General features: G+C 66.8%; 50 protein-coding genes (1 of these 50 running past the window's edge). 38 read left to right on the forward strand and 12 right to left on the reverse strand.

The annotated features are described in order from the left end of the window. The first annotated feature begins 522 nt into the window (after positions 1-522). The 3 genes from ON40_RS06920 to ON40_RS54385 all read left to right on the forward strand — a co-directional run bounded on the left by ON40_RS06920 (position 523) and on the right by ON40_RS54385 (position 5,182). Positions 523-2,253, forward strand: coding sequence for an LCP family protein (locus tag ON40_RS06920; protein WP_083895460.1), 1,731 nt, complete (start codon positions 523-525; stop codon positions 2,251-2,253). Between the two features lie 507 nt (positions 2,254-2,760). Next, complete coding sequence (locus ON40_RS06925; protein WP_051192782.1) at positions 2,761-4,275, forward strand: MFS transporter; 1,515 nt, start codon at positions 2,761-2,763, stop codon at positions 4,273-4,275. 502 nt (positions 4,276-4,777) lie between these two features. After that, the gene (locus ON40_RS54385; protein WP_245567699.1) at positions 4,778-5,182 is read left to right on the forward strand and encodes a TetR/AcrR family transcriptional regulator C-terminal domain-containing protein; all 405 of its coding nucleotides are present in this window, start codon (positions 4,778-4,780) and stop codon (positions 5,180-5,182) included. Between the two features lie 176 nt (positions 5,183-5,358). On the opposite strand, the gene ON40_RS06940 is transcribed toward ON40_RS54385, so the two are convergent. Further along, complete coding sequence (locus tag ON40_RS06940; RefSeq protein ID WP_040819775.1) at positions 5,359-6,528, reverse strand: thiolase family protein; 1,170 nt, start codon at positions 6,526-6,528, stop codon at positions 5,359-5,361. Between the two features lie 168 nt (positions 6,529-6,696). Here ON40_RS06940 and ON40_RS06945 point away from each other — a divergent pair, with 168 nt between their 5' ends. Continuing rightward, entirely contained in the window at positions 6,697-8,367 is a 1,671-nt protein-coding gene (locus ON40_RS06945) for an FAD-dependent oxidoreductase (RefSeq protein WP_040819777.1), read from the forward strand. A 64-nt stretch (positions 8,368-8,431) separates the two neighbouring features. Here the strand turns inward: ON40_RS06945 and ON40_RS06950 are convergent, their stop codons facing one another. Next, positions 8,432-9,583, reverse strand: a complete 1,152-nt coding sequence (locus ON40_RS06950; RefSeq protein WP_040819779.1) for an acyl-CoA dehydrogenase family protein — start codon at positions 9,581-9,583, stop codon at positions 8,432-8,434. A 43-nt stretch (positions 9,584-9,626) separates the two neighbouring features. After that, positions 9,627-10,796 carry an aromatic ring-hydroxylating oxygenase subunit alpha gene (locus tag ON40_RS06955; protein WP_040819781.1) on the reverse strand — a complete coding sequence of 390 codons (1,170 nt, stop codon included), beginning with the start codon at positions 10,794-10,796 and terminating at the stop codon, positions 9,627-9,629. A 141-nt stretch (positions 10,797-10,937) separates the two neighbouring features. On the opposite strand from ON40_RS06955, the gene ON40_RS06960 reads away from it, so the two are divergent. Further along, positions 10,938-11,975, forward strand: coding sequence for a GNAT family N-acetyltransferase (locus ON40_RS06960; protein WP_051192774.1), 1,038 nt, complete (start codon positions 10,938-10,940; stop codon positions 11,973-11,975). On the opposite strand, the gene ON40_RS06965 is transcribed toward ON40_RS06960, so the two are convergent. Beyond that, positions 11,922-12,986, reverse strand: a complete 1,065-nt coding sequence (locus ON40_RS06965) for a lytic transglycosylase domain-containing protein (RefSeq protein ID WP_157186221.1) — start codon at positions 12,984-12,986, stop codon at positions 11,922-11,924. The genes ON40_RS06960 and ON40_RS06965 overlap by 54 nt on opposite strands. A gap of 277 nt (positions 12,987-13,263) precedes the next feature. Here ON40_RS06965 and ON40_RS06970 point away from each other — a divergent pair, with 277 nt between their 5' ends. The 10 genes from ON40_RS06970 to ON40_RS07020 all read left to right on the forward strand — a co-directional run bounded on the left by ON40_RS06970 (position 13,264) and on the right by ON40_RS07020 (position 23,600). Continuing rightward, positions 13,264-14,307 (forward strand): ABC transporter ATP-binding protein, encoded by a 1,044-nt coding sequence (locus tag ON40_RS06970; RefSeq protein ID WP_051192783.1) that lies wholly within the window; start codon positions 13,264-13,266, stop codon positions 14,305-14,307. A 717-nt stretch (positions 14,308-15,024) separates the two neighbouring features. Beyond that, positions 15,025-15,831 carry an MlaE family ABC transporter permease gene (locus ON40_RS06980; protein ID WP_051192784.1) on the forward strand — a complete coding sequence of 269 codons (807 nt, stop codon included), beginning with the start codon at positions 15,025-15,027 and terminating at the stop codon, positions 15,829-15,831. 2 nt (positions 15,832-15,833) lie between these two features. Further along, on the forward strand, positions 15,834-16,706 hold the full coding sequence (locus tag ON40_RS06985) for an MlaE family ABC transporter permease (protein WP_169541831.1): 873 nt from the start codon (positions 15,834-15,836) through the stop codon (positions 16,704-16,706). Between the two features lie 4 nt (positions 16,707-16,710). After that, a complete protein-coding gene (locus tag ON40_RS06990; protein ID WP_040819787.1) occupies positions 16,711-17,799 on the forward strand; it encodes an MlaD family protein in 1,089 nt (362 codons plus the stop codon). After that, entirely contained in the window at positions 17,796-18,809 is a 1,014-nt protein-coding gene (locus tag ON40_RS06995; protein WP_040819790.1) for an MlaD family protein, read from the forward strand. The genes ON40_RS06990 and ON40_RS06995 overlap by 4 nt, the downstream gene beginning before the upstream one ends. Continuing rightward, positions 18,806-19,816 carry an MlaD family protein gene (locus ON40_RS07000; protein WP_051192786.1) on the forward strand — a complete coding sequence of 337 codons (1,011 nt, stop codon included), beginning with the start codon at positions 18,806-18,808 and terminating at the stop codon, positions 19,814-19,816. The genes ON40_RS06995 and ON40_RS07000 overlap by 4 nt, the downstream gene beginning before the upstream one ends. A 1-nt stretch (position 19,817) precedes the next feature. Then, positions 19,818-20,915: an MlaD family protein gene (locus ON40_RS07005; RefSeq protein ID WP_051192775.1), complete on the forward strand. Its 1,098-nt coding sequence runs from the start codon at positions 19,818-19,820 to the stop codon at positions 20,913-20,915. Further along, on the forward strand, positions 20,912-21,919 hold the full coding sequence (locus ON40_RS07010; RefSeq protein ID WP_051192776.1) for an MlaD family protein: 1,008 nt from the start codon (positions 20,912-20,914) through the stop codon (positions 21,917-21,919). Before ON40_RS07005 ends, ON40_RS07010 begins: the two co-directional genes overlap by 4 nt. After that, positions 21,916-22,872 carry an MlaD family protein gene (locus ON40_RS07015; RefSeq protein WP_040819792.1) on the forward strand — a complete coding sequence of 319 codons (957 nt, stop codon included), beginning with the start codon at positions 21,916-21,918 and terminating at the stop codon, positions 22,870-22,872. The genes ON40_RS07010 and ON40_RS07015 overlap by 4 nt, the downstream gene beginning before the upstream one ends. Before the next feature lie 59 nt (positions 22,873-22,931). Next, positions 22,932-23,600, forward strand: coding sequence for a hypothetical protein (locus ON40_RS07020; RefSeq protein WP_040819794.1), 669 nt, complete (start codon positions 22,932-22,934; stop codon positions 23,598-23,600). A 198-nt stretch (positions 23,601-23,798) separates the two neighbouring features. On the opposite strand, the gene ON40_RS07025 is transcribed toward ON40_RS07020, so the two are convergent. Next, positions 23,799-24,398: a TetR/AcrR family transcriptional regulator gene (locus ON40_RS07025; RefSeq protein ID WP_051192777.1), complete on the reverse strand. Its 600-nt coding sequence runs from the start codon at positions 24,396-24,398 to the stop codon at positions 23,799-23,801. An 86-nt stretch (positions 24,399-24,484) separates the two neighbouring features. Here ON40_RS07025 and ON40_RS07030 point away from each other — a divergent pair, with 86 nt between their 5' ends. Both ON40_RS07030 and ON40_RS07035 read left to right on the forward strand, forming a co-directional pair. Next, positions 24,485-25,669: an aromatic ring-hydroxylating oxygenase subunit alpha gene (locus ON40_RS07030; protein WP_040819796.1), complete on the forward strand. Its 1,185-nt coding sequence runs from the start codon at positions 24,485-24,487 to the stop codon at positions 25,667-25,669. A gap of 2 nt (positions 25,670-25,671) precedes the next feature. Then, entirely contained in the window at positions 25,672-26,439 is a 768-nt protein-coding gene (locus ON40_RS07035; protein WP_040819798.1) for an enoyl-CoA hydratase/isomerase family protein, read from the forward strand. Positions 26,440-26,472: 33 nt separating this feature from the next. Here ON40_RS07035 and ON40_RS07040 read toward each other — a convergent pair whose 3' ends face one another. Beyond that, positions 26,473-27,621 (reverse strand): RNA-guided endonuclease InsQ/TnpB family protein, encoded by a 1,149-nt coding sequence (locus ON40_RS07040; RefSeq protein WP_040819799.1) that lies wholly within the window; start codon positions 27,619-27,621, stop codon positions 26,473-26,475. 98 nt (positions 27,622-27,719) lie between these two features. On the opposite strand from ON40_RS07040, the gene ON40_RS07045 reads away from it, so the two are divergent. From ON40_RS07045 to ON40_RS07060, 4 genes are all read left to right on the forward strand, one after another. Next, the gene (locus tag ON40_RS07045; protein WP_040819800.1) at positions 27,720-28,364 is read left to right on the forward strand and encodes a PaaI family thioesterase; all 645 of its coding nucleotides are present in this window, start codon (positions 27,720-27,722) and stop codon (positions 28,362-28,364) included. Continuing rightward, entirely contained in the window at positions 28,361-29,611 is a 1,251-nt protein-coding gene (locus ON40_RS07050; RefSeq protein ID WP_040819801.1) for a CaiB/BaiF CoA transferase family protein, read from the forward strand. The genes ON40_RS07045 and ON40_RS07050 overlap by 4 nt, the downstream gene beginning before the upstream one ends. Positions 29,612-29,810: 199 nt before the next feature. Beyond that, the gene (locus ON40_RS07055; RefSeq protein WP_040819802.1) at positions 29,811-31,352 is read left to right on the forward strand and encodes a class I adenylate-forming enzyme family protein; all 1,542 of its coding nucleotides are present in this window, start codon (positions 29,811-29,813) and stop codon (positions 31,350-31,352) included. Between the two features lie 100 nt (positions 31,353-31,452). Continuing rightward, positions 31,453-32,211, forward strand: a complete 759-nt coding sequence (locus ON40_RS07060; protein ID WP_040819803.1) for an SDR family oxidoreductase — start codon at positions 31,453-31,455, stop codon at positions 32,209-32,211. Positions 32,212-32,268: 57 nt separating this feature from the next. Here ON40_RS07060 and ON40_RS07065 read toward each other — a convergent pair whose 3' ends face one another. Further along, on the reverse strand, positions 32,269-33,099 hold the full coding sequence (locus ON40_RS07065; RefSeq protein WP_040819805.1) for a glucose 1-dehydrogenase: 831 nt from the start codon (positions 33,097-33,099) through the stop codon (positions 32,269-32,271). Between the two features lie 120 nt (positions 33,100-33,219). Here ON40_RS07065 and ON40_RS07070 point away from each other — a divergent pair, with 120 nt between their 5' ends. From ON40_RS07070 to ON40_RS07105, 8 genes are all read left to right on the forward strand, one after another. Then, the gene (locus ON40_RS07070) at positions 33,220-34,029 is read left to right on the forward strand and encodes an enoyl-CoA hydratase/isomerase family protein (protein ID WP_040819806.1); all 810 of its coding nucleotides are present in this window, start codon (positions 33,220-33,222) and stop codon (positions 34,027-34,029) included. A 45-nt stretch (positions 34,030-34,074) separates the two neighbouring features. Continuing rightward, positions 34,075-35,112, forward strand: a complete 1,038-nt coding sequence (locus tag ON40_RS07075; RefSeq protein WP_040819807.1) for an LLM class F420-dependent oxidoreductase — start codon at positions 34,075-34,077, stop codon at positions 35,110-35,112. Further along, positions 35,109-36,596 (forward strand): acetyl-CoA acetyltransferase, encoded by a 1,488-nt coding sequence (locus ON40_RS07080; protein ID WP_040819808.1) that lies wholly within the window; start codon positions 35,109-35,111, stop codon positions 36,594-36,596. The genes ON40_RS07075 and ON40_RS07080 overlap by 4 nt, the downstream gene beginning before the upstream one ends. A gap of 107 nt (positions 36,597-36,703) precedes the next feature. Continuing rightward, the gene (locus ON40_RS07085) at positions 36,704-37,018 is read left to right on the forward strand and encodes a hypothetical protein (RefSeq protein ID WP_040819810.1); all 315 of its coding nucleotides are present in this window, start codon (positions 36,704-36,706) and stop codon (positions 37,016-37,018) included. After that, positions 37,015-37,464, forward strand: coding sequence for a Zn-ribbon domain-containing OB-fold protein (locus ON40_RS07090; protein ID WP_040819812.1), 450 nt, complete (start codon positions 37,015-37,017; stop codon positions 37,462-37,464). Before ON40_RS07085 ends, ON40_RS07090 begins: the two co-directional genes overlap by 4 nt. Further along, positions 37,461-38,645 (forward strand): thiolase C-terminal domain-containing protein, encoded by a 1,185-nt coding sequence (locus ON40_RS07095; RefSeq protein ID WP_040819813.1) that lies wholly within the window; start codon positions 37,461-37,463, stop codon positions 38,643-38,645. Before ON40_RS07090 ends, ON40_RS07095 begins: the two co-directional genes overlap by 4 nt. 8 nt (positions 38,646-38,653) lie before the next feature. After that, complete coding sequence (locus tag ON40_RS07100; RefSeq protein ID WP_040819814.1) at positions 38,654-40,099, forward strand: aldehyde dehydrogenase; 1,446 nt, start codon at positions 38,654-38,656, stop codon at positions 40,097-40,099. 32 nt (positions 40,100-40,131) lie between these two features. Next, positions 40,132-42,549 (forward strand): CaiB/BaiF CoA transferase family protein, encoded by a 2,418-nt coding sequence (locus ON40_RS07105; protein ID WP_040819815.1) that lies wholly within the window; start codon positions 40,132-40,134, stop codon positions 42,547-42,549. Positions 42,550-42,731: 182 nt separating this feature from the next. Here ON40_RS07105 and ON40_RS55410 read toward each other — a convergent pair whose 3' ends face one another. Next, positions 42,732-42,866 carry a hypothetical protein gene (locus ON40_RS55410; RefSeq protein ID WP_281033006.1) on the reverse strand — a complete coding sequence of 45 codons (135 nt, stop codon included), beginning with the start codon at positions 42,864-42,866 and terminating at the stop codon, positions 42,732-42,734. Here ON40_RS55410 and ON40_RS07110 point away from each other — a divergent pair. Continuing rightward, positions 42,865-43,689 carry a mycofactocin-coupled SDR family oxidoreductase gene (locus ON40_RS07110; RefSeq protein ID WP_040819816.1) on the forward strand — a complete coding sequence of 275 codons (825 nt, stop codon included), beginning with the start codon at positions 42,865-42,867 and terminating at the stop codon, positions 43,687-43,689. The two genes, ON40_RS55410 and ON40_RS07110, sit on opposite strands and share 2 nt — an antisense overlap. A gap of 15 nt (positions 43,690-43,704) precedes the next feature. Then, positions 43,705-45,198 carry an aldehyde dehydrogenase gene (locus ON40_RS07115; RefSeq protein ID WP_040819817.1) on the forward strand — a complete coding sequence of 498 codons (1,494 nt, stop codon included), beginning with the start codon at positions 43,705-43,707 and terminating at the stop codon, positions 45,196-45,198. An 85-nt stretch (positions 45,199-45,283) separates the two neighbouring features. Here the strand turns inward: ON40_RS07115 and ON40_RS07120 are convergent, their stop codons facing one another. Both ON40_RS07120 and ON40_RS07125 read right to left on the reverse strand, forming a co-directional pair. Further along, positions 45,284-45,946 (reverse strand): TetR family transcriptional regulator, encoded by a 663-nt coding sequence (locus ON40_RS07120; protein ID WP_040819819.1) that lies wholly within the window; start codon positions 45,944-45,946, stop codon positions 45,284-45,286. A 72-nt stretch (positions 45,947-46,018) separates the two neighbouring features. Beyond that, positions 46,019-46,804, reverse strand: coding sequence for an SDR family NAD(P)-dependent oxidoreductase (locus tag ON40_RS07125; protein ID WP_040819820.1), 786 nt, complete (start codon positions 46,802-46,804; stop codon positions 46,019-46,021). A 154-nt stretch (positions 46,805-46,958) separates the two neighbouring features. On the opposite strand from ON40_RS07125, the gene ON40_RS07130 reads away from it, so the two are divergent. The 4 genes from ON40_RS07130 (at position 46,959) to ON40_RS07145 (ending at position 51,360) form a co-directional block, all read left to right on the forward strand. Next, on the forward strand, positions 46,959-47,912 hold the full coding sequence (locus ON40_RS07130; protein ID WP_040819822.1) for a PDR/VanB family oxidoreductase: 954 nt from the start codon (positions 46,959-46,961) through the stop codon (positions 47,910-47,912). Between the two features lie 29 nt (positions 47,913-47,941). Beyond that, entirely contained in the window at positions 47,942-48,733 is a 792-nt protein-coding gene (locus tag ON40_RS07135; protein ID WP_040819824.1) for an enoyl-CoA hydratase-related protein, read from the forward strand. Between the two features lie 261 nt (positions 48,734-48,994). Beyond that, the gene (locus ON40_RS07140; RefSeq protein ID WP_040819826.1) at positions 48,995-50,512 is read left to right on the forward strand and encodes a class I adenylate-forming enzyme family protein; all 1,518 of its coding nucleotides are present in this window, start codon (positions 48,995-48,997) and stop codon (positions 50,510-50,512) included. Beyond that, positions 50,509-51,360 carry an enoyl-CoA hydratase-related protein gene (locus tag ON40_RS07145; protein ID WP_040819828.1) on the forward strand — a complete coding sequence of 284 codons (852 nt, stop codon included), beginning with the start codon at positions 50,509-50,511 and terminating at the stop codon, positions 51,358-51,360. The genes ON40_RS07140 and ON40_RS07145 overlap by 4 nt, the downstream gene beginning before the upstream one ends. A gap of 41 nt (positions 51,361-51,401) precedes the next feature. Here ON40_RS07145 and ON40_RS07150 read toward each other — a convergent pair whose 3' ends face one another. After that, positions 51,402-52,568, reverse strand: a complete 1,167-nt coding sequence (locus ON40_RS07150; protein WP_245567700.1) for an NAD(P)-dependent alcohol dehydrogenase — start codon at positions 52,566-52,568, stop codon at positions 51,402-51,404. A gap of 240 nt (positions 52,569-52,808) precedes the next feature. On the opposite strand from ON40_RS07150, the gene ON40_RS07155 reads away from it, so the two are divergent. Beyond that, positions 52,809-53,546 (forward strand): type 1 glutamine amidotransferase family protein, encoded by a 738-nt coding sequence (locus ON40_RS07155; RefSeq protein ID WP_040819830.1) that lies wholly within the window; start codon positions 52,809-52,811, stop codon positions 53,544-53,546. A 514-nt stretch (positions 53,547-54,060) separates the two neighbouring features. Then, a complete protein-coding gene (locus ON40_RS07160; protein WP_040819833.1) occupies positions 54,061-54,684 on the forward strand; it encodes a hypothetical protein in 624 nt (207 codons plus the stop codon). Between the two features lie 27 nt (positions 54,685-54,711). Here ON40_RS07160 and ON40_RS07165 read toward each other — a convergent pair whose 3' ends face one another. Then, a complete protein-coding gene (locus ON40_RS07165) occupies positions 54,712-57,348 on the reverse strand; it encodes a winged helix-turn-helix domain-containing protein (protein WP_040819834.1) in 2,637 nt (878 codons plus the stop codon). 227 nt (positions 57,349-57,575) lie between these two features. Here ON40_RS07165 and ON40_RS07170 point away from each other — a divergent pair, with 227 nt between their 5' ends. Beyond that, positions 57,576-57,671 carry the beginning of an AI-2E family transporter gene (locus ON40_RS07170; RefSeq protein ID WP_051192790.1) on the forward strand. It continues 1,029 nt past the right edge of the window, so the window shows 96 of its 1,125 coding nt (coding positions 1-96); its start codon is at positions 57,576-57,578; the stop codon falls past the right edge of the window.

Genomic DNA, 57,671 nt, shown 5'->3' on the forward strand with positions numbered 1-57,671 from the left:
ACCGCGCTGAATTCGCGACGGCCGCATGATGTGGCCGACCGCAAATCGCTCCGATACGGCGCCCGAACCGTTCCGATGCGGTTCGGGCGCTGAACGGTCGATACCGGGCGTACGTGGGCGCGACGGCTGGGGCGCGTCGCTTGGCAGGATCTGGCTGTTCACATGGTTGATGCAACGTTGGGCGAGATCGCCTATGGCGCTGGGGCCCTGCGGTGTGAGGGAGTGGATCGTGTGTAGCGGCGGCGGCCGGGCGCCCCGGGCGATGGAACCGCTCGAGAGTAGGTGTGTCGCTGACAGCGGGTCGCTGGAGACCGGTGCAGGATTTGACACGACCTGGCTGAGGGTTTTTCTCAGCGCTTCCTGAAGCACCGTCATGTGAGGGCTGCCGAGATGGAGGAGTACACCGCACCGCCGCTGGTTGGAGTGGACCCCGGGCCGGGAGTTGACGACACCCGTGTCGAGCCGCGATATGACGCTGAATGCTGCACGGTGCCACCCACTCCGGCCGAACGTGCCGCGCGCATGATGCGTGCCTCCGTTACCGCTGTGCACGGCGTCCGGTGCCGGCCTGCGACCGTACACAGCGCGCAGGCCCCGACGTCTGCTCTCGAGCGTGGTGTCGCACCGGTCGACCCCGGCGAGCCTGTGTCTCACGTTCAGGCCGAGCCGATTTCGACGAGCAGTGCGGCGGCGGCTCAGGTGCCTGAATTGCCCACCCGCTGCACCCGATCCGACCGGCGGGCCCGGCAACGCGCCCGCGTGTCCTACAGGGCGGCGCGTATCGTCGGACGTCTGGCCGTCGCAGCTGCCGCTGTGGTCGTGGTGTCCGGCACCGGATTCGCCTACTACACCGAGAAAAGTTTCGACCAGGGCTTCACCCGCTCCAACGTGATCAGTTCCGAGGACGCCGCCGCGCTCGATGGTGATGTGAACATCTTGCTCATCGGACTGGACACCCGCAAAGACCGCAACGGCAACGACCTACCCGAACAAGTCATGGACCGCTTGCACGCCGGTGATGGCAGCGAGGGCGGCTACAACGCCAATTCGCTGATCCTGGTACACATTCCGAAGAATCTGACGAAGATCACCGCCTTCTCCATCCCCCGCGACGATTATGTCCCGGTCACCGGGATCCCCGGCTACGACCACGCCAAGATCAAGGAAGCCTACGGGCTCGAGAAAGCAGCAGTCGAGCAGAAGCTCATCGATCAGGGCGTCGACGAGAAGGGCGAACTGGAACGCCGGGGCCGGGAGGCCGGCCGCGAATCGATGGTGCGCACGGTGAAGGCGCTGACCGGCGTGCCGATCAACCGGTTCGCCGAGATCTCCCTCGTCGGCTTCTACGACCTGGCCACCATTCTCGGCGGTGTGGACGTGTGTCTCAACCACGCCGTCGACGACGAGTACTACTCCGGGGCGGTGTTTCCGGCCGGACCGCAGCACCTCGATGCCGCCCGCGCGCTGTCGTTCGTGCGGCAACGCCACGGACTCGACAACGGGGACCTCGACCGCACGCACCGCCAGCAAGCATTCCTCACCGCTGCGGCCACCCAACTCCAGAAATCCGGCACACTCACCGACATCGGCAAACTGCGGCAACTGATCAACGCCGCCCAGAACGATGTGGTGCTCTCCCAAGGCTGGAACATTCTCGACTTCGCGCAGACCATGGGAAAGGCCGGTTCGATTCCGATCGAATTCCAGACCCTGCCGATTCGGGGATACCAGAGCATCGACAACCAAGACGTCAACATCGTCGACCCCGCCGCCATCAAACATGCGGTGCGCACCGCCTTCGGCGTCCACTCGACGCAACTCGCCAACCCCACCGGCACCGTCGACGTCGTCAACGCCGGCAGCGTCACCGGCATGGCCGCCGAGGTGTCGAATGCGCTGGCCCGCAAGGGGTTCGGCAAGGGAAGTATCGGCAACGCCGCCTACGGTGATGGTTCGAGCTCGCTCGTCTACTACGGCGCCGGCGCCGGCTCCGACGCCGCCCAGCTCGCCGACATCCTCGGCGGCCTGCCCACAGCGGCATCCAAGAACGTCGGCCCCGGCCACGTGAAGGTCATCCTCGGCAGCGATTTCACCCTCCCGGATGAATTGACCACCAGCGCAATGTCCTCGACCAGCAACGCCACCACCGATTCCTCAACGAGCACAACGACATCCGCCACCGCGGACAGCGGTCTCGACACCGGTACACCGGTCACCACCAGCATCGGGTCGAAAAGCCCCTGTGTGAATTGATGAGGCCGCCAGCCTGTTTCGGTCATGACCTCGATCGCGCGATCGGCATGCCGCCCCATGTCCGGTGTGTCGTCTACCCAGCCGCTGGTCTGCCCGGTGTCTCCGTAGTAGCCGCCATCACCGTAACCGCTGTAATTGCCGGGTTGGCTGTCGCCCGCCTGGTGATGGTGGTGGTTCTGGTTGGCGAACATCGTGTTGCGTTGCCTGCGTCGACGCCGAGATCCGGAGCGGGCGACCGCGATCACCAGGAGCATCACGATAGCGATGACGATTAACGTCACGATCCCTTGTGCCTGTCACCAGCATGGTCGTCGCGAACCGGCCGGACAAGCCATCCGCTGTGAATTCATACGCGTGTCGCTGTTCCCGACGAATCGGTTCCGACTGCGACAACTACGTTCAGCCATCCTCGCCGGGACCATCGGCTCTGCCGCCGACGGCGCCGCTCGGCGCATAACAGAAGTGCACCGAGAAGGATGTCCGATGCAGCCGATACGGGAGTTCATCATGGCTGGGCTAGGAGATCGCAAGTGGTGGGCGTTGGTCGCGGTGACGCTGGCCGTGCTGGCCGTAGGTCTGGACGGCACCATTCTGAGCGTGGCGTTGCCGACGTTGAGTAGGTCCCTGCGGGCCTCGGAGTCGGATCTGCAGTGGTTCTCCTCCGGCTATCTGCTGGTGCTGGCCGCCGGGATGCTTCCCGCCGGCGCGGTGGGCGATCGGTTCGGACGTCGCGCGACCATGCTGGCCGCGTTGGCCCTGTTCGGGCTCGGTTCGGTCGGCTGCGCCTATTCGAGAACACCGGGCGAGTTCATTGCGGCACGAGTGGTGCTGGGCGTCGCGGGCGCCGGGGTGATCGTGATGGCGTTGTCCTCGATCACGGTCTTGTTCACCAAGCAGGAACGACCCAAAGCGGTCGGAATCTGGGCGGCGGCGAATTTCGTGGCGTTACCGATCGGGCCGATCCTCGGCGGCTGGCTGCTCACCCACTACTGGTGGGGCTGGGTGTTCCTGATCAACGTGCCGGTCGCGTTGATCGGCTTGATCGCCACCGCGACCCTGATACCCGAATCCCGGGCAGCCACGACTCCGGCTCTGGATCCGCTCGGCATGACGTCGTCGGTGGGCGGCCTGGCGGCGTTGACCTACGGGCTGATCCTGGCCGGTGAGTTCGGCTGGAGCACTGCCTCCGTATTGAGCTGGATCGGCGCGGGCCTGGTCGTGCTGATCGGGTTCGGGGTCTGGGAATATCGGCTCGGCGCCGACCGAGCGCTGGTCGATATGAGCCTGTTCCGCAACGCGTCGTTCACCTGGGGTGTCGTTCTCGCCGCGGTCGGCGTCCTGGCAATGATCGGGGTGCTTTTCACACTGCCGCAGTACTTCCAGGCTGTGGTGGGCACCGATGCCATGGGATCGGGTGTGCGGTTGCTGCCGGTCGTCGGCGGGTTGATCGTGGGTGCATTACCAGCCGACCAGATTTGTCGCCGGATCGGGGCGAAGGCCACGGTGGCGATCGGATTCGCCGTGCTCGCAAGCGGTTTGGCGATCGGAGCGCGCACGACCGCCGATTCCGGCACCGCATTCCTGGCCACCTGGACCGCCCTGACCGGGGCTGGGCTGGGGTTGTCGATGGCCACCGCGGCGTCCTCGGCGCTGTGTGAACTCTCGGCGGAGCAGGGCGGAGTCGGCTCCGCGGTGATGCAGGCCCTGCAGAAGACCGGTGGCCCGCTCGGGGCGGCGATCATGGGCAGTGTCCTGTCCTCCGCCTACCGGCACCGGCTGGTACTGGATGGTCTTCCGAAACCTGCTGCGGCGCAGGTCGAAAAGAGCGTGTTCGCGGGCGTATCGATCGCCGGGCGGCTCCGGTCACCGGAGTTGCTGGGTTCGGTGCGGGTCTCGTTCGCGCACGGGATGGACATTGCCTTGCTGGCCTCGTCGGTGATCGCCCTGCTCGGATTCGTGCTGGCGTTGGCCTTCCTGCCTTCGGTCAGACCCGTTCGGTCCCGGTCCATGGCCACCGAATAGCCGTCTCGGCTCGGCCTTCGACTCCCTCATTCCGATGAGCCCGACGCGTCGGAGACCTATGCGGGTGCGCGGCGTTGGGAAGCGGTGCGGTGGTGGATCCGACGCGGCGGTAGGGACGGTAGCCCTTCGTGTCGTGCCCGTTCGAGACCGATTCGTGTGACAGCGCCGACGACGGTCCGCCACACGAACCGGTTCGCCGGAACCGTATCGCCCAATCGTGTGTGCGGCGCGTATCGCAGTGTCGCGCCGTTGTTGTCGAGCCATCCGGTCAAGGCCAGCTGGCGTTGACCCAGGGTTCCGGCGGTGAATGCGTCACCGGTCAGCCCGGCGCGGCGGCTACCGTCGGGAACGAGTCCACTCGGCGTGGTGAGGTCTATGCCGCCCGAGGTCGCTGCGACGGCGTGGATCGGGGGCCGGACCGTGTTCGCGGGTATGGAACACCACTGCCACCTGTGGGTTGTGTTCGAGACGGCGCAGCTTCTTGAACGCGGCCAGGTCACTGGTGAATCGGAAGGTCCGGCTGTCGCGATCCCAGCCGAAGCTGTTGACCGGTGTCAGCACGATACCCCGCAACGGTGTCACCTGCGCCAGCGCGACCGTGAAATCGCCGTCGAGGACAGCGTCGAGTGCGTCGGACCCCCGGCCCGCCGCCTGGGTGCTGGACGCGATGTCCCGCTACGTCAGCGCCTACGCCCTGGAGCAGTCAATGGTCCAGCAGCGGCACAGACACCCGGATCAGGAGTGGGTCGTCAGCCGCGAGGAACTGGTGCGCCGGTTCACCGCGCTGCCCGCCGACACCTTCCCTCAGACCCGGCGCTATGCCGCCGAGCTCACCTCCGGCACCGGGCCCGACCGCTTCGCATTCACCCTCGCGATGATCGTGGACAACCTCAGCCCGCCGACCTGACGCGTCGTGGGTCGTCAACGCTGTCGGGCCGGGCGCGCGATGACCCCAGCAGACAATCAGGGTGATCGTGGATCGCCGCCGAGTCGGCGGGAGGTGTTCCGGCACAACGGGAGACACGACTTCGGTGCGTGGAGTCGCCGCGGGGATGTCGGCGACTCCACGCACTCGGGCCGGGTCTACAGCCGTTCGATGATGGTGGCGTTCGCCATGCCGCCGCCTTCGCACATGGTTTGCAGGCCGTAGCGGCCGCCGGTCTGTTCGAGTTGGTTGAGCATGGTGGTGAGTAGGCGGGTGCCCGAGCCGCCGAGCGGGTGGCCTAGCGCGATCGCGCCGCCGCGCGGGTTGAGTCGTTCCGGATCGGCCCCGAATTCGTGCTGCCACACCAGCGGAACCGGTGCGAATGCCTCGTTGACTTCGTAGGTGTCGATGGCGTCGATACTCAGACCGGCCTTGTCCAGGACCTTGCGCGTGGCCGGGACGACGCCGGTCAGCATCAGCAGCGGGTCGCTGCCGGTGACGGCGAAGCCGTGGAATCGGGCGCGCGGCCGCAAGCCCAGCGCGGCGGCCTTCTCCTCGCTCATGATCAGCACGCCCGATGCGCCGTCGGTCAGGGGAGAGGAGTTGCCCGGCGTGATGCGCCAATCGATCTCGGGGAACCGCTGGGCCAGGCGCTCGTCGTAGAACGAGGGCTTCAGGCCCGCGAGACCGTTCACGTCGGTGGTGGGACGCACGGTTTCGTCGGCGGTGGCCTGTGTGTCCGGGCCGACGGCAACCGGCAGGATCTCACTGGAGAAGTCGGCTGCCGCCGCGCGGGCATGCGACCGTGCGGAGAACTCGTCCAGGGCGGTCCGATCGAATTTCCAGCGGGCCGCGATCAATTCGGCCGAAATGCCCTGTCCCACCAGTCCTTCGGAGTATCGCGCGGCAACGCCGGGGCCGAAGGCATTCTTTCCCATGCTGGCGGTGCCCATCGGCACCCGGCTCATCGATTCCACGCCACAGGCGATGGCTATGTCGTACGCGCCGGAGATGACGCCCTGGGCGGCGAAGTGGGCCGCCTGCTGGCTCGACCCGCACTGGCGGTCGATGGTCGTCGCGGGGACCGCCTCGGGAAATCCTGCTCCCAGGACCGCGCTGCGGGTGATGTTGAGGGCCTGTTCCCCCGCCTGTCCGACGCAGCCGCCGATGACGTCGTCGATCAGTGCCGGGTCGATTCCGGTGCGGTCGATCAACCCGCGCAGCACGGCCGAAAGTAGTTCGGCCGGATGGATTTCCGACAGTTGGCCGCCGGGTTTGCCTTTACCGGACGGGGTTCGGATCGCGTCCACGATCACGGCGTTGGTCATAGCTGATTCCTCTCTTCGGGCTCGCCGGAGTCGGCTCCGGCGCAGGGTGATGCCATCGGGCTATTGCATGTGACCGACGACTCGGCGTATAACAAAATACAAATAACGTCAGTTGTACGGTGACCTCCCCGTCGGATCGGGTCGAGTAGCCGTGGATCCGGAGGAACGATGGCGCACGTCATCACACAGCCCTGCTGCAATGACGCCGGATGCGTCGACGTCTGTCCCGTCGACTGCATCCGTCCCCGACCGGGCGAGCCGGGCTACGGGCGCGCGGAACTGCTGCACATCGATCCGGTGACCTGCATCGACTGCGGCGCCTGCATCGACGAGTGTCCGGTGGACGCGATCGTCCCCGAGGGGGATCTGACCCCGGAGAACGAGCCGTATCGGGAGGTCAACGCCGCGTATTTCGCCGGCGAGCGCGAACCGGCGCCACCGGCGCCCGAGGGGTTGCGGCTCGAGGTGACTGACCGCGGGCCGTTGCGGGTCGCGATCGTCGGGACGGGTCCGTCGGCCTGCTATGCGGCCGAGGAGTTGGTCTCGCGCCGTGACGTCGAGGTCGAGGTCACCATGTTCGAACGGCTGCCCACGCCGCTGGGACTGGTTCGGTACGGGGTCGCGCCCGATCATCAGCACACCAAACAGATCGCGACGGCTTTCGGCCGGACGTTGAGCAGAAAGCAGGTGCGGCTCGAGCTCAACGTCGAGGTTGGCGCGCACATCAGTCCGGCGGAACTGCTCGATCATCACCACGCGGTGATCTTCGCGACCGGCGCCTCGCACGGCCGTACCCTCGCGATTCCCGGGGAACACCTGGCCGGTGTGCATACCGCGACGGACTTCGTCGGCTGGTACAACGGCCACCCCGACCACGCGCATCGGGTCTTCGATCTGTCCGGCGAGCGGGCGGTGGTGATCGGCAACGGCAACGTCGCACTCGATGTGGCCCGTATCCTGGTCACCGACCTCTCTGCGCTGACCCGCACCGATATCGCCGATCACGCGCTGGAAGCCCTGGCCGCCAGCCGAATTCGCGAAGTCGTCGTCGCGGCGCGACGCGGCCCCGAACACGCGGCCTTCACCACGCCCGAACTGCTGGGCCTGGGGCAGGTCGACGGGGTGGATATCTGCTCCGGCGAGTCCGGTGCGCCGGTCGAGACGGACTCCGGCGACCCGGTGATACGGCTCAAGACCGCGGTGGCGCGGCAACTGGCCGAACGTGCCGCGGGAGCGAGTAATCGGCGCATCACCTTCCGATACTTCCTGTCTCCCAGCGCCTTTCATGGCGACACTGCCGTGGAATCGGTGGAATTCGCCCGGACCGAACCGACCGGCGACGCGTCGCGGGAGACAGCAGGGCGCGAGGTGATCCGCTGCGGTGCGGTGTTCGAATCCGTCGGCTATCGCGGAATCGCGGTGCCGGGGCTGCCATTCCAGGATTCCGCAGGGATCATTCCCAATCGTGACGGTCGGGTGATCGGCCTCGACGGGGCTGATCCGATACCGGGCGCATACGTGGCGGGCTGGATCAAACGCGGCCCGTCGGGTGTGATCGGCACCAACCGGTACTGCTCGCAGGAGACCGTACGAGCCCTGCTCGAAGACTTCGCCGCGGGACGGCTGCGGGCCCCGCGCGGTTCCCGCGAAGATCTGGCGGACGTGCTTGACCAGCGCCGCCCCGAACGCCTGGGCTCGCGAGGATGGAAAATCATCGATGCGGCCGAACGCCGGGCCGGTCGCGAGAGCGGGCGGCCCAGGGTGAAGTTCGTCGATATCGGCGAGATGCTGTCCGCGGCCGGTGTTCCGGCGGGCGGATCTGCCGCCGGGCGTGGATGAGATTTCGAAATACATTTCGGCACAGGGGGGATGGCCGACGCGGGTGACCGCGTCGGCCATGCTGTCAGGACCGCAGCAGGTCCCGGTGGATGATCTCCTTCATGATCTCGTTCGTGCCGCCGTAGATGCGCTGGATGCGCGCGTCGATATAGGCCTTGGCGACCGGGTACTCCATCATGTAGCCGTACCCGCCGTGCATCTGGACTCCGGCGTCGATCACCTTGCCCTGCAGTTCGGTGGCCCACAGCTTGGCCTTGGCCGCGTCGACCGCGGTCAGCGTGCCGCTGTTGTATTCGCGCACACAGCGATCGATGTAGGCCCGGGACACCTCGATGGCGGTCTGCAGCTCGGCGAGGGTGAACCCGAGCCCCTGGAACTCGCCGATGTGCTTACCGAACGCACGGCGGTCCTTGACGTAGTCCAGGGTCCAGTCGAAGACCGCTTCGGCGGAAACCTGTGCGGCGATACCGATTCCGAGTCGTTCGAGCGGCAGGCTCTGCATGAGGTAGGCGAAGCCGCCGCCGACCTCGCCGAGCAGATTCGCCTGTGGGACACGGACATTGTCGAAGAACAGTTCCGCGGTGTCCTGGGCGTGCAGGCCGACCTTGTCGAGTTTGCGGCCGCGGGTGAAACCGGGAGTGCCGTCCTCGACGACGAACAGGCTGAATCCGCGCGAGCCCAGATCGCGATCGGTGACCGCGAAGACGATCACCAGATCGGCCAGCATGCCGCTGGTGATGAACGTCTTGGAACCGTTGATCACCCACTCCTGGCCCTCGCGGACCGCGGTGGTCTGCACCGCCCGCAGGTCACTGCCCGCACCCGGCTCGGTCATCGCGATGGCGCCGATCGTCTCGCCGCTGACGAAACCGGGCAGCCAGCGGGCGCGCTGGTCGGAGTCCGCATGTCGCAGAAGGTAATTCAGAACGATGTCGTCATTGGTGGAGAAGCCCGACTGCAACGCCGAAGCGCCCACGCGAGCGATCTCGGTCTGGATCGCGACCCGGAACCGGTAGTCGGTCTCGCCGGGGCCGCCGAATTCCTCGGGCACCGCCAGGCCCAGTAGTCCCTGGCGGCCCGCGGCCAGCCAGGTCTCCCGATCGATGAGCCGGTCGGCGTCCCACTTCTCCATCTTCGGGATGACGTGGCGTTCGACGAAGCCGCGGACAGTGCGCCGGAACAACTCGTGGTCGGACTCGAACAGATCTGTTTTCACTGCACTCCTTCTGTGCCGAGACGGATGCGCCTCGGCGGCACGGTCATTTCTGCTTCAGCAGTTCCTGGATCTCCCGGCGGAAGACCTGATTGGCAACTTCGTTCTGCCCCAGCACCATTCGACCCGCGCTGGCGCTGGTCATACCGCGCTGGGAGTCCCGCAGCAGCGGGAAGTCCTCGGCGTGCAGCACATCGAGCAGGATCTGCCAGTTCTTGTCCCACAACCGGGTCCACTTCTCCTCGGTCAGGGTGGTCTGCTCGACCGGCGGGACGATCAAGCGCATCTCCATGCGGCTGCGCTGGGGTTCGGTGGGGTGTGGCCGGAAGGTCAGCAGCTGGAAGTGGTCGGGCTGGCGCAGCAGGGTGCTGTTCGGCAGCAGGAAGTGCGTCTCGGTGACGTCGTTGGCCAGGCTGTGGTCGCCGGGATCCTCCTCGATCCAGCGGTCGATCGATTTGCGCGGCGCGATGAACCGGCAGTGCCGCCCGAAATCGTCGAAGGCCAGCACATTGGTGTGGATGTGTTTGGCGGCGGTGTTGGGGTGCGCGTACTGGATGTGATAGCCGTCCAGGAAGGCGTCCTGCATGATCTTCCAGTTGACCGGCTCGTCGAAGCCCTCGCTCTGCACGCACAGCTTCGCACCCAGGTCGTAGGAGGCCAGGATGGCGTCCATCTCCGGGCCGAGCCAGGACGCGACGTCGATCTCGGCGTCCGCGTCGTCGATCACCCAGATGAAACCGTGGCGTTCCTCGGTCGGCAGCTCGATCAGGCCCAGTGTCTCGCGCTCGGGCTCGCCGAAGGTGTTGTCGCGGGTGATGGTTCGCAGGCTGCCGTCCATATCGTAGGACCAGCGGTGATACGGGCAGGAGAACAACCGGCACCGGCCCTTGTCCTCCTTCTCCAGCAGTGCCCCGCGATGACGGCACAGATTGACCAGGGCCTTCACTCCGCCGTCGCGCTGGCGGACCACGATGATGTTGTTGCGCGGCATCTGCAGGGTGAAGAAGTCTCCGGCCCTGGGGATTTCGGAGCCGTGCGCGACGATCGAGGGCACTCGGCCGAAGATCAGGTCGCGCTCGCGCTGGGCGACGGCGGGATCGGTGAACTCCCTGGGCTCGAACCAGGTGACATGGCCGAACTCGTCGGTGGTGTCGTTGCGCAGGTGCGTCAATGCGCGACGGATCCGTTCCTCGCGCGGTGCGCCGACCTCGGTCATGGGGTGTCTCCAATGTCTTTCAGCATGGCCCGGAGATGCATAGATGCATTCGGGATAACGTCCTGAGCTGTAAATATAGCTTCTTAAATCTAACTCATGTAGGTTTATCTGTAAACCGGTGGCGGATGGGAAGGGCAGACGATGATCGACTACACCTGGTGTCGGCGACTCGGCGAGCAGGATCGAGCGGAGGCGACGGCGCTGGTCGAGGCCGCTGCGCGCTACGACGAGGAAGCCGGGTTCTCGGTCGTGTCGGCGCGTGAGGTCGAGTCGGTCTCGACCGCGGAGCGGTCGGTGTGGCATCTGCCGATCAAGGCGCGTCGCGGTCTGAGCGTGCGCGCCGATGCACCGCTGGTCATGGTGGGCTACCTGCATCTGTCGATCGACCCGCAGGGCCAGGGGACCGTGCGGTACACCGTGCATCCGGACTATCGCTCGCGCGGCGTCACAACCCTGTTGGTCGAGGAACTGGGCCTGGATGTCGGCGGGGCCGACGGCTGGTGCGGGCGCGGTGCGACGTCGCTGCGCTGCTGGGCCTACGGCAGCCACCCCGCCTCCGAGCGGCTGACTCGCCGGTTCTCCATCGCGCCGATCGCCCGGTTGTGGACGATGGCGCGGCACCTGGCCGGGCCCTTCGCGGTGCCACTGGCCCCGGCCGGCTTCCCGGGCGGCATGAGCATCGAGGGGCCGGTGGACCTGACCGATGACGCCGTTGTCTCCAAAGTCCGCGATGTCCTGGCCCGCCAGGGGCTGACGCAGGCGCAGTTCGAGCAATTCCGCGCCGAGTTCGGTGAACGTACCGGCCAGGTGGTGATCGCCGCCGCGGGCAGTGACCAACCGGCCGGCGCGGTCTGGTTCGATCCGCGGCCGACCCGGTATCTGGAGTTGCGCGCCGCGTGGGTGCGCGCATTGATCGTGGTCCCGGAGATCCGCGGCGGCGGCTTGGGGGCCGCACTGATCACCCGTGCCATGCACGAATTGGCTGCTGCCGGAACGCAAGTGGTGCTGATGCGGATCGATCCCGACGATCACAGCGCGGTGCGCCTCGCACGGCTGCTCTCGTTCGAGCAGGAGGAGGCGCACGCGTGCCATCAGATCGGGGAATGGGACGACGTGCCCGACCTGTCACCGAACCGGGGGAGCGGGCGGGCAGAAGATCCCGCACGGGATCGGCGGTAGTCCCGGGATGTAGATCATCGGTGCCGGTGCCGGTGCCGGTGCCGGTGCCGGGCGAGCGTTGTCCGGCTGGGAATTTCGGGTTACGGGCGGTTGTGTCTGATCGTCGTGTGACGTCGTCGCGCGGTCGTCCACCGTGGCGGTCGGCGCCTGAGGTTCGGACGGAACGACATCGGCGGGACCGGCCTGCTCACCGGCGTAGATACGCGACCAGGTCAGCACGGTGGACGCGTACGACATCGAGTGGTTGTAGCGCAGCACCGCTCGCAGGCGCTGTTGCGGATCACGCAGATTCGTACCGTCCGCACACAGATACCGTCCGGCGGCCAGCGCGGCATCGTAGATGTTGTCCGGGTCGGCGATGCCGTCCCCGTTGCCGTCGCTGGCCCAGCGTTGCCAGGTGCCGGGCAGGAACTGCATCGGCCCGACGGCGCGAACGTAACCGGCTGCGGCCCTGATGATCTCGTTGCCCGGCAGGCTCCCGTCCAGCGCCGGGCCGCGGATCGGCGAGAGCGTCCTGCCGTGCGCGTCGACATCGCCGGAACGCGCATGTCCGGACTCGATCCGCCCGATACCGGCCAGCAGATTCCAGGGCAGACCGCATCCGGGCTGGGACTGCCGGAGAATCAGCTCGGCGTTGCGATAGGCGGCCAGGACCTGCTCCGGAATCGCGGCGGCCGCGCTGCCGGGTGCGGGCCCGGCGGCTGCGGTAGCGGGCGGCGGCCCGGCATCGGTATTCGCGACCGGCTCCGCGGCTGCCGGGTGCGGGCGCAGTGCGGGGACATCCGCGGGCACCAGTTCGGGCACGTTCGGTTGGGATCGGGTATCTCGTTGCGGCGCTGGTGATCCCAAGCTCGCAGCGAGGCCGACCGGCTTCGGTGTCGGCTCACCTCCGGCGGTCGAGGACGCCGCGACCAGCAGTCCGGTGACCGCCAGTGCGGACAGCAGTGCCACCGGGCGTCCGGCGGTGGACCGATTCGTATTTCTCGATTGCGCACGACGATGTGACCGCATCGGAGAGCTCCCTGGGATCGCAGATGTGCTGTAGGCCAATGGGGTTCGGGCAGCAGCGCCGCCCGGCTCCGCAGGTGTGGTAGCCCCGGGCCGTGTGAAAGCCTCCGCCGAACGAAGACTCACCGATATCATTGCACGAATTGTGTGACCCGTCTAACGTCTGACGTCTATCGTAGTTTGTATCACAGCTCGTTCGGCTCCCAGGTCCATGGGCGCGAGCGAGCTGGTTGCCCGATGGCGCGCGGTCCAGGCGCCCGAGCTCGGCCGAGGAGAGAACATGGGTGTCGAAGTCAGCACCACGGGAATCAGCAAAAGTTTTGGTGCGCAGACAATTTGGCGGGACGTCAGCCTGACGTTGCCGGCCGGGGAGGTCAGCGTCCTGCTCGGTCCTTCCGGTACGGGCAAATCGGTGTTCCTGAAGTCGCTGATCGGCCTGCTGCGGCCCGAAAGTGGCGCGATCCACGTCGACGGAACCGACATCATGATGTGCTCGACCGCGCAGCTGTACGAGATCCGCAAACTTTTCGGCGTGCTGTTCCAGGACGGGGCGCTGTTCGGATCCATGAGCCTGTTCGACAACGTCGCCTTCCCGCTCCGGGAGCACACCCGCAAGACCGAATCGCAACTCCGGCGGATCGTGCTGGAGAAGCTCGAGCTGACCGGTCTGCTCGGCGCGGAGGACAAGTTGCCCGGCGAGATCTCCGGCGGGATGCGCAAACGCGCCGGACTCGCGCGGGCGCTGGTGCTGGATCCGGAGATCATCCTGGTGGACGAGCCGGACTCGGGACTGGATCCGGTGCGCACCACCTACATCAGTCAGCTGTTCCTGGATATCAACGCCCAGATCGACGCCACGTTCCTGATCGTCACGCACAACATCAATCTCGCGCGCACGGTGCCGGACAACATCGGCATGCTTTTTCGTCGCGAGCTGGTGATGTTCGGTCCGCGCGAGGTGCTGCTGACCTCCGAGGAACCGGTGGTCGAGCAGTTCCTCAACGGCCGCATGGTCGGTCCGATCGGTATGTCCGAGGAGAAGGACGAGGCGCAGCGAGAACGTGAACAGGCGCTGGTCGAGGCCGGTCATCATGCGGGCGGGGTGGACCGGATCGAGGGAATCATCCCGCAGATGCAAGCCACCCCCGGAATGCCGGAGCGGCGTGCGGTCGCACGGCGGCGGGCGCGGGTGCGCGAGATGCTGCATACCCTTCCGCCCGCGGCGCGGGCCGCGGTGCAGGCGAGTGTTGCCGAGGGGGATGAGTTCGAGGTCGGCGACGGTCATACGCGGCCGTCCGCGGTGCCGGACCTTGCGGAACGCTGAGCCGACACAGAGCTGTTTTACATAAAACGATTGACGTCACGCGTAAAACAACGTATGTTTTCTGTGAGCCACGACACGTGGTGCATCCCTTGGAGATTCGGATCACGACGAGGTGCCGGGTCGGTATCCGGGGTGCCGGTGGCTCCACTGCTCGCCGTTCAGCACGGCGACTGCGGTCTCGTGAAATCGGAGTATCGAACAATGACGCTCGAAGGCAATGTCGCCGAACCGATCAGGAATACCGCGATCGATCCGCGGGCCCCCGAATATGTTCGGGGCGCCGTGCCGGTAATCCGGTGCAGCGCGAATCGAATCGACTTCCCGGTCGTCCGACACGTGACCGCACAGTACTTCTCCCATCGCGGCGCTGACCGGCATCGGCTCCGTGTCACTCGGGCCGAGCCGACGTCGCAGGCGTCCGAACCCGGTCGCCCCGGTGTGGCCGAGTTCGCGTGGCATCCGGCGTATAGGTCTGAAACCCATTGCACTGCAATGAATATCATCCACGGCGACATCGAATCTCAGCTCTGAGAATTTCGCACACGCCAGCCATCAGAAACATCTCACAGCGGCGCAGTTGTCGCATGCGTCGACATCCACGGAGGGAGGTGCCCGATGAACATCGCGCAGGCACCGATGATCGCCCACGCAGTACCCGCACCCGGCGGGCCACCGGCCGAACATCGCGACGACCCGTTGCCCACAGCCCCGTCCCGCATGCACCGGGCACTGGCGCATCTACGGCGAGCGCCGCGTGAGAGCCTGGCGACCCTCGGCAGGTCCGCGCATCTGACCGCCGCGGTCGTGCGCTACTCGGTCCTCGACACGGTCCGGCTGCGGATGCCGGTGTACGAGCTGGTCGATCAGATGTGGTTGCTGCTCAAGGTCACTGCGCTGCCGGCCCTGCTGATGGCGATTCCGATCGGTGCGGAGGTGTCGGTCGAGGTGGGCGGCATCATGAATCAGGTCGGGGCCAATTCGCTGGCGGGCGCGGCCAGCGGGCTCGGCGTCGTCGGCCAAGGCGCGCCGATGGCCGCGGGCCTGCTGATGAGCGGTGCGGCGGCCTCGGCGATCGCGTCGGACCTGGGCGCGCGGTCGATCCGCGAGGAGATCGACGCGATGCGTGTGATGGGCGTGGATCCCGTTGAGCGACTGGTGATGCCGCGGTTCATCGCGATGATCGTGATCGCTCCGGTGCTGTGCATCATCATCGTCGCGGCGGGTGTATTCGCGGGCCTGATCATCTCCGCGAATGTGAACAACGTTGTGCCCGGGAGCTTCTGGCAGTCGTTCGGTGCTTTCGCGACGCCGACCGATCTGGCGTTCTCGGTGCTCAAATCGCTGGTCTTCGCCGCCATCGTGGTGTTGATCGCGAGCCTGCGCGGCCTCGAGGCCAAGGGCGGGCCGAAGGGTGTGGCCAATGCCGTCAACGCCTCGGTCGTGCTGAGCGTGTTCTGCATCTTCATGACGAACCTGCTCATCAGTCAGCTGCAGATGATGTTCTTCCCGGCCCGATTGGCATGATGATGAGTACTTCGTCGCACTACTCGAATACGTTGCCCACCTTGATATCCCGTCCACTTCACGCCCTCGGCCGCGGTGTGGGCGATGCGGTCGGGGAGATCGGTCAGGTCGCTGTCTTCGTCGGCAAAACCCTTGCGCTGCTGCCGGTCACTGTTCGGCACTACCGCAAACAGACGATCAAGACGATGAACAACATGGCCTGGGGCAGTGGCTCGCTCATCGTCGACGGCGGCGTGGTCAGCCTGATGTTCTTCCTCGGCGTCGCGGTCGGCGCGGTCGTGGCCATCGAGGCGTTCATGGCTTTCGATCTGCTGGGCTTCGGCGCGCTGACCGGAATCATCGGCTCCTTCGGCAATATTCGCGTCATCGCCCCGATCATCACCGGCATCGGATTCGCCGCCCAGGCCGGCTGCCGGATGACCGCCGAGATCGGCGCGATGCGCATCTCCGAGGAGATCGACGCCACCGAATCCATGGGACTGCGGGCGATTCCGTTCGTCGTGGGCACCCGGCTCATCGGCGGAATGCTGGTGGTGCTGCCCGGATATCTGATGGCGCTGGTCGTCGCGTTCTTCACCGGCGGGATCATCGTCAAGGTTTTCGACAATCAGCCGCACGGCACCTACGACCACTACTTCGCGCAATTCCTGAGCTGGCCGGATCTGGGGGCCTCGGTGCTCAAGGCAGTGGCGTTCTGCGCGATGGTCACGGTGATCCATTGCTATTACGGCTATTTCGCCTCCGGTGGCCCCGCCGGTGTCGGCGCGGCGTCGGGGCGCGCCATCCGGGCGAGCCTGGTCGCGATCGTTGTACTGAATTTCGTTATGACAGTGGCGATCTGGGGACTGAGCCCCCTGCTCGTATTCAAAGGATAGGTCGATGGCCAAGACACGCAATCAGGACTTCCTGCGCGGCACCGACCGCGATCAGAAACGCATCGTCGAGCTCGCCGCTGCCGGGGTCGCCGTCACGGTCGCTGCCGTATTGGTGATCACTCTGTGGGTGTACCCGCGCTATCACAAGCCGTCCGGTCTGGCGCTGAATATCGAAGTGCCCTATGTCGGTCCGGGCGTCGGCACCGGGACGAAGGTGATTCTGCACGGTGCGGAGATCGGCGAGGTCACCGGCCTCGAGAAGACCGATCCGGGCACGGTGCGGATGAGCCTGCAACTGCAATCGGGGATCTCCGAGCGGCTGACCGACGACTTCGACCTGGATTTCCGTCCGCAGAACTACTTCGGCATCAGCGCGGTTGATCTGATCGCCCATCCGGAGGGAGATCGGCTGGTGTCCGGCAGCACGCTGGACAAGACGCCCACCGGCGACTTCACCATGTCGACGATGCTGGAGAAGGGTTCGCTGGCGGTCGACGGGACACTGACCCAGTCGATCGTTACCAGCTTGAACAAGGTCATCCGCTACACCGACGGACTGACGCCGCTGATCCAATCCGGAATCGTCCTCGCCGATCGGGTGGCGGCCACCCAGCAGGCGCTGCCGACCGAACTGATGCGTCGCGCCGACGACATCCTCGCGGTCATGCCCGCTTTCGAGACCCAGGCGATCGACGCTCTCTACAACATCTACAACAGTGAATACAACCGGCGAGCGGACGGGTCGGTGGGTGTGGACGACGCGTTCATGGACAAGACCGACGAAGGTCTGGGCCTGGCCGCCAACAGCCTGTTCGGCAAGGCCGGTCACCTGCTCGCCTCCCACGGCGCGCAGCTCACCCCGGTCACCCAGCTCGTCGCGGCGTTGACCGACGTCATGCCGCACATGCTCGGCGGCGGTGCCGCCCCCGGCAAGTTGATGACGCTGATCGACCGCTACAACGCCGCCTTCACCGGCAGCGGCGGTCACAAGACCCTGAATCTGCGCATCATCGTGGACGATCTGCCGATGTTCGCCACACCGTTGGCGCTGACCGGGATTCCGACTGCGCCCGCCGGGGAGGGACACCGATGAGCCCACGGACCAAATTGTTCATCACGCTGGGCAAGCTCGGCGTCGCCGCGGTCGTGGCGGTGGTGTTGTTCTCGATCATTCTCAGCGCGATCAAGAGCCCGGTACAGGGTGCGACCAACAGCTACACTGCCGAGTTCACCGATGTGTCCGGGCTGCACGTCAATGGTGACATCCGGACGAAAGGCGTTCGGGTGGGGAAGGTTTCGGCGATCGAGCTCACCCGGGAGAACGGTGCGAGCATCGCGCGGGTGAGCTTCTCGCTCGAGCGTCCGTACCGGTTGCTCGACAACACCGTGCTCGCCGTGAAGTACCAGAACCTCACCGGGGTTCGATACGTCGATCTGCAGGAGCCGGACCGGCCGGGCCGTCCGGTGCACACGCTGGGCACCGATCGGACCCGCCCCTCGTTCGACATCACCCAGCTGTTCAACGGCCTGCAGCCGGTGCTGAACACGATGAGCACCAACGAGATCAACACCTTCATGCAGAACGCCATCACCCTGTTGCAGGGGGACGGATCGGGCCTGGCGCCGATGCTCGACAGCGTGCAGCGGCTCGCCGATCTCGCGCACGACCGCGAACAGGTCATCTCGGTGCTCGTCACGAACCTTTCGCGGATCTCGGATTCGATGGGCGGCAGGTCACCGGAGGTGCAGGAATTTCTGAAGTCGATGAGTTTCCCGGTCGCCAAGGCGATGACCGTACTGAGTCAGTTTCCGAAGACGGCGAAATTCGGACCCGAGTTCCTCACACCGATCCACCAGTTGCTCATCCAACTCGGTCTTGCCCGCGGCGTGAACGTCGACCAGATCCTGTCCCACGCCTTCGCCTCCCTGCCGCAGGCCGCCGAGGCGTTGCGGTTGTTGCCGGTGGCGTTCGCCGGGCTGCAGATGCCGCAGACCTCGGCCACTTCCGCGTCGATGAACTGCAGCAACGGAGTTGCCCAACTTCCCACGGAGGTCAAGGTTTTGCTGAACGGGAGCGAGGTCGTGCTGTGCCGGACCCGATGACGAGCGGACCCCGTCCCGGCGCGATACGCGCGCTGGTGCGGCGGGTTTCCGCCAGTGAAATTCTGCTCGGAACGGCGGTGCTGGTGACGGCGGTCGTGGCGCTGGGCGCGACGACCGTGTTCTACACCCATCCGGTCGCGCAGCGCACCGTATCGTTCGAGACCACCGACGCATCGGCGCTGTCGACCGGTGCGGAGGTCCGGGTGGCCGGGATCACCGTCGGCAAGATCACCAAGCTGTCGTTCCGGCCGGACACGGTGCTGGTCGAGGCCCGGGTCTCGGACGACACCTTCATCGGCGACGATTCTCGTGTCCAGGTCCGAATGCTCACGCCGGTCGGCGGTTACGCGGTGACCCTCGTTCCGCTGGGCAATTCCACGCTGGGCTCGCGGGTCATTCCGCTCGACCACGTCACCGTCCCGTATTCGATCGGGGACGTACTGCAGGCCGCACCGCACGTGACCGATGAGGTCCAGGGCAGCACGGCGAACGCGAACATCGATCAGGTAGCTCGAGCGCTGCAACATAATTCGACGTCGATCAGGTCGTTGATCTCCGGGATGAACAGCATCGCCGCCGTGATGGATCGCCAGCGTACGCAGGTCGAGCAGATCACCGGCCTGGCCTCGGAGTACATGAAGTCGTTCAACGGCAACCGGGACTTCGTGTTCGACCTGATCCGCCAGATCGACATGGTCGTGACCACCTATGACAACGCACATGTCGGCTTCAACGAGGCCTACCGCCTGCTCGGCGACGTCCTCATGCGAGTGCAGCCGGAGATGAAGTTCTATCTCGACCACAAGGACCAGGTGCGCGGTGCGGTGGACCAGGTGCGCAAGTCGATCGAGAGCTTCCAGGCGAATATCGGACCCGCCATCGACAAACTGAAGGGACTGCGCGCCCAGCTCGAGGCGTGGCTGACCCCGAAGGGGCTGGCGACGATCGCCGGCGGCACCGTGCTGTCCTCCGACCTCTGTGTTCCGCTACCCGGACGGACGTGCTGATATGACGAAACGGAAGAAGTATCTGATCGGCGCCGGTGCGGTACTCACGCTCGCACTGGTCGGCGGCCTCGGCTTCGCCACCGTCGATCCGACAGGCCCCCGATCACTGTCTGGGTTCTGTGCCCGGATGCCCGACGCGATCGGCCTGTATCCGGGTAATCCCATCACCCAGATGGGGTTGCAGGTCGGTCATGTCGACCGCATCGAACCCGAGGGCGATCACGTGCAGGTGTCGTTCACTCTCGACGGCGGGCGGCGATTCCCCGTCGACGTGCGCGCGGTCACGCGCTCGAAGTCGATCCTCGCCGACCGCAGTGTGGAACTGGTGGGCAACTACCGGACCGGACCGGAACTCGCCGCGGGACAGTGCATCCCGCAGGAGCACAGCTTCACTCCCAAGAGCATCTCCGAAATCGCCGGCTCGGCAGCGGATTTCATCAACGCGCTGAGTCCGAACGACAACAGCGAGAGCTTCGAGAAGGCGATATCCGGATTCGACCAGGCACTGCGGGGACAGGGCGGCAACGCGCGGACGATGATGCTGCACGCCGCCGCGGCGGCGTCGAGCCCGGACCGGTTGACCGCCGATATCGGTTCCATCATCCAGAACATGGCACCGCTGACCGACGAAGCGTTACAGCGATGGCCCGCGATCCGATCCATCATGGATCAGCTGCCCGCTGTGGTCGGCGCCGGTATCGATCTGTTTCCCGGAGTCGTGGACGTTTGTGTCGGTGTCGGCTGGCTGGTGAACGTGTTGCACGATGTGCAGACCAATTACGGCGGACTGCTCTGGCCACAGTTGCAGGGCCCGGTCGCCGACGCCATCCACCTGGCGGCAACTCATTCCAAAGACATTGCAGGACTGCTGGATTCGATACCGTCGATTGCCGCGACACTGCGTCAGCAGGCAGCGAACAACGGCGGGATGTCGATCGATTACCGGCCGCCCACCGTGCAGGTCGACTCGCCGGCTGCTCCGGAGCTGTGTACGGCGGCGAACCACTCACAACCGGGTAGCTGCTCGCTCGCCGACGGGCACGTCCAGGTGCCGGTTGCGGGGTTGTTGGGCCTGGTACTCGCGAAAGGTCAGCGATGAAGAGATCCGCGCGATGGAAGACCGGTGCTGTGGCGACGATGCTCGGGTGCTGCGTGCTGGCGACGTGCGCGTGTACGGCGGTGCGGCCGGATGATCTGCCCTCGGTGCGAGGCGGAGTGGGTGCGAGCCATCAGCTCGGGCTGCAGTTCGCCAGCACGATGAATCTGCCCACCGGGGCCGATGTGATGATGGACGGCCTGCGTGTGGGTGAGGTCGAAAGCCTCTCTGTGGCAGGGAAATTCGTCGATGTCACAGTCGGTGTGAAGGACGGGACGAAGATTCCCGCGGACGTGCACGCGGTCATCCGCCAGAACACCCTGCTGGGCGATACCTACATCGCGCTCGACCACGGGACGGTGGTGCACGGGCCGTACTTGCCGCCGGGCGGCACGGTGACGGTCGATCACACGAGTTCGCCGCCGCAACTGGAGGACACGATGGCGGTGCTGGCCTACTTCGTCAACGGCGGCAGCATCCAGAAGATCGAGGACTCCATGACCGGAATCAATGCCGTCATGCCGAAGCCTCGTGACGTTCAGCGCCTCGCGACGGTGGTCGCCGGGGACATGCGCGATCTGGCCGGCGATACGAACGAAATCGACCGCATGCTGAACGGTTTCTCCGCAACCGGCGCCGCGATCGACGCCAAGGGACAGACCCTGGCGACCTTGTTCTCGCAGCCGACCGTGCACTACTGGCGCCGCACCGCGGTGAACATCGTGTCCTACATCAGCCAGATCCTCCCCTCGGTCGGCAGCGTGTACGAGGGCGGCCTGTGGATGGTGCCGATGCTGAACTCACTGGCCGCGACCGGCGCTGTCGGGCGCGGTATCTGGGACGACGCGCCCGCGGATACCGCCGCGTTGTCGGATTTCCTGCGGACGACGGTCCTGCCTTTCGCCCAGAATCCGTCGGTCGACATCCGCTCGATCAATACGGCCGAGGGGGACGAGATCGTCGGGGACGTCGAGAATCTGATGCGCATGCTGGGAGCGGTGAAATGAGCCTCAAGACCGTCGCATCGATCGTCGGCATGGCGGTCCTGGCCGGATCCTCGTTCGTCTACATGAACCACGTCGGCCTGGATATCGTTCTGCTACAACATGTTCGAACCGCCAGCATGTCGATTCCCGACACCAACGGCCTGGCGGTCGGTTCCCGGGTCCTGCTGCGCGGCGTAGCGATCGGACATGTCACCGGCATCACCCCCGGGTCGGACCATGCCGAGATCTCGTGGAACTACGACAACGGGTACCGCATTCCCATGGACAGCAGATTCCGGGTGGACAACCTCTCGGCGCTGGGGGAGGCGTACGTGGCGGTATCCCCGGCGACCGAGTCCGGTCCCTATCTCGCCGACGGCGCCACCGTGCCTGCGGCCCACGTGGTCGTGCCGACCACCTTCCAGGAGCTGTCGGCGCGGCTGACCCGGATGCTCGAGCAGGTCGAGCCCGATCGGGTCCGCGAGATCTTCGAGACCATCGATGTCGCGCTGCCCGACGACTCCTGGATCCTCGGCGACCTGTCACGAGCTGGTCAACTGCTGGCCCAGACCCTGACACAGCGATCGGGCGATCTGACCCAGCTGCTCAGTAAGCTACAGCCGCTGCTCCAGGGCGCCGGGACCGTGCCCGATGATCTCGCCGGTGCCGCACCTCGGCTGGCCGCGTTCGGTTCGGGATTCGACGACATGCTCGGCGGCGTGTACTTCGCCGCGTCCTTCGGGCCGCTGACCAGCATTCGTGACGGTGCTGCCCCGCTGATCGATCAGCTGCAGGCATTCCTGGACAAGAGTTCTGGCGATCTGCACACCCTGGGCGTGGATCTGCTCCCCGGCGTCCGCGCCGGGGCGGCGGCGATGTCGACCGTGGACGTCGGGCGGCTGCTGGACAACGCGCTCGATTCGACCTCATCGGGTGATGCGATCACCGTGCACCTGCGACCCCCGGGGAGGTAGCCCCTGCCCCCGCGACGACAGCGATTTCTCGTGACCATCCCCGTTCGAAGAAGGCTTCCATGACCAACTCCACTTCCGTGCTCACCGACCCCGAGGCCGACACCGACGCCGCGGCATCCGAATCCACATCCGAGGACCGGACGCGCCGGCGATCGGCGGTGTTGTCCTCCGCCCTGCGTCGCGGCCGACGCACCGGCGATTCCTCGATCAAACTGAAAACCGTTGCGACCGCGGCGATCGTCCTGATACTGGCCGTCGCAGTGGCGGTCCTGGGCTGGCAGTTGAGTGACAAGGCCGATCAGATCGACGCAGCCCGGGCCGATCAGGCCGGGACCGCGCACGCCGAGCAGGTGGCACTCGACTACGCCACCGCCGCGGCACAGATGAACTTCCAGGATGTGGCCTCCTGGCGCACGCGCCTGACCAAGGGCACCAGTCCGGAACTGTCGAATCGGCTGACCCAGGCCGCCACTTCGATGGAACAGATCATCACCCCGCTGCAATGGGTGTCGACAGCGAAACCTGTTGCAGCGAAGGTGCGTTCGGACAACAACGGCATCTACGCGGTGGACTGTTTCGTCAGCGTGCTGACCAAGAACAGTCAAGCGCCCGAGGGCATCCAGTCGACCGCGACCTATCAGCTGACCCTGGACAGCCACAGCAACTGGACCATCACCGATATCGGCGGTATCGGATCGGCTCTGAACGGTGCCGCCGCGCCGCGGTGAGCCCCGCGCGCCCGGGCCCGGTGCACACCGACTGCGGTGTGCGCCGGGCCCGGACGTGTGCCGGGACGGTCGCCGCGTCGGATCTCCAATTCGATTGCAGCGGAACGTATTGCGGTGGTGAGTGATCGGCTGCCGGGTGGAGCGGTGATCCGGCCCGGACACGAGGCCGGACCTTGTGTCCGTTCGCGCCGCGCCGCGTCAGGGGAGTAGTGCCGGAAGCAGGAATGTGCGCAGTCGCGCCCGGATGGTGTCCAGGTCCTCGGCCTCGGGGGTCGATCCGCGGGCGATGTAGTACATCTCCAGCTCCGAGATCCATTCGCACAGCAGCCGGAGATCGAGATCGGCGCGGATCGTGCCGGTGGTCTGGGCTCGGGCCAGGATCGGTTCCCACAGTTCGTAGGTCAGCTCGCGGGCCCGGCCGGACTCGGTGAGCAGCCGTGCGGCCAGCACCATCTCCGCCGGTGAGACCAGGCGATGCACCATCGGGTCGCGGCGGCCGCGGCGTACGTCCTCGCAGATGCCCTCGACGATGCTGTCCTCGATGGTGGGTCGCCGGGCGATGAACTCGCGCGCGGAAGCCATGTTCGCGCGGGCGCGGCGCACCACCGATTCGGTCACCAGCGCATCGCGATCGGCGAAGTAGCGATACACCGTCGCGCGCGAACTCGAGGCTGCCTTGGCCACGTCCTCCATGGTCGTGCCCGCGATGCCGAGGCGAGCGAAACAGGATTCGGCCGCGGCGAGGATGGCCGATCGGGTATCGGCCGGGCGCTCGATCTCGGTGCCGCGTGCAGTCACGAGGCAACGGTACCAAGTTATCGCGTAATCGAAAACCTTTAGATAAGACACTAGACAATCATTGTCTCGTGTGCCACTCTCGGATCATGGAGCGCGACGAGAAGATCAGGCTCACGCAGCGGCTCATCGCCCACGTGGACAACAACACCACCGACTATGCGGAAGACCTTCTCCGCGTGTCCTTTTCGGTATTCGACGATCCCGAGCTGGCAGACAAGGAACGAGCCGTGGTGCGGCGATTCCCGCATATCGTGGCGCACGTGGACGAGCTGGCGAAGGCCGGCGATTTCCTGACCACCGAGCTGATCGGGACGCCGCTGCTGGTGGTCAGGCAGAGCGACGGCAGCGTGAAGGCGTTCTCCAACGTCTGCCGCCACCGCGGAGCCAAGGTCGAATTCGCCGAGTCCGGTTGCAAGCGCGTATTCGCCTGCCGCTACCACAACTGGTCCTACGGCAAGGACGGCTCGCTGCGCGGCATGCCGCACGCCGAAGGCTTCGACGGCATGGATCGCGGCGACTACGGCCTGGTCGAATTCCCGTGCGAGGTCCGGCACGGGCTGGTCTGGGTGGTGCCGACCGTCGGCGCGAGCCTGGACATCGCCGCGATCCTGGGAGACAAGCACGACGCGGAGGTCACCGATACCGGGATGGGTGGGTCGTACCAGGTGCGCAAGGAGACCTGGCGGCTGGAGATGAACTGGAAGATCGCCGTGGACGGGGTGCAGGATTCGTATCACCTGTGCCAGTTGCACACCAAGACGGTCTGCAACTATCTCGAGGGCAATATCACCGCCTTCGACCCGGTCGGCCGTTCGTGGCGACTCGTGGTGGCGCGCAAGGCGATCACCGAGGTGCGCGACGCCGATCCGGATTCGTTCGACGTCCGCGACTATTCGTTGGCCAACTACACGATCTATCCCGGGACCATGCTGGTGACCGAGCCCAACCACTTCGAGATCTGGACGATCGTGCCGGACGCGCAGGACCCGAACGTCAGCTACTGCACCATCCGGCTGCTGTCCCCGCGCAAACCGGAGACGCCGCGGGAGGAACGGATCCTGGAGAAGAACTGGGATCTGCTGATGGAGACGTTGCACGCCGAGGACTGGTACGTCACCAAGACGATCACCGACAACGCCGCGCACGGTCAGGTCACCGAATTGATCTACGGGCGAAACGAATTGCCGGGGCAGGTTTTTCACAAGATGGTCGCCGACGATGTGGCACGGTACGACACCGAGCGTGGTGCGCGGCCGGTCGCGGTCCAGTAGTCGTGGCCGAGGAGGATCTGCGCCGGGATCACCCGGCGCCCGGCGTGCTCCGGCTGACGCTCGATCGCCCGCACGCGCACAACGCGATGCCGATCGCCCTGCAACGCGCACTGGATGCTGCGTTATCCGATGCCGCGCAGGATGATTCGGTGCGCGTGGTGGTTCTGGCCGGAGCCGGTGAGCGGGCCTTCTGCGCCGGTTACGACCTGAAGGAACTCGAGGCGATGCCGCCCGAGGCCGCGCAGGCGTCGATGACCGAACGCGAGGACATGCTGTGGCGGTATCTGACCTACCCGAAACCGACCGTGGCGGCCGTCGATGGAATCGCCTACGGCGCGGGAACCATGTACGCGGCCTGTTCGGACCTGCGCGTCGGCGGTCCCGCGACCACCATGGCGGTCAGCGCCGCCCGATACGGCGGGGCGAATCTGACCTGGTTGCTGGACACCTTGATCGGCGCCTCGCACGCCCGCGATCTGCTGTTGACCGCACGGGCGGTGCCCGGCGCGGAGGCATACCGCATCGGCCTGCTCAACCGGTACGAGCCGGACGTGAGTCAGACGGCGCTGCAGGTGGCGAAGGATATCGCCGCGCAACCGCCGGAAGGAATACAGCAGATCAAACAACTGCTGTTGGAAGGCCCCGGCCGGAACCTTCGCGCCCGATACGAACACGAGAACTCAGCCGTGCGTTCGACGCTCCGACAACAGCCGATCGCCGAGATGTTCTCGACCTTCTTCGCGAGCAGACCGACCGCAGGTGAGGTTTAACGGTTCTCCCGCTGAAGGCGGGAGATTTCCAGCTCAGACCGCAACCGAACTATCCACCCGAAGGAGGTGATCGGATTGTCTGACGTCGTCGACACTGACGTGGCCCCGTTCTGCCACGGCCAGAACCACTCTGGCAGCGTTCCGATCCCGACCCTCGGCGTAGCCGCAGTCCGGGCACCGGAAGTATCTCTCGTGCAGGCCGAGTCGCTTGGTTCTCGCGAAACACCGACTGCACGTCATGCTCGTGTACGCGGGCCGGATCATCACCACCTTGCGCCCGGCCCGCACGGCACGCTCGATCAGTGCACCCTTGGCCGCACCGATCGCGGCATCAGCGGCCTTGCGCGCCATCGTCGACTTCGCCAAAAACGCCGGCTGAAAATCCTCGACGGCGATCAGATCATGCCGGTCGACAACATGTTTGGCCCACACCCGCGAGTCGTGCACAGTTCGCCGGGCAGCTTTCTTGGCCAGCCGGGCAGCCTGCCGTTTGGCATCGGCATAACCCCGCGAGGGCGGACGGCCGTTGCGGTGGCGTCGCGCCATCCTGCGCTGCGCCTTCGCCAATTCAGCGGTGCATCGCTTGCGGTGACCAAGATACGGAAGGTCGAACGCGGGATCGGAGGTCGTCGCAGTGGTGGCCACACCCCAATCGATCCCGATACCGCCCAGCCCGGGTGGAGAGGCCACGATATCCCGGCGCGCGACAAAGGAGGCATACCAATGCCCCAGACTGTCCCGGTTGACACGCACCGATGTCGGCTCGCACGGCAACTCTCGCGACCACACCACCGGAATCACGACGCCCTTCGGCAGCATCAAACGGCCCTCACGGATCGAGAATCCACGCCGGGTGTACTCCAGCGACGGCAGAGACCTCTTGCCGGACTTCACCTTCGGACGACCACGCCCGGCCACCGTAAAGGACTGCTCCAGCGACCGCGCATAATCACGCAACATCTGCTGCTGCGCGACCTGCGAACCCTCCCGCAGCCACAGCATCGACGCGCGCGCTCGGGTCAGCAGCTTCCCGAGCTTGGCGAACGTCGGCTTCTGTCCAGACCTCTGCTGGTGGACCGCCTCATTCCACAACCAACGGCACCGCCCCCACTCGGCCAGCAGCACCTTCTCGGCGGTGCGGCCGGGCCGGAGCCGGAATGTATACCGCACCACCTCATCCATTCGAACATACTATCGAAAGAAGCTGGCGTGCGCCACAACCGACCTGTCCGCCGTTTCCTTGCCGCCGTGAACGACGGAGTATCCAAGCCGGATCCCCGATGAGCCCCGATATCTGGAATCCGACCTGGGTGGACCCGTTCGTCCCGACGGTCGGCGCGAACGACGAGTACGCCGAGTTGATCGAGGCGCTGCGCGCCGCGCAGGAGGCGGTCACCCGCAGTAAACCGACTCCGGCTGCCGCCGCGGCGGCAGCGGCGCGGTTGCGTGAGATCGCCGCGGCCGTAGCCGAATTCGAGGTGGACGAGGATGAGCAGATCGCGGGAAAGCGCTGGGAATCGGCCGGACACGGGCAGGCGCTGATACCGCCGATCCATCTGGACCGGATCACCGACACCACCGCGATCGGACGGGTGCGAATCGGGCGTTTCCACTCGGGGCGTTACGCGATGAACGGCGGTGTGGCGCCGCTGATCTTCGACGAGATCCTGGCCCGGTTGGCCAATCATCACCGGCCGTGGGCTCGCACGGCCCGCCTGGAGGTCTCCTTCCGCGCGCCCGCGCCGCTGGACACCGAGCTGACGGTGACCGCGCGGCTGGTCGGGCAGCAGGGCCGCAAACGGATCATGTACGGCAGCCTGCATCACGGCGACGTTCTGCTGACCGAGGCCGAGGGGTTGTGGATCGAGCTGAAACCCGAACAGACACACAATATTTCGAAGGAACTGAAAGAGGTCGCCGGATGAGTGGATTCTCCCTGCTGCACGGCGTCCGCGTGCTCGAGGTCGCGCAGCTGGCACCGGCCTCGCTCGGCGGGCACCTGGCCGATCTGGGCGCGGAGGTGATCAAGGTCGAGTCCGGCCCACTCGGTGATCCGGTGCGCGTGGGTGGTGCCCGCGCGGTCGGCGATCCGGACGGGCCGGCGTTCATGCACCTGCGGTGGAATCGCGGAAAGCGTTCGGTCGCACTGGATCTGCGTTCGGCCGAGGGCAAGCAGGCATTCCTGGATCTGGCGCGATCCTGCGACGCGGTCATCGAGGGGATGCGCGGCGGGTATCTGGATTGGCTCGGCATCGGATTCGACCGGCTGCGGGAGGTGAACCCGAAAATCGTGCTGTGCACCGTGTCCGGGATGGGGACCGAGGGCCCGTATCGCAGTCTGGGTACGGGCGGACCGGTCTTCGACGGGTACGCCGGTCTGCGTGAGGTCGAGACTCCCGATGAGCCGCCGGTCACCGGAATCGCCGGTTCGACCAGTCCGCCGATCGCGATGTACGCCCTGGGCGCGTACGGGGCGATGGGGTTGCTGGCGGCACTGCATCGTGCGAACGCCACCGGCACCGGTAGCCGCGTGGAGGTCTCCGGGATCGATGTGGCCGCGGCATGGATGCCGGATCTGGTCGACGCGGAATTGAACCGGGATCGATCGATCCCGCGCCCGACGTGGCTGCCGGACGGACGGTTGCCGGACTGGCCGCGGCTCGAGGCGTATCGGACCAAGGACGGCAAGGCCGTGCTGTTCGGCTCGCACGTGGAGAAGTTCTGGCGCAACTTCCTGGTCGCAATCGGCCGGGAGGATCTGGTGGCGATCGACCTGACCACCGCCGACGAGGGCGCGCCGGAGCGTGCCGAGCATGTGTGGCGTGAGCTGCGGGAGATCTTCGCCCAGCGCACTCGCGCGGAATGGGTGGAGTTGTTCCTCGCCCACGGTATCGCCGGTGGGCCGGTCAACACCGTGGCCGAGATGCTCGACGACCCGCATTTCCAGGCCAGGGACAACACCTATCGCGTCGACTACGCCGGGGTGGGGGAGCTGGAATTCGTGGTCAGTCCGGTGCGGGTGGCCGGGGAGAGATTCGCTCCCGCGCTGCCGCCGCGGGCCGGAGCCGATACCGCGCGGGTGTTGCGGGAGGTGGCCGGCTACGACGACGCGCGCATCGCGGCGGCAGCCGATCGCCACCTGTATGCGAAGGATGCGGAAACGACCGGCTGAACCGCATATGCGGAAATTGACACTCACACGAAATCCATTGTGTGAGTGTCAGTTTCATGCCAACATCCCGATTGTATCGGGGGCTTGCCGGGGTATTGCACAAGAAATCTAAAGCTGTTAGTTTTACCGACACGCAGTGAGGGCGGTCACATCCGCCGGTGCTCGCGGCCGAGCAGTCGGCGAACGAGGAGGTACTCGAATGAATCTCGCGGATCTGACGCGTTATTGGGGTAAGACCCGCCCCCATCAGCAGGCGATCGTCTTCGGCGACCACGCCGAGACGTGGGCCGAACTCGATGCGGTGACCGATGCCCTCGCCCGTGGCCTGGTGGCGCGTGGCGTCGGCAAGGGCGACCGCGTCGCGGTCATGATGCTCAATCGGCCCGAGTTGGCGCACGTCATCCTGGCCACGCTCAAGATCGGCGCCATCAGCGTGCCGCTCAATTTCCGGCTCACGGCAAGGGAATTGGCGCCGATGGTGGTGGATTCCGCGCCACGCGTGGTGATCATCGAGGACGAATTCGCCTCGCTGCTCGAGGTCGCCGCCGAGCAGATCCCGCTCGATATCTTCGCGATCGGCGGCAGCGCGCATCGCTCGTACGACACGCTGAGTGATCCCGGCGTCGCGCCCCGAGTGGACATCGCCGGTGACGACGCCGCGTTCATCTGCTACACCTCCGGCACCACGGGCGTGCAGAAGGGCGCGGTGGTCACCCACCGCAGCGCGATGGCTCCGGGCATCGCGCAGACGGTCAGTCACGGCTTCAGTGCGCGCGACCGCGTGCTGTGTGCGGCGCCGCTGGTGTACACCGGCTCGGTGCTGTCGATCTTCATGCAACTGGTGGTGGTGCCCGGGGCGACGATGGTGCTGTTGCGCGAATACGATCCGCAGATCGCCCTGGACACCCTCGAACGCGAACAGATCACCGCGACCACGGTGGTGCCGGTGATCTGGGAACGGATGACCACGCTGCCCGACTTCGGCGCACGCAAACTCGCGAAGTTCACCTTCGCCGGAACCGGCGGTGCACCGGTCGGTGTGGATCTCGTGGATTTCTATTGCGCACGCGGCATTCCGCTCACGCAGGTGTACGGGCTGACCGAGGCCTCGGGCATGGTCTCGACGCTGAACTACGAGGATGCCTCCACCCGCCCCGGCTACGCCGGACTCGCGCTGGTGGGAACGCAGGTCACGATCGGCGACCCGAACGTGGACACCCCGCCCGGGGAGGTCGGCGAAATTCTCGTCCGCGGTGAGCACGTGATGCGCGAGTACTGGCGCAAACCCGAGGCCACCGCCGCGACACTGGTCGATGGCTGGTTGCGCACCGGCGATCTCGGGCTGCAGGACGAGGGCGGATTCCTCAAGATCGTCGACCGCAGCAAGGACATGCTGATCTCCGGCGGCCTCAATGTCTATCCTGCCGAGATCGAGCGGGTGTTGCACGTCATCGAGGGCGTCGCGGACCTCGCGGTGATCGGTGTGAAGGACGACCGGTGGGGTGAGGTGCCCATGGTCGTGTTCCACAGCCACCGTCCGGCCGCCGAGGTGGTGGCCGAGATCGAGGCTCTCGCCGGAGCGAACCTCGCGAAGTTCAAACGCCCCAAACACGCTGTGGCGCTGGGGGAGCCGCTGCCGCGGACCTTCTCCGGCAAGATGGCCAAACCGGTATTGCGTCAGCGGTTTCCGCAAGCGCCGTCCGATGCGATCGCGGTGCGCGGGACTGCGGCGACCGCCTAGCGCAGACGCACGGCATCGACGTTCGGCGCAGGAACGACAGAAATGGAGCCCGAGTAATGAAGGACGGAATGGCATTGCCTGAACGGAAGCGGCTGCGGCGGTGACGGATTCGACGACGGAAGCGCCTGCGCGCGTCGCGGTGGTCACCGGCGGCGGGCGGGGGATCGGAGCGGCGATCGCACACCGCCTGGCCGCCGACGGATTCGCCGTGGCGGTCAACTATTCCGCGAGCGAGGGCCCGGCGAGGCAGGTGGCCGAGGAGATCGCCGCCTCGGGTGGCAGCGCTACCGCAATCCACGCCGACGTCTCCGACCCCACACAGGCCGCACACTTGATCGAACAGGCCACCGCCGAATTCGGCGCACCGACCGTGCTGGTCAACAATGCCGGGATGAACCTGTTCGGTTCGGCTCGGCAGCTCTCGCCCCGGGACTGGGATCGGGTGATCGGCTTGAACCTCAGCGGCGCCTTCTACTGTACTCATGCGGCTCTGCCTGCGATGTACGAAAAGGGTTGGGGCAGGGTTATTTTCGTCAGCAGTCCGTCCGGCGGGCGACGGCCCTCGCCGGGGATGAGCGCCTACGCCGCGGCCAAGGCGGGACTGGCCGGGATGACTCGCGCGATGGCGCAGGAACTCGCCCGGCGCGGTGTGACGGTCAACGCGGTCATGCCCGGTTTCGTCGAGACCGACATCATCGCCTCGGGCGGATCGGATGCGGCGCGGACCCTGGCTGAACACTGGCCGCGCATACCGGCCGAATCCATTGCGGCCACAGTGTCTTTCCTGGTCAGCGATGCGGGTCGGCACGTCTCCGGTGAGGAGGTCGGCGTCTGGCTGGGCGGGCCGGTCGGCATCTGACCCGCCGGGCGCGAGGGTGTCGCGAATCGCGGCCACCCCGCGCCCGGCGCGTGCGGATCAGCCCGAATGCCCGCCGACAGCCTCGGCCTCGGCGCGGTAGTTCGCGGGCCAGCCCTTGCCGAGCGTCAGTCCACCGTCCACGACGATGTTCTGACCGGTGACGAACGAGGCCGCGTCGGAGACGAGATAGGCGATGGCCTCCGCGATGTCCGTGCCCTCGCCCGCTCGCGGGATGGGCTGGAAGGTGCGCAGTCCGCGGCGGACCCCGTCGATGCTCGCATCGAGTGCATCGCCTTCGAGTCCCGCGCCGTGGCCCTGGATCCGGGTGGCGACTCCGCCCGGTGTCACGGCGTTCACGCGGACGCCGTGCGGTGCGAGTTCCCTTGCGGCACTGCGGGTCAGCTGCAGAATCGCGGCTTTGGCCGCGCCATAGGGGTGCGGGCCGAATCCGGTGCGTAACGCCGCCACCGAGGAGACGTTGACGATGGCGCCGAATCCCTGCTCGCGCATCACGCGCGCGGCGTGCTTTGTACCCAGGAACGCGCTGCGCGCCAGCACCGCGAACGTCGCGTCCCACTCCTCGAGCGTGATGTCCTGCAGGTACGTCCACGCCCCGACCCGTCCGGCGTTGTTCACCACGGCATCCACCCGGCCGAACCGCTCGATCGCGGTGTCGATCGCGGCGGCGATGTCCTGCTCCCGGGTCACGTCGACATGCAGATACTCGCCTCGACCGCCGAGGCTCTCGGCCACTGCCGTACCCCGGACGTCGTCGATATCGGTGACCACCACCCGGCTCCCGCGCCGGCCCAGCAGCTCGCCGGTCGCGGCTCCGATCCCACTCGCGCCACCGGTCACCACGACGACTCCGCCGTTCCGTTCCATCATCTGTGCAAGCCTTTCGATTTCGCCTCTACCTTGAGTAATTTATCTAAAGGTATTAGCTTTATAGTTCGACGGTACCGCCTGTGGTGTGACCGTCGCCGACGATTCGAGGAAGTCCGACACATGTCCGATGTGATCCAGACCGAGCGTCCCCGCCCCGGCATCCTGCTGATCCGGATGAACCGACCGGAGGCGCTCAATGCGATGAACGCCGAACTCATCGAGGCGCTGCACGGCGTGCTGGCGCAGGTGCGCCACGACGCGGAGGTCCGGGCGATCGTCCTGACCGGTAACGGTCGCGCCTTCTGCGCCGGACTCGATCTGCGCGGCTACGGCACACCGCCCGGCGCGGCCGAAGGGGAGGGTCGGGCGCAGGCGGGATTGCGCGTGCAACAGCACATCGCCGGACTGGTCGAGGCGTTTCGCGGTGTGCGTGCCCCGGTGATCGCGGTGATCAACGGCGCCGCGGCCGGCGGCGGTATGGCGCTGGCGCTGATGGCCGACATCCGGATCATCGCCGCCGATGCCGCGCTGCACGCCTCGTTCATCAATCGCGGGCTGTCCAATTGCGATATCGGAGTCAGCTGGCTGCTGCCCCGGATGATCGGATTCGCCAGGGCCGCACAGATTCTGCTCACCGGACGATCGGTCCCCGCACAGGAGGCCGAGCGGATCGGCCTGGTGTCCTCGATCGAGCCCGCCGACCGGCTGCTCGACGTCGCGCTCGACACGGCGGAGGCGATCGCCCGCAACAGCCCGTTCGGGGTCTGGATGACCAAGGAGGTGATGTGGTCCAACCTCGAGGTGCCGAGCCTGCGCGCGGCGATCGACCTGGAGAACCGGACCCAGATCCTGGCCGCCACGACCCGCGACCATCGCGAGGCGGTGCACTCCTTCCTCGACAAGCGCCCGCCCGTCTACCGGAATCACTGACAGGACGACAGCTTTGACGACAGCAATGAACGACGGGAGGCCGCGGTGAAGGTCGGCGTGATGGCCGGATACTGGGGTTCACACCCGCCCCGGCGCATGGAGCAGACCATCGCCGAGGCCGAGGCGCTCGGGGTGGACAGCTTCTGGACCGCGGAATCCTACGGCTCGGACGCGCTCACTCCGCTGGCCTGGTGGGGTGCGCGGACCAGCCGGATCGCGCTGGGAACCTCGGTGTGCCAGATCTCCGCGCGCACCCCCACGGCGTTGGCGATGGCCGCCCAGACCATCGATCACCTCAGCGGCGGACGGCTGATCCTGGGCATCGGCGCCTCGGGCCCGCAGGTGGTCGAGGGCTGGTACGGACAGCCCTATCCGCGCCCGCTGGAACGCACCCGCGAATACGTCGCGGTGATGCGCGCGGTGTGGGCGCGCGCGGAGCCGGTGACGTTCGAGGGCAAGCACTTTCAGCTGCCCTACGGTGGCGGAACCGGTCTGGGTAAGCCGCTCAAGTCCATCGTGCATCCGCTGCGGTCCGACATCCCGGTCTACCTCGGCGCGGAAGGGCCGAAGAACGTCGCGCTCGCCGCGGAGATCGCCGACGGCTGGACGCCGCTGTGGTTCTCGCCGAAGACCGACGAGTTCTACCGCGCCGCGCTCGCCGAGGGTTTCGCCCGCGAGGGTGCTCGCCGCACCGCCGCGGACTTCGAGGTGGCCAATGTGTGCTGGCTGTCCGAGGACGAGGATCTCGAGCGTGCGGCGGCGCGGCTCAAGCCGGTGGTGGCCCTGTACGCGGGCGGTATGGGGGCCAAGGGGGCTAATTTCCACAACGATGTGTTCGTGCGGATGGGCTGGGGTCAGGAATGCGCCGAGATTCAGCGGCTCTATCTGGCCGGACGCGCCGATCTGGCCGCCCAGGCCGTTCCCACGGCGATGGTGGAGGACGTCGCGCTCGTCGGGCCCGTCGACAAGATCTGTGAGGAGATCGTGAAACGTTGGAAGCCAACAGTTCTGACCACACTCATCCTCGGCGGCTGGCCGCGTCCGGAATCGCGGGAGCGGATCCTCGAGGCGGTGCGGTCGTGAGCCTGGATCCCCGGACACCGGTACTGGTCGGCGGCGGCCAGCTCAACGAGCGCGAAGGTGCGCGCGAACCGGCCGCGCTGATCGCCGACGCCGCCGCGCGAGCCGCCGCCGAGGCGGGCAGTACACGACTACTCGAACTCGTCGATTCGGTGCGGATCGTCGGGCTGCTGTCGTGGCGGTATCGCGATCCCGGTGCGCTGGTCGGCGCGTGGATCGGCGCTACGCCCAGGCACACCGGCTACACCGGCAGCGGTGGCAGCACACCGCAGGTACTGGTCAATCAGGCTGCGGAGGATATCGCGGCGGGACGTTGCGATGTCGTGCTGATCGGCGGGGCCGAATCCTGGCGGACGCGAACGACGTTGCGCGCGAAGGGAGTACGCCCGCACTGGACGGTTCAGGACGAGTCGGTTCCCGCCGCCCCGATGCTGGTTCCGGAGGTCCCGATGCGATCGGAGACCGAACGTCGCGCGGGGCTGGACCGACCCGCCTACATCTATCCGCTGTTCGAGCAGGCGCTGCGCCTGTCGGCGGGGCGGTCGATGGACAAGCATCGGGAGGTGATCGGGGAGCTGTGGTCCCGGTTCAGCGAGGTCGCCGCCGCCAATCCGTACGCCTGGACTCAACGCGCCTACACCGGCAGCGAGATCATCACCCCGGGTGAGCGCAACCGGTGGGTCGCGTCGCCCTACACCAAACTGCTGAACTCCAACAATATGGTCGAGCAGGGCGCGGCGGTGTTGCTGTGTTCGGTGGAAGTGGCTCGGCGACTGGGGATTCCACGGGAGAACTGGGTGTTCCCGCAGGCGGGTACCGAGGCGCACGACACCTACGACATCGCCGAACGCGCCGCCCTGGATCGCTCGCCCGCGATCCGGCACGCGAGTGCGCGGGCGCTGGAGCTGGCCGGGATCGGTCTCGACGACATCGCCCACATCGACGTCTACTCGTGCTTTCCCTCCGCGGTCCAGGTTGCCGCGCACGAAATCGGCCTTCCCACAGACGATCCCGCGTGCCCACTGACGGTGACCGGCGGTCTGACCTTCGCCGGTGGGCCGTGGAACAACTACAGCACCCACGCGATCGCGACGCTGGCCACCCGATTGCGGCAGTCGCCGGGCAGCTACGGACTGCTCACCGCCAACGGCGGCTACCTGACCAAACATGCCTTCGGGGTGTATCACACCGAGCCACCTCCGGCGGGCTTCCGCCGCGTCGACGTGCAGGACAGCGTCGACCGGGAACCCACCGTCCGGGCGCATCCGGACTACGAGGGTGCGGCGTTGTCGGAATCGTGGACGGTCGTCTACTCCCGATCGGGAGAAGCCGAACTCGGATTCCTGTCCGCCCGGACGCCCGACGGCGGACGCACGCTGGCCTCGACCCGTGAACCCGGCGCTCTGGCGCGTCTGGCGAACACGGAGACCGCCGAGGAGCCGGTGCGGGTCGGTGCCGACGGCGAGTTCCGATTCGCCGACGACTAGCCGGTGCGGCCTTGCATCGCGGTCGACGATTGACCCGATAAACCTAAAGGCTTAAGGTAAAAATATCGGTGACGCCCTGCGTCACCAGGGAAGCGAGGAGAACTCGAATGCCTGATCAAGACTTTCGCGAACTGTACGAGCGGCACGTCGGCACCGTCGCCGACGGCAATTTCAAAGCCGCCCTGGCCGATATGGTGCAGGAGAACATCCCTGCGGTGTTCGAGGGTGTGACCGTCCCGCGCGGAGTGGTCAACAGCTTCCGGATCCAGGACGTGCGCGCCGAGGACGACAAGCAGATCGGCGAGACCGTCTACGACACCCCCGACGGCGTGATCGGCCTGCGCTCGATCTGGGAACTGCGCGACGGTGTCTGGAAAGCCGCTGCGCTGGAGAACTTTCCGGTGTCCGGAGCATCGGCATGAGCGAGACGCCGACACTCGATCTGCCGTGGGGGCCCGCGGCGGACGGCCTGGACCGGCCCTACTGGGAGGGGCTGGCCGAAGGTGAACTGCGACTGCAACATTGCGGTCACTGCGGTGCGTGGATCTGGGGCCCGCAGTGGATCTGCGCGACCTGTCATACCTTCGACCCGGGCTGGGAGACGGTCGAGGCGGCCGGCACCGTGTACAGCTGGGCCCGCAGCCACTATCCCTTCATCACCGAACTCGCCGACCGGGTGCCGTACGTGACCGTCCTGGTGGAACTGCCGGGAGCCGGAAACCGAAGGGTGCTGGGCCTTCTGGTCGACGACGTGCCCGAGAACGTGCGGATCGGCGACCAGGTCGTCGGCCACATCGAGCTCGACCCCGGAGCGACGTGGCCCCTGCTGCGGTGGCGCCGCGCCGACACCGAAGGAGCGCGAGCATGAGCGGAACGACGTTGCGCGGCGCGGCCGCGGTGGTGGGTGCGGCCGAATTGCACTACAAGCGAGGCGGCGCGCCGCACGGCGAGCTGCGAATGACGTTGGAGGCCATCGTCTCCGCGTGCGCCGACGCCGGAGTCTCACCCAGCGAACTGGACGGGTTCGTCTCCTACGCGGGCGGCGGGCACGACGGCGCGATCCTGGGCGGCGCACTCGGCGTCCGGGATGTGCGGTGGTCGAACATGATGTGGGGTGGCGGGGGCGGCGCCGTGGCGGCCGCGATCAACAACGCCGCCGTCGCGATCGCCACCGGGCAGGCCGAGACCGTCGTGGTCTACCGGTCGATGGCCCAGGAGGACACCGGTCGGCTCGGCTACGCGAAGTATTTCTACGGCCCGCACTACCTCGCACACGGCGTGGGCTCCCCGGCCCAGGTCTGCGCGCTGCGCACGCAGCGACTGCTCGAACACGACGGGGTGCCCCGCGAGGCGATGCGAGCGCTGGTCCTCGCCGCTTACCGGCACGCGCAGAACAACCCGACCGCCGCTGGATACGGCAAGCCGCTGGACGAGGCGACCTACGAGTCCTCCCGGATGATCACCGAGCCGTTCCACCTGTTCGACTGCTCGCGCGAGAGCGACGGTGCGGTCGCGCTCGTGCTCGTCTCGGGTGAGCGCGCCCGCGCCATGCGACCGGACGCGGCGTACGTGCTCGCCGGTGCGCAGGGCGCGCCGGGCGGATATTCCTCGATCATCGACAACGACGAGCTCTACACCAGCGCCGGATTCGCCGGTCGCCCCGGACGAGCGGGTGTCGCGGACCGGATGTGGGCCGCGGCCGGACTGACCCACGACGACGTCGATGTGGTCCAGGTGTACGAGAACTTCAGTGGCCCCGCCGTTTCCGCGCTGATCGATCACGGATTCGCGCCCGCGGGCCCGGCCGCCGGAGACATTCTCACCGTCGACAACCTGACCGCCGGAATCGGGAAGCTACCGGTCAACACCAGTGGCGGCAATATCGCCGACTCCTTCGTCAACGGTATGGGACTGGCCGTGGAAGCGGTGCGTCAGATCCGCGGCACATCCACCAATCCTGTTCCGGGCGCGCGGGTTTCGCTGTTCATCGGTGGGCCGATGGCCCCGCTGGTCAGCTCCACCCTGTTCGGGCACGAAGACACCCTCTGAGGACCGCTATGGACACCACATACGATCGCCCCTCCCTGTTCATCGACGGGGAGTGGGTCGCACCGAGCACAGCGGCCGCGGTCGAGGTCATCGAAGCCGCCACCGAAAAGGTGCTCGGCACAGCGGCACTGGCCGATCCGGCCGATATCGACGCGGCGGTCGCGGCGGCGCGTCGGGCGCTGGCGGATTGGCGTGCCCTGGACGCCGACGAGCGGGCCGACCATCTCGATCGTTTCGCGGCGGCGCTGAAATCGCGCGCCAAGCAGACCGCAGCGCTGGCCAGTCGTGAGAACGGCATGCCGATCACGACATCGATCAACGTCAACGGGTACGCACCCGCGTTGATGATCGAGTACTACGCCCGGCTGATTCGCGGTGCGGCGCGAGAGGATGTGCGACCCAGTGCATTCGGGGGCCGCACGGTCGTGCGCCGTGAACCGGTCGGGGTGGTCGCGGCCATCACGCCGTGGAACTACCCGCAGTCGCTCGCGGCGATGAAACTCGCGCCCGCGCTCGCCGCCGGATGCACCGTCGTGCTCAAGCCCGCTCCCGAAACCGCCTTGGATGCCTATGCTTTCGCCGAGGCGGCTATCGAGGCCGGACTGCCCGCGGGCGTGCTGAACATCGTGCCCGCCGATCGGGCGGGCGGCGCGTACCTGGTCGAACATCCCGGTGTGGACAAGGTGGCGTTCACCGGCTCCACCCCGGCGGGCCGGGCCATCGGTGAGGTGTGCGGGCGGCTGTTGCGTCCGGTGACGCTCGAACTCGGTGGGAAATCGGCGTCCATCGTGACCGCCGACGCCGATCTCGAACAGTTCGCGGCGAAGCTGCTCGAGGTGTCGCTGGTGAACAACGGCCAGACCTGTCACGCCGGGACCCGGATCCTGGCGCCGCGCTCGCGGTATGCCGAGGTGGTGGGCGTGGTCACCGAAACGGTGCGTGCGCTGCGGATCGGTGATCCGCTGGATCGGGCCACCCAGATCGGACCGCTGGTGAGCGTGGCGCAACGCGACCGGGTGCTCGGCTACGTCGATGCCGGGCGCGCGGACGGTTACCGGGTCACCACCGGCGGCGGCGTTCCCGCAGGCCAGCCGGTGGGCTGGTTCGTGGAGCCGACGGTATTCGAGGGTGTGGACAATTCCGCGCGCATCGCCCAGGAAGAGATCTTCGGACCGGTTCTGACGATCACACCGTTCGACACCGAGCAGGAGGCGATCGCCATCGCCAACGACTCCCACTACGGCTTGGGCGGCACGGTGTGGACCACCGACGAGGAACGGGGTCTGGCCATCGCCGATCGCATCGACAGCGGCACCTTCGGCGTCAACCACTATCTGCTGGATCTGGACGCCCCGTTCGGCGGGGTCAAGTTCTCCGGTCTGGGACGTGAGCTCGGACCGGAGGGGATCGCGTCGTACTACCGCACCAAATCGGTGTATTTCGGCACCCGCTGAATCGCCGGACCACCGATCGAACGGAGCCAACGATGACACTTCCGCTGGTCGGCACCCGCGTGCTGGACCTCACCGACGGTCTCGGCGAATCCTGCGGCCGCTATCTGGCCGACCTCGGGGCCGAGGTGATCCGCGTCGAACCGCCCGGCGGCTCGCGCAGTCGGTCGGCGGAGCCCACGGCCGCGGGGACCAGTATCGCGTTCGCGCTGCGCAACGCCAACAAGTTCGGCATCACCGTGGATCTGGCCAGTGCGGCGGGGGCCGAGCGTTTCCGCGAACTGGCCCGCAGCGCCGATGTCGTCGTCGAGTCGTCCCCGCCGGGACGGCTCGCGGAACGGGGTGTGGGTCCGGCCGAGATACGCGCTGCCGCACCGGGTTTGGTATGGACATCGATCACCGGTTTCGGGCAGAGCGGCCCATACCGGGACTGGGTGGCCACCGAACCGGTGCTGTACGCGCTCTCGGGTGTGCTGTCCCGCTCGGGCGCACCCGGCATCGAGCCGCTGTTGCCCCCGGCGGGGCTGGTGGAGGAAACCGTCGGCGCGCACGCGGTGTGGGCGACCCTGTTGGCGTACCTGCGCCGACTGGAAACCGGACGCGGTGAGACCGTGGACGTTTCGGCCTTCGAGGCGATCGTGCACGGCTTCGATCCCGGTTTCGGCACGCAGGGCTCCGCGGCGGCCGGACGTTCCGAGGACTTCCCGCGCGGGCGGCCCGATGCGGCCGATTTCTATCCCGTCTTCGCCTGTAAGGACGGGCACGTGCGAATCTGCCTGCTGGCCAAGCGGCAGTGGCGGGGGATGTTCGAATGGCTCGGCGCGCCGGCCGAATTCGCCGATCCGAAATACGACACGATTCCGGCGCGGTTCGCCGCCGCCGGTTCGCTGCACCCGCTGATCGGCGAACTGTTCGCCACCCGCACCCAGGCCGAGCTGGTCGAGGAGGGTGCCCGCCGCGGCGTTCCGGTCGGCGGGGTACACACCCTGGCCGAGGTCCTGACCACATCGCATTTCGAGGACTCGGGCGCACTCGTGCAGACCGAGATCGCACCGGGCACATACGCGAAGGCGCCCTCCGGGTACGTCGGCATCGGCGGCGTGCGCGCCGGGATCCGCACGCGCGCACCGCAACCCGGCGAGCACGACGACATCGTGACCCCCGATCATCCCGTAGTCGACACCGGTACCGGGGATCCCTCGGCGGCTCCGCTGGCTGGACTTCGGGTGCTGGATCTGGGGGTGATCGTCTTCGGTGCGGAGCTCAGCAGGCAGTTCGCCGATTATGGCGCCGATGTGATCAAGATCGAGAACGCGAACTTCCCGGACGGCCTGCGCCAGTCCAAACGCGGTGCGGCCCTGGCTGCCTCGGTGGCGTGGGGACACCGCAACAAACGGAGCCTGGGCGTGGACCTGCGGCGGCCGGAAGGGGCTGCCTTGTTCCGCAGGCTGGTCGCCGAGGCGGATGTGGTGCTGGCGAACTTCAAGCCTGGCACCTTGGCCGCGATGGGCCTGTCCTACGAATCTCTGTCGGCGCTGAATCCACGCATCGTGGTATCGGAATCCAGTGCCTTCGGTGCGACCGGCGGGTGGCGTACCAGGCTGGGATACGGTCCCCTGGTGCGCGCCTCGTGCGGGGTGTCGGCCCTGTGGCGCTACCCGGACAACGCCGAACTGTTGTGTGACGGACAAACCGTCTACCCCGACCACATCGCCGCGCACATAACTGCCAGCGCGGTCCTGGCCGCGTTGATCGCCCGCCGCCGCAGCGGTCGAGGCACCGATATTCAAGTGGCCCAGGCAGATACCGCGCTCGTCCAACTGGGCACCCAACTGGTCGCTGAAGCGCTCGCGCCGGGATCGGTTGTAGCGTCCGGCAATTCGGATCCCTACTGTGCTCCTAGCGGCGTCTACGCCTGCGACGGTGACGACGAATGGTGTGTGGTGACCGTCGGCGACGACGCGCAGTGGCGGAGCCTGTGCGAGGTCCTGGGTCGCCCGGACCTCGTGAACGACGAACGCTTCTGCACTGTGACGCAACGGATTCGGCACCGCGCCGAGGTGGACGCCGTGGTGTCGGAATGGACTCGGGCGCGTGGTCCGCAGGAGGCAGCCGCCACCCTACAGGCCGCAGGTGTCCCCGCGGGCCCGATGCTGCGGCTGCCACAGTTGCTCACCGACCCGCACCTGACTGCTCGTGAAACCTACACGCTGGTCCAGCACGACCTGCTGACCACGGATCTGCCCGCGACAGCCCGCGCCGCACGATTCGAGGAGATCGCCGACCCTGCCACGCGGCCCGCGCCGCTGCCGGGTCAGCACACCCGCGAGATCTGCGCCGATCTGCTGGGCATGTCCGGTGGGCAGATCGACGCACTGGTTCGCGACGGCGTCCTGCAACCGTCGGCCGACGATCCCGCACTGGTCGCGGCGTCGTCGGAAAACCTACGGTAGATAGTTTCCTATCGGGACCCTAGGGCCGCTTCGGATATTGGAAAGACTGTAGGTTTACCTCCTCATGTCCGCAGTTGGACAGCTATTTCCTACATGATTTCTAGCTCCGAAACGATATAAATGACAAAATCTGTCAGTTGTTGACCGAGAGGTTTTCGGGCGCTACGGTGATGTGACGGCATTCACAGCCGCTCGACATCTCCGGCCGGGCCCACGGTCGCCGCGAACCTCTGCGCACGGTTCGCGGCGACGAATCGGGCATTCCCGCGCCGAATCCGGCCCGCATCCGGAAAAGTCAGTGAGAGAAGGAATTTCATGAAACGTCTCGAAGGCAAGGTCGCTTTCATCACCGGTGTGGCGCGTGGGCAGGGCCGGTCCCACGCCGTGCGGCTCGCCGAAGAGGGCGCGGCGATCGTCGGCATGGACATCTGCGCGCAGATCCCGTCGGTGTTCTATCCGATGGCCACCGAGGAGGACCTCGCCGAGACCACCCGCCTGGTCGAGAAGGCCGGCGGGCAGATCGTCACCACCATCGGTGACGTGCGCGACCGAGCGGATGTGCAGCGGGCCTACGACGCGGGCGTGCAGCAGTTCGGATTCGTCGACATCATCGTCGCGAACGCGGGCATCATGCCGGTGATCGATCAGGGCAGCCAACCGCAGGCCTGGCACGACGCGGTCGACACCATGCTCACCGGCGTGTGGCACACCCTCGAGGTGGCCGTCCCGCCGATGGTCGAGCGCGGCAACGGCGGCTCGATCACCATCACCAGCTCGGCCGCCGGACTGACCAGCATGGGCCTGAACACCTTTCCCGGGCAGGCGGGCTACTCTGCGGCCAAGCACGGCGTCGTCGGGTTGATGCGGCTGTACTCCAAGCAGCTCGCGAAGCATTCCATCCGGGTCAACACGATCCATCCGACCGGCGTGAACACCCCGATGGTCGCCAACGCCGAATACGGCGCCTTCGTCAACTCGCATCCCGAGGTGGCCAACGACGAGGCGTACAAGAACCCGATGCCGGTCGAGCTGATCGAAGCGATCGACGTCAGCAACGCACTGGCCTTCCTGGCCTCCGACGAGGCCCGATACATCACCGGCGTCACGCTGCCCGTCGACGCCGGCTACAACAACCGCTGAGAAAGGGCCATCGCGATGACCACCACCGACACCGCCGTCACCACACCGTCCGTCGCCGACCGGGAACAGATCTTCATCGGCGGCCACTGGGTCGACTCGACCGGCGAGGAATGGATCGACCTGATCGACCCGTGGACCGAACAGCGCGCCGCCCGGATCCGCAGTGCCACAACCGATGACGTCGCCCGCGCGGTCGAGGCCGCGCGGCGCAGCTTCGACTCCGGGGTCTGGTCGGGCAAGACCATGACCGAACGGGCCCAGGTGATCGACGAGATCGGCGCCCGCCTCGAACAGCGCATCGAGGAGCTCACCACCATCGGCGTACTCGAGGTCGGTGTGCCGGTCACCGTCAGCGGTATGACCCAGCAGATGAGCGCGGGACTGTTCCATGCGGTGGCCGCCGAGGCCCGGAACTTCGAACAGCGCGAGGACCGTGTGCGCGCGGACGGCGGAGTCTCCCGGATCCTGCGCGAGCCCACCGGCGTTGTCGCCGCGATCATTCCGTGGAACGGCCCGATCGGCACCATCGCCTTCAAGGTTGCCCCGGCGTTGGCCGCGGGATGTTCGGTGATCTTGAAGGGCGCCCCGGACGCGCCATTGTCACCGGCGGTATTCGCCGACGTGATCGCCGAACTCGTCGCGGAGGGGCTGGTGCCCGAGGGCGTGGTAAGCGTGCTCATCGCCGACCGCGAGGTTTCCGAAACCCTGGTCACCGACCCGCGGGTGGACCACATCACCTTCACCGGATCCACGGCGGCGGGACGGCGCATCGCGGCCCTGGCCGGTGACCGAATCGCCCGTGTCTCACTGGAATTGGGCGGGAAGTCCGCCGCGATCGTCCTGGACGACGCCGACCTGAACCATGTGCTGCAATCGCTGCCCATGGGCGGCTGTATGCAGTCCGGTCAAGCCTGTATCGCGCTGACCAGGGTGCTGGTTTCGCGGCAGCGGCACGACGAGGTCGTCGCGGCGCTGGCCGCGGCCTACGGGGCGCTGCCGATGGGCAACCCGTGGGAGCCGCAGAACTTCCTCGGTCCGCTGGCCGGTGCGCGCCACCGTGATCGGGTCCGGGGCTACATCGATTCGGCGGTCCAGGAGGGCGCTCGCGTCGTGGTCGGGGGAGCAGCGCCCGAGGGCCTGGCGCACGGCTACTTCGTCGCGCCGACCCTGCTCGACGATGTGCGCAACGATATGCGCATCGCCCAGGAGGAGGTGTTCGGCCCGGTCATCTCGGTGATCACCTACGAGGATGAGGACGAGGCCGTCGCGATCGCCAACGATTCGGTCTACGGTCTGTCCGGCGCGGTCTACACCGAGGATCTGGACCGGGGTTACGCTCTGGCACAACGGATTCGCACCGGAACGGTCAGCGTGAACGGTTCGGTCATCGACTTCACGCTGCCCTTCGGCGGTTACAAGCAGTCCGGCATGGGGCGCGAGGGCGGCGTCGAAGGGCTCGAGGAGTTCTTCGAAACCAAGACGGTGCATATGCCCGCCCCGGCGCAGTAGCCGGGCGGCGGATTCCGCAACGTTGAGACGCCGGTGCCCGGTCGGAACCTTCCGACCGGGCACCGATGTCATGCTCGTGGGACGTCTAGACCGAGGCTGGCGCGGGTTCGGATTCCTCTGTGGTCCGGGCGTTCTCGTTGCGCATCACGCCGTAGAGGAAGCTGCGGACCATCTCCTCGTACAACCCCTTGGAAGTCAGCGTGTTCTCCGACAGCGCGCGAGCCAGGATCGGCTGTGAGTCGGGATCGACATTCGGGAAGATCGTGGTGCGCGTGCTCGGACCGCGCACCGCGTCGGTCAGCGCGGTGCCCAGGCTCAGCCGCTCCATCCCGTCCAGGATCTGTACGTGCAGATGCGTCGGCACGCCCGAGGCTTCCAGGAAGCGGGCGGTCTCCTCGTAGGTGCCGATGAGCAGATCACGCGGCAGGTACTGCAGCAGGATCGGGGCGGCGTTGGGATGCCGCAGAATCGACCGGCGGAAGTTCAGCGCCAGCTGCACGAAGAACTCCGGCCAGTCGGGGCCGGGCCTGCGGCGCGGGATCGATCCCGCGCCGGCGATATGGCGCGCCACCGCGGACAGAATCGCCGACCGGTCGGCGAAATGGTGGTACAGCGAGGGCGCGCTCACGCCGATGTACTTGGCGAGTTTGGGCAGACTGAACGCTTCGAGGCCCTCCGAGTCGATGATCTCGATGGACGCCTCGATCACCGCGGAGCGGCTGATCAGAGGTTGTGAAGGTCGTGGCATCTGCTGCTTTCCACTCGGCTCGCACCAGGCCGGTTACCTAGCGCCTTTAAGATTGATGGTAGCGGGTGGCGGTCAGTGCCCGGATGTTCCGCCGTCCACGGCGAGCGTCGAACCGGTCACGTATCCGGAAGCGGGTGCGGCCAGGAATATCAGCGCGGCGTCGATCTCCCGCTGGGTGGCGGTCCGGCCCAGCGAGCAGTCCCGGAGGAATTCGGCCAGGGTGTCCCCGGACATCTCGCCGATCATGTCGGTGTCCACGAATCCGGGCGCGATCGCGTTGACGCGGATACCTTTTCGTCCCGACCACTGGTGCGACAGATCGCGGGTCAGCCCGATCAGCCCGGCCTTGCTCGAGGCGTAAGCGGCCTGCGGCAGAACGGATTTGACCAGCCCGAGCATGCTCGCCACATTCACGATGCTCGATCCGGGTTGCATGACCCGAGCGCACGCCTGCGCCGCCCAGTACGCGCCGAACAGGTTGACCTCCACGACGTTCCGGTAATCCTGCGGGTCCTCGTGGGTCGCGGGCGCGACATGGCTGACCCCGGCATTGTTGACCAGGATGTCCAGACGGCCGAACTCGTCGACGGCCGCTCGCGCGAGTGCGTCGCACTGCGCGGGATCGGTGACATCGGTCGGCACGACCAGGCACCTACGTCCCACGGCTGCAACGGTGTTGGCGACCTGTTCGAGTTTGTCGCGGCGGCGGGCCGCGACCACGACATCCGCGCCGGCCTCGGCCAGCGCGCGCGCGAAACCGGCCCCGAGCCCGGTACCGGCGCCGGTGACGACGGCCACGCGTCCGGTGAGTCGGAACAGGTCCAGCACCGATCCGGCGGTGTGGTCCGTGGTCTTCATATGGCAACTCCTGTCGCGCCCTCAGATGGCTAACACCTATAGGTTTATACAGGTTATATGCGGCTTGCAAGAGGCTTCTAGCTGGGTGTTGCGTTGTGTAAATCTAATGGCTTAAGATTTAGTGACGGTTTGTTTCGGAGAGTGGGCAGGGTTGATGAGCGAAAGTCGGACGCACCAACGGATGCGGGTGATCGGCAAGGAGTCCGTGGCCGCCGGTGTCGTCGCGGTGACGCTCGCCGACCCGGACGGCGGCGAGGTGCCCGAGTGGGAGCCCGGCGCTCACATCGACCTCGTACTCGGCGACATCACCCGGCAGTACTCGCTGTGCGGCGATCCGGCCGATCGGCGGACGTTGACCGTGGCGGTCCTGCACGACCCGAACGGGCGCGGCGGTTCGGCCTACATCCACGACAAGCTCGAAGTCGGCGACCTGATCCCGATCGGCGGCCCGCGCAACGCGTTTCGGCTGTCGCGGGCCGAATCCTATCTGTTCATCGCCGGAGGAATCGGCATCACCCCGCTGATGCCGATGCTGCGCGAGGTCCAGGGGCGTGCACGTCCGTGGCGACTGCTGTACGGGGGACGGATGCGAACGAGTATGGCCTTCGCCGAGGAGCTGTCCGCGGCCCATCCGAACCGAGTCGAGGTGCGCCCGCAGGACGAATACGGACTGCTGGAGCTCGGTGCGGCCCTGGACGCGCTCGAACCAGGTGCGGCGGTCTACTGCTGTGGCCCCGAGCCGTTGCTGCAGGCGATCGAAACCGCCTGCCGCGCACGCGATCACCTCACCCTGCACATCGAGCGGTTCACGCCGAAAGCGATCGATCCGGCCGCACCGGCGAACTCGTTCGAGGTGGAGTTGGCTCGCAGTGGCGAAGTGGTCGAGGTGAAGGAGTCCGAGTCCGTCCTGGACGCACTCGAGCGTCGTGGTGTGCACCTCGAGTTTTCTTGCCGGGAAGGAACTTGCGGGACCTGCGAGGTGGCCGTCCTGGCCGGGCGGCCCGATCACCGCGACTCCGTGCTCACCGAGGACGAGCAGTCCGCGAACGACGCGATGATGATCTGCGTTTCCCGCAGTCACACCCCTCGGCTCGTCCTGGACCTCTGACCACACCAGCCCGCACGTCAGGAGATACTGTGCCCCAACCCGAACCCGCCGCCCGCTACGAGGTGAGCGACCACGTCGCCGTGGTCACCCTCAATCGCCCCGACGCCCTCAATGCCGTCGACGCGGCCCTGTCCGCGGCCGCCGGAGCCGCGCTCGAACGCGCGGCACAGGATCCGCAGGTGCGCGTCGTCATCGTCACCGGTGCGGGCCGGGCGTTCTGTGCGGGTGCGGATCTGAAAGAGATCGCGGCCGGACGCAATATCTACGACCCGGACCACCGGGAGTGGGATTTCGCGGGCATCGTGCGCCACTGGATACCCAAGCCGGTGATCGCGGCGGTGAACGGCTTCGCGCTCGGCGGCGGAACCGAGATCGTGCTGTCGGCGGACCTGGCCGTCATCGACGAGCGGGCATCGCTGGGTCTGCCCGAAGTCCGCCGCGGATTGATCGCTGCCGCGGGTGGTGTGCTGCGGATCCACCGGCAGGTGCCGCCGAAGGTTGCCGCCGAGATCGCGCTGACCGGACGACCGATCTCGGCAGCGCGGGCCTACGAACTCGGTCTGGTCAACGCGGTAGCTCCCGCCGGGGGAGCCCTGGCCGCGGCGCACGACCTGGCTGCGGTGATCGCGGCGAATGCGCCGTTGTCCGTGCAGCAGAGCAAGCGGGTGATGCACGAGAGTGCGGCGGCGCATGCCGGATGGGGAGAGGAGGACTGGCGGCTCGGTCGTGACGCCGCCCGGATCGTCATGAGCAGCGAGGATGCGAAGGAAGGTCCGCGCGCGTTCGCCGCCAAGCGCCAACCGCAGTGGCAGGGGCGATGACGGACGTGGCCCGCTCATGCAACATGATACAAATATTGATTGACGTAATATGTAATCCTATGTAGTGTGGGTCACACTCATCGGGCAGGCCGCGATCGCGAAACCACTTCGCCGACTTTCCAGCGCCGGAACCCGGTGTCCACACATTCGAATCATCCAGAATCCCGACGCCGGATCGCCGGCCGTCCCGGCTGGTGGCACAGCGAGCTCATCCTCGAAACCCACCACGCCCGAGGCCATTTCACTACGAGAAGGACAACAATGGCTGCGACAATCGCTTCGGCTCTGTACTGGTGGGCCGATACCGAACCGAGCCGATCCGCGCTGATCGTCGACGACGAGACGCTCAGCTACCGGGAGCTCCAGGACTGGACGAGCCGAGTGGCCCGACGCATCGCCGAGTCCGGAATCGCGCCGGGGGAGCGGATCGGTGTGCTCGGGCCGAACTCGATCACCTGGCCGGTGATCGCCCTGGGTGTGCTGAAGGCCGGTGCGGTCGTGGTCCCGCTGAATCCGCGTCTCACCCCGGCCGAACTGCGCAAGGTGCTCGACGACTCCGGCGCCGTGCTCACGATCGCGCCCTCGGAGTTCGCCGAGCGGATCGAGCAGACTCGGCAGTTGGGTACGGATTTCCGGTCGCTGTCCTTCGACGACTTCACCGACCTGCGGTCCGGCGGGCGGGACGATTTCCGCATCGACGTCACACCGGACGAACCCGTCGCACTGCTGTTCACCAGCGGATCGACCGGACTGTCCAAGGGCGTCATCTGCACCAACCGAACCTTGCTGAGCATCGTGTTCGAGGCGACCCTCACCGAGGAGGGGTTCCGGCCCGGGTGCACCTCATTGTTGTTGCTGCCCTTGGTGTTCACCCCGGGACTGGTCTGGGGCGTGCTGATGAGCGTCGTGCTCGGGAACACGCTGATCGTCGAGAAGGAATTCCGGCCCGGTCGCGCGGCCGGATTGATCGGCCGGTATCAGGTCAACGCGATGTTCGGGGTTCCGCTGATGTGGGAATCGATCGCCAGGAGCGAGGAATTCGCGGACGCCGAGATGTCGTCGCTGCGCACCGCGATCGTCGGCGGGGCCGCGGTTTCGCCCGCGCTGCTGAAGGCGTGGGCGGACAAAGGTGTGGCGTTGCGCCAGATCTACGGCATGACCGAGGCGGGCGGCGTGGCGACCGCGACCACCCGGGCCGAGGCCCTCACCCATCCCGACAGTTGCGGGGCGGGTTCGATATTCACCGAGCTGAAGGTCGTGCGGTCCGATGGCACCGAGGCCGGGCCGGGGGAGGAAGGCGAGATCGTCGTGCGTGGGCCGGGCGTCACACCCGGCTACTGGAACGATCCGGCCACCACGGCACAGGCGTTGCGCGAGGGCTGGCTGCACAGCGGGGATCTGGGCAGGCGGGACGAGCAGGGCCGGATCACCTTCGTCGATCGGATGAAGGATCTGATCATCACCGGCGGAATCAACATCTCCCCGGTCGAGATCGAGCGGGTCATCGCCGATCTGGACGGCGTCGAGGAGGTGGCGGTGATCGCCGCGACCGATGAGCGGTTCGGTGAGACCCCCGCCGCGATCGTCACTGTCACCGGAGATGTGGACGTCGCCGCGATCGTCGCGCACTGCAACGAGGTCATCGCCGACTACAAGGTGCCTCGCTACGTGGTCATCCGCGACGAACCGCTGCCTCGGCTGCCCAGCGGCAAGCTGGCCAAGACCGCGATCCGCGCCGAATACCGTGATGTGGCAGACCGATTCGAGAAGGTGCGATGAGCCCCGACACCGAAATGACCACCAGCCCAGTACTTCTCGAACGGGACGGCGAGATCGCGATCGTGCGGCTGCATCGTCCCGACCGGCTCAACGCCTTCACCAACGAGATGTGCGAACGCCTCATCGCGGCATTCGACGAGACCGATGCGGACGATTCGGTGCGTGCGGTGGTCCTCACCGGCACCGGCCGCGCCTTCTGTGCCGGAGCCGATCTCGCCGCGGGTGGTGAGACCTTCGTGCTGGCGGACGATCCGGACACCGGTGGCGCACCCGCGGACCAGGGCGGTCGGGCGTCTCTGCGAATCCATCGATCGGACAAGCCGGTGATCGCCGCGATCAACGGTCCCGCCGCCGGCGTCGGCGTGACGATGACCCTGCCCGCCGACATCAGAATCGCCTCGGACACAGCGAAATTCGGCTTCGTCTTCACCCGCCGCGGCCTGGTTCCCGAAGCCTGCTCGACCTGGTTCCTGCCGCGCGTGGTGGGCATGTCCACCGCATTGGAATGGACCCTCGGCGGCCGCATGGTGCCCGCGGCGGAGGCGCTCGAACGCGGCCTGGTCCGCGAACTGGCCCCCGCCGATCGAGTCCTGGACCGTGCCGTCGAACTGGCAAGGGAACTGATCACCGGCACCGCACCGGTCTCGGTCGCACTGACCCGCCGGATGATGTGGCGCATGGCCGCCGCCGAGAGCCCGGAAATCGCACACCGCGCCGAATCCCTCGCCATCTACCTGCGCGGCGTCTCGGACGACGTGCGCGAGGGCGTGGAATCGTTTCTCGCCAAACGTGTTCCGCAGTTCCCCGACCGCATCTCGGGCGGCCTACCCGACCTGTTCGAGACCTAGGTCGTCGTTCCCGAGCGTGGCAGGCTTGCTCGCCGCGGGCTTCACTCGAAGACGATGACCTGCCGTCCGACGACGTCACCGCGGCCGAGGGCTTCGAGGTTCTCGTTGATGTCTTCGAGCTGGACTTCGGTGACGTTGTGTTCGACGAGGCCGGCTTCGGCAAGGGACAGCACCTCGACGAGGTCCAGGTGGTTGCCCCAGAAGGAACCCAGGTAGGACAGCTCCGTGCCGACGAACGGGAACTGGCGGTGCTCGACGCGGTCGCTCATCAGGCCGACAGCCGCCAGTGCTCCTTCGGGACCCAGCAGGTCGAACCCCATCGAGATGGATGCCTGGCTGCCGACACAGTCCAGGATCGCGTCGATCGTTCGGCGCCCGGTCAGCCTCTCCAGTTCGTCCTGGATCACCTCGGTGGACTTGTCCTTCACGTTGACGCCGTGGTCCGCACCGTTGTCCTTGGCCACGTCCAGTTTGCTGTCGGTGCGCGCGAGCGCCACCACGGTCGCGCCGCCACCGAGCAGCTTCGCGTATTGGACCGCGTAGCTTCCCAGTCCCCCGATGCCCGTCACCGCGACGGTGCGAGCAGGGCCGAGTTTTCCCGCATCCCGGAGCTTGCGCATCCCTCGGTACGGGGTCATTCCCGCGTCGGTCATGGGCGCGAGCAACTCGGGTGCCTTCGCAGCATCGGCTGAGACCCGGATTGCGTGCCGATACTCCACGGCCATGTACTCGGCGAAGCCTCCCGGAGGGCCGAAGCCCACCCACCGGCCGTTGCCGCTGCAGAGCTGTTCGTTGCCTTCGCGACACTGCCGGCAGGTGCCGTCTCCCCAGCTGGGATTCACCACAACCATGTCGCCCTCCGCGTAGGTCACCGTCGCGGGGACGGCGCTGCCGAGCCCCGCCACACGACCCGCGATCTCATGGCCGGGCATGTATGGAAACTCCACCGGGAACGGGCCCTTGAAGTAACCGTCGAGGAGCTGGTAATCGCTGCGGCACATACCCGCCGCGGCGACCTTCAGCAGAATCTCGTCCGGTCCCGGCTCGGGCACGGGAACCTCTTCGATCCGAAGCGGCTCTCGGTAACCGTGCATCCGGGCTGCTCGCATCTTCATCACCTGCGCCTCCCTATTCGCAATAGGCGTAAAAAGCGGCATGGATTCGATTCCGGTTTCGACGTCGACGATCTCCGCCGCGTCCGGCGCCACGAGGTCCCTACGTTCTGCCCGCGCCGCGCATCCCGTGCTGCGCTGTGCGATCGCCGGCGGGCGTATCCGTGTAGCAGGTAGTCGGCAACTCTACGCGCTGGCAGGTAGCTGGAGTGCGTCGCCGATGGTTTCCGGTGGTAGACATTGGAAGTACCGATGATGGCGATATCTGGTGAGACTCTGCGCGACACCGCCCGGCCATAGGGCCGACGGTACGAAAATCTATCGAAGAGGTGAACTATGCCTGAGAATCTTCCCCGCAAGGCACTGATTGCCATCAGTAGCTACCACGGGGTGATCTATCCGGACGGCACGAAAACCGGTCTCTTCTTCACCGAGGCCCTGCATCCGTTCGAAGTGTTCACGCAGGCCGGTTTCGACGTCGACCTTGCTACAGAGACAGGCACATTCGGGCTGGACGATCTCTCCCTCACCGATCAGTTTCTGGCCGGTGATGACAAGGCGGTCTTCGACAACCCGGAGCATCCGTTCAATGTGAAGTTGAATTCGGAGCTGAGGAAAGCATCCGACTTGCAGAAGGAGGAGTACGGGTTGTTCTTCGGTTCCGCGGGGCATGCGGCGCTCTATGACTATCCCACCGCCGAAGGGCTTCAGGCTGTCGGTGAAGACGTCTGGACTCGGGGAGGTATCGTCGCCGCTGTATGCCACGGACCGGTGATCCTGCCCAAGATGATCGACTCCAAGACCGGAAAATCGATTATCGCCGGTAAGACTGTGACCGGATTTACCGTCGAAGGCGAGGTCGTCCTGAACGTCCTCGAGAAACTCCGGTCCGACAAAGCAATCCCGGTCGTCGAGGCAGTGAGTGACGTGGACGCAGACTACAGCTCTCCCATGCACCCGTTCGACGACTACTCGATAACCGCCGGCCGGGTGGTCACCGGAGCCAATCCGGCAAGTGCGCGAAGCGCTGCCGAAAGGGCCGCGAAGGCATTCGACAGCCTTCAGCCGGCGTAATGCGGTGATGCCCGGATATTCGAGGGTGCGGAATGGAGTGAGACTGTAACCGCGGGAGTGGCGGTTTCCGGTCGCAGTCCGGTCGTCCTTTTTCTTCGCTGCAGCCGTGACACCAGGTGAAGACGGCGCTGGCCCAGGCCGGGATGAACAGGCCGCTGACGAGGTAGCCGACGATGCCGAGATCGAGTCCGGCGATCCGGTCGAAGGTGGGCCGGACATGGGCTGAAACTGCGTTCGCTGCGATTGTGCGTCAACTGCGGGCATGCAGGCGATATACGGAAATCTCGTGATGTCGGCACGCTTCGACATCGGTCCCAATTCATCCCAGCCGGGTGAGTCGGGCTCGTGACCGGCGGTACAGACTTGTGCTTCGAAGATCGTCCGTCAGCGGTCATCGAGATCGGTCGGCACGTCTGGAGATTCCGATGAGCGAGCAACTGCATCGTGACAGGTGGGGGCCGAGCGGGACTGTTGTGCGGGGCAACGGAATTCGAGTGGACCGCCGGAGGACGAGATGACTCGAACGCATCCGATCGCGCCGAACCCGCCTGGGCGGTCCCTCGTCTCCTGTGAGAGGGTCCAGTTACGGGCCGTCATCGATGACGTCACACGCTGGCACTCCCGAGTCGAACGGGTACTCGCCTGCGGTCGGCGGCGCTGGCTCGGCCGCACCGAACTGGATGCCTGCCCGGCGCTGCGGCGATGGAACCGGATCACGCCACCGCACTGGCCGACCGGACATCCGACGCTGCGCAATGCTGTGGCCGCCGCAGCGGCCGGGGCCCGAACCCCCGGGACCGGCCTGACCGATTTCGCCACCGCGATCATGCTGTTGTCGGGATGCCCGGCACTGGTCACCGGCTCGCTGCGCACCAGGGTCGCCGATCGGCCGCCGATGCTGGCGATCTCCCTGTTCGCCCTTCCCGCCGACGATCTCGTGCTCGCACAGGACCTCGTCGGGGTGACCATCGACACCGCGGGGGTTGTCACCTATCGGTCCACGACCATCCTTGCCCTGCCTCGATCCGCGCCCACCGACCGACCGCGTCGGGACGCCGGAGAAATCCCACTCGTGCGGGAGCCGGAGGTGCTCGAACCGCTGTGGGTGCCCGCGAGTCTGGACGGCGTCGGCCAGTGAACCCCGATCCGCCGTCGCGGGCCCGGCTCAGATGGCGCCCAGGGTGCGGGCGCGGGTGATCGCATCGGCGCGGGTCCGAACACCGAGTTTGTGGTAGATCCCGCGCAGGTGGGTTTTGACGGTGTTGATCGAGACTCCCATGTCGGTGGCGATGTCGTGTGTGGTCATCCCCGAGGGAAGCTGGCGCAGGACCGCGATCTCGGTGCCGGTCAGGTGCGGGCTGTGCGAGGTGACATCGGCTCGTCTGTGGCGCCGGATCGTGTCGACGAACTCGTCGAGGTAGCCGAATCGGCCCGTGTACTGGTCGAGCAACTCGATGGTGCCGGGCACGTCCAGGAAGGGCCGGATCAGCTTTTCGGTGTAGGCGAGGCTCGTGGCGCGGTGGAGTGCCTCGTGAACCGCGACGGGCCGGTCGAGCCGGTGGCAGGCCGAGGCGTACAACAGCCATGCCTGGATCGCCGGCACCGGGTGCAGTCGATCGTCCCGCTCGAGCAGCGGCGCGACCAATTCGACGGTGAGCGCCGAGCAGTGGCGGGTTTCGGTGAGCGCGGCCTCGGCGAGAATCGTCTCGGGCACGCGGCCCAGCGCGGCGACTGCTCGGTCCACGAGTCGCTGCGCGGTATCGGCCCACCGGACCCGCAGCAGCGCCCAGGTGACCTGGATGAGCAGCCCACCGGTGGTGGCGACGAGCGGAGCCTCCTCGAGCAGGGTGTGCATGTCGCTGCGCAGTGTGTCGATGCGGGCGTGCCGATCGGCGGCGGAATCCGAGCTGAACAGCAGCGCCAGAATCTCGGCGTGCCGACCCGGGGTCGGTGCGATGGAGCCGTCCACTCGCCGGGTGAGCGGGGCGATCTCCTCGATGGGCAGGTGCTGTTCGTCAGCCTGCAGATAGGCGATGAGCGCGAGCATGGTCCGGGCGTGTGCCAGCGCCGTGGTGTCCTCGAGATGGTGGCTCTCGGCGAAGTCGACCGCCTGCAGGGACCGTTCGCGCATCAGAGTGAGTGATCCGCTCAGTCCGGCCGCGACGGCCAGCAGGGTCAGGGTCTGTATCGCCAGCCGGTCGAGTCCGGCGTTCTGGGCGAGCGCGAGCACATGTCGCAGCTCCGGCTCGCCCCTGTCGCGCGAGTGTGGACCGAACAGGTGCGTGCTGGCGGCCTGCAGAGCGATATAGCAGTCGAGTTCCGGATGTCCCGTCGGTGCGGGCAGGCCCCGGGGCGTGGTCCCGGTGACTCGGCCGGCCGTGATCTCGACGTCGGTTCCGATCGCCTCGGCCAGTAGCCGGAGCAGTTCGGGTGTCGCGAACGAGGATTCCAGCAGCGGGCGCTGGCGCACGAGATCGTCCAGCGCCGCGGCATGGACGATGTCGCCTCGTTCGATCGCCTCGGCGGTCCGCAGTAATACGACGAAGGTGTCGACCGCCATGCCGAGGCGGTCGAGTTGGCGGAACAGCGTCGCGCCGTTGCCCTCGAACACCATGCGCGGCCCGTGATCGCGGACGAACTCGGTCAGCGCGGAACTGCTCGGCGCGGTCAGGACATGATGCAGTGCCTCGGGCAGCATTCCGGCGGCGATGAACCACCGTGCACAGGCATCGTGCAGTACGGGGGCACGGTCCGGTGTGGTCCGTGTGAGCTCCGCCAGGAGATAGGTGCGCAGCATCGGGTGGTAGGTGTACCAGAGGCCGCCGTGCCGGGCGGCGGCCTCGAGCGGAAAGTTGCTGCGCAACAAGGATTCCAGCGTTCGGGGCGCGGTCCGCCCCACCAGCGTTTCGGCGAGATCCATCGAGAAGGAGTCCGGTACCGCGGTGGCGAGCAGAAAATCCAGCATCTCGGGCGCCAGTGCCGACAGCAACTCACCGACCAGGAAGTCGGCAACCGCGTGAGAACCGTGCTGCAGGGAGGTCAGGGCGGTGGTGCGATCGCGGGTGTGTGCGGCCAGATGGATCGCGCCGATCCGGACCAGTCCCGCCCAGCCGCGGGTGAGCTCGTGGAAGGCGGCCAACTCGGATTCGGTGAGTCGGCAGTCGTGCTGGGCCAGCAGCGCCGCGGTGTGCTCGAGGCCGAAGTCGAGGTCGCGGGCCCCGATCCGGGTCAGCCGACCGGCCATCTGCAGGGCGTGCCAACGCACCGGAGGGTCGTAGCGGCCGATGACGACGGTGGTCAGCGTGGGTGGCGCGTGCTCGAGGAAGTATTCCAGGCCCGACAGTGTCAGCGGATCGGTGATCAGGTGAGCGTCGTCCAGAACCAGGACGGTGCCGGTCGATGCGTCACCAATCGCGGACAGGACTGCCGCGGCCTCCTCGAACGGCGTGTCCGGAACCGATCCGGTCCGGGTGCTCGACCCCTGGCCCAGGGCCGTGGCGACGGCGGGCCACAGCTGGGTGTCGCCGAGATCCGCGAGACCGACCCACAGGACCCTGGCCGGGGGGAGCAGTCGCCGGATCCAGTCGGCCGCCAGGACGGTTTTGCCGGTTCCCGCCGGTGCACACACCAGAATCGCGTGGCCGTTCGCCGATCGTGTGGCCTGTTCCATCCGAACCTGTGCCGCGATCATCGGCAGCGGAGTGAACGAGAGAATGGGCGGCGTGTGCGCCGAGGCCGCCGCAGCGGTTGAGCTGTGCCGGTTTTCGCTGGTGCCCAGTGTGGGTTGTTCGGGTGCGACCACAACGCCTCCGTGAGCTTGTCCGTCCGGCCGAGCCGCTGTCGAGGGGTCTGATCTGTCTGAATTCGAACGTATACCAGCTATTTGCTGTGGGCGAGGTGGTGAGCTATCTCTTGACCGGATCGAATTCATCTCGCAAGGGGGAGGCCAACTCTGCAACGTCCGGAATACGTTTGCTGACGGCCTGCTCAATCGGCCCGGGACCCTACAGCGAGGAGTATCCGGTGCGTATGCGGCGGACGGGAGCGCTTCCGGTGCGGGTGACGCCGCCACCTGTGACCGCGGGTGCGTGGGCCATCCCGCGCGGGCTGATCGTGTTGCTGGCC

Origin of the sequence: Nocardia jiangxiensis NBRC 101359, from assembly GCF_000308615.1 — a bacterium.
Lineage (GTDB): Bacteria > Actinomycetota > Actinomycetes > Mycobacteriales > Mycobacteriaceae > Nocardia > Nocardia jiangxiensis.

Excerpts from the sequence above, each read along its gene's own strand:
- ON40_RS06920 (WP_083895460.1), top strand. The coding sequence starts at position 523 with ATGATGCGTGCCTCCGTTACCGCTGTGCACGGCGTCCGGTGCCGGCCT.
- ON40_RS06925 (WP_051192782.1), top strand. The coding sequence starts at position 2,761 with ATGGCTGGGCTAGGAGATCGCAAGTGGTGGGCGTTGGTCGCGGTGACG.
- ON40_RS06940 (WP_040819775.1), bottom strand. The coding sequence starts at position 6,528 with ATGACCAACGCCGTGATCGTGGACGCGATCCGAACCCCGTCCGGTAAA.
- ON40_RS06945 (WP_040819777.1), top strand. The coding sequence starts at position 6,697 with ATGGCGCACGTCATCACACAGCCCTGCTGCAATGACGCCGGATGCGTC.
- ON40_RS06955 (WP_040819781.1), bottom strand. The coding sequence starts at position 10,796 with ATGACCGAGGTCGGCGCACCGCGCGAGGAACGGATCCGTCGCGCATTG.
- ON40_RS06960 (WP_051192774.1), top strand. The coding sequence starts at position 10,938 with ATGATCGACTACACCTGGTGTCGGCGACTCGGCGAGCAGGATCGAGCG.
- ON40_RS06965 (WP_157186221.1), bottom strand. The coding sequence starts at position 12,986 with ATGCGGTCACATCGTCGTGCGCAATCGAGAAATACGAATCGGTCCACC.
- ON40_RS06970 (WP_051192783.1), top strand. The coding sequence starts at position 13,264 with ATGGGTGTCGAAGTCAGCACCACGGGAATCAGCAAAAGTTTTGGTGCG.
- ON40_RS06980 (WP_051192784.1), top strand. The coding sequence starts at position 15,025 with ATGCACCGGGCACTGGCGCATCTACGGCGAGCGCCGCGTGAGAGCCTG.
- ON40_RS06985 (WP_169541831.1), top strand. The coding sequence starts at position 15,834 with ATGAGTACTTCGTCGCACTACTCGAATACGTTGCCCACCTTGATATCC.
- ON40_RS06990 (WP_040819787.1), top strand. The coding sequence starts at position 16,711 with ATGGCCAAGACACGCAATCAGGACTTCCTGCGCGGCACCGACCGCGAT.
- ON40_RS06995 (WP_040819790.1), top strand. The coding sequence starts at position 17,796 with ATGAGCCCACGGACCAAATTGTTCATCACGCTGGGCAAGCTCGGCGTC.
- ON40_RS07000 (WP_051192786.1), top strand. The coding sequence starts at position 18,806 with ATGACGAGCGGACCCCGTCCCGGCGCGATACGCGCGCTGGTGCGGCGG.
- ON40_RS07005 (WP_051192775.1), top strand. The coding sequence starts at position 19,818 with ATGACGAAACGGAAGAAGTATCTGATCGGCGCCGGTGCGGTACTCACG.
- ON40_RS07010 (WP_051192776.1), top strand. The coding sequence starts at position 20,912 with ATGAAGAGATCCGCGCGATGGAAGACCGGTGCTGTGGCGACGATGCTC.
- ON40_RS07015 (WP_040819792.1), top strand. The coding sequence starts at position 21,916 with ATGAGCCTCAAGACCGTCGCATCGATCGTCGGCATGGCGGTCCTGGCC.
- ON40_RS07020 (WP_040819794.1), top strand. The coding sequence starts at position 22,932 with ATGACCAACTCCACTTCCGTGCTCACCGACCCCGAGGCCGACACCGAC.
- ON40_RS07030 (WP_040819796.1), top strand. The coding sequence starts at position 24,485 with ATGGAGCGCGACGAGAAGATCAGGCTCACGCAGCGGCTCATCGCCCAC.
- ON40_RS07040 (WP_040819799.1), bottom strand. The coding sequence starts at position 27,621 with ATGGATGAGGTGGTGCGGTATACATTCCGGCTCCGGCCCGGCCGCACC.
- ON40_RS07045 (WP_040819800.1), top strand. The coding sequence starts at position 27,720 with ATGAGCCCCGATATCTGGAATCCGACCTGGGTGGACCCGTTCGTCCCG.
- ON40_RS07050 (WP_040819801.1), top strand. The coding sequence starts at position 28,361 with ATGAGTGGATTCTCCCTGCTGCACGGCGTCCGCGTGCTCGAGGTCGCG.
- ON40_RS07055 (WP_040819802.1), top strand. The coding sequence starts at position 29,811 with ATGAATCTCGCGGATCTGACGCGTTATTGGGGTAAGACCCGCCCCCAT.
- ON40_RS07065 (WP_040819805.1), bottom strand. The coding sequence starts at position 33,099 with ATGATGGAACGGAACGGCGGAGTCGTCGTGGTGACCGGTGGCGCGAGT.
- ON40_RS07070 (WP_040819806.1), top strand. The coding sequence starts at position 33,220 with ATGTCCGATGTGATCCAGACCGAGCGTCCCCGCCCCGGCATCCTGCTG.
- ON40_RS07085 (WP_040819810.1), top strand. The coding sequence starts at position 36,704 with ATGCCTGATCAAGACTTTCGCGAACTGTACGAGCGGCACGTCGGCACC.
- ON40_RS07090 (WP_040819812.1), top strand. The coding sequence starts at position 37,015 with ATGAGCGAGACGCCGACACTCGATCTGCCGTGGGGGCCCGCGGCGGAC.
- ON40_RS07095 (WP_040819813.1), top strand. The coding sequence starts at position 37,461 with ATGAGCGGAACGACGTTGCGCGGCGCGGCCGCGGTGGTGGGTGCGGCC.
- ON40_RS07100 (WP_040819814.1), top strand. The coding sequence starts at position 38,654 with ATGGACACCACATACGATCGCCCCTCCCTGTTCATCGACGGGGAGTGG.
- ON40_RS07105 (WP_040819815.1), top strand. The coding sequence starts at position 40,132 with ATGACACTTCCGCTGGTCGGCACCCGCGTGCTGGACCTCACCGACGGT.
- ON40_RS07110 (WP_040819816.1), top strand. The coding sequence starts at position 42,865 with ATGAAACGTCTCGAAGGCAAGGTCGCTTTCATCACCGGTGTGGCGCGT.
- ON40_RS55410 (WP_281033006.1), bottom strand. The coding sequence starts at position 42,866 with ATGAAATTCCTTCTCTCACTGACTTTTCCGGATGCGGGCCGGATTCGG.
- ON40_RS07115 (WP_040819817.1), top strand. The coding sequence starts at position 43,705 with ATGACCACCACCGACACCGCCGTCACCACACCGTCCGTCGCCGACCGG.
- ON40_RS07120 (WP_040819819.1), bottom strand. The coding sequence starts at position 45,946 with ATGCCACGACCTTCACAACCTCTGATCAGCCGCTCCGCGGTGATCGAG.
- ON40_RS07125 (WP_040819820.1), bottom strand. The coding sequence starts at position 46,804 with ATGAAGACCACGGACCACACCGCCGGATCGGTGCTGGACCTGTTCCGA.
- ON40_RS07130 (WP_040819822.1), top strand. The coding sequence starts at position 46,959 with ATGAGCGAAAGTCGGACGCACCAACGGATGCGGGTGATCGGCAAGGAG.
- ON40_RS07140 (WP_040819826.1), top strand. The coding sequence starts at position 48,995 with ATGGCTGCGACAATCGCTTCGGCTCTGTACTGGTGGGCCGATACCGAA.
- ON40_RS07145 (WP_040819828.1), top strand. The coding sequence starts at position 50,509 with ATGAGCCCCGACACCGAAATGACCACCAGCCCAGTACTTCTCGAACGG.
- ON40_RS07155 (WP_040819830.1), top strand. The coding sequence starts at position 52,809 with ATGCCTGAGAATCTTCCCCGCAAGGCACTGATTGCCATCAGTAGCTAC.
- ON40_RS07160 (WP_040819833.1), top strand. The coding sequence starts at position 54,061 with ATGACTCGAACGCATCCGATCGCGCCGAACCCGCCTGGGCGGTCCCTC.